General features: G+C 56.9%; 58 protein-coding genes (2 of these 58 only partly in view). 33 read left to right on the forward strand and 25 right to left on the reverse strand.

All coding sequences use genetic code 11. The annotated features are described in order from the left end of the window. The 6 genes in view from lepB to acpS are tightly spaced (at most 56 nt apart) and all read left to right on the forward strand, a layout consistent with a single transcriptional unit that may run on beyond the window. Positions 1-841 carry the 3' portion of a signal peptidase I gene (lepB, locus tag ACXAE6_RS10715; protein WP_475147420.1) on the forward strand. 269 nt of this gene lie to the left of the window's left edge, so 841 of the gene's 1110 nt are visible here — the last part of the coding sequence; its start codon lies beyond the left edge, outside the window; the stop codon is at positions 839-841. 56 nt (positions 842-897) lie between these two features. Continuing rightward, on the forward strand, positions 898-1266 hold the full coding sequence (locus tag ACXAE6_RS10720; RefSeq protein ID WP_475147422.1) for a DUF4845 domain-containing protein: 369 nt from the start codon (positions 898-900) through the stop codon (positions 1264-1266). A 3-nt stretch (positions 1267-1269) separates the two neighbouring features. Further along, positions 1270-1953: a ribonuclease III gene (rnc, locus tag ACXAE6_RS10725; RefSeq protein ID WP_475147425.1), complete on the forward strand. Its 684-nt coding sequence runs from the start codon at positions 1270-1272 to the stop codon at positions 1951-1953. Next, positions 1950-2858: a GTPase Era gene (era, locus tag ACXAE6_RS10730; RefSeq protein ID WP_475147429.1), complete on the forward strand. Its 909-nt coding sequence runs from the start codon at positions 1950-1952 to the stop codon at positions 2856-2858. The genes rnc and era overlap by 4 nt, the downstream gene beginning before the upstream one ends. Beyond that, positions 2855-3559 carry a DNA repair protein RecO gene (recO, locus tag ACXAE6_RS10735; RefSeq protein WP_475147432.1) on the forward strand — a complete coding sequence of 235 codons (705 nt, stop codon included), beginning with the start codon at positions 2855-2857 and terminating at the stop codon, positions 3557-3559. Before era ends, recO begins: the two co-directional genes overlap by 4 nt. Next, complete coding sequence (gene acpS / locus ACXAE6_RS10740) at positions 3556-3933, forward strand: holo-ACP synthase (RefSeq protein WP_475147437.1); 378 nt, start codon at positions 3556-3558, stop codon at positions 3931-3933. The genes recO and acpS overlap by 4 nt, the downstream gene beginning before the upstream one ends. Here the strand turns inward: acpS and ACXAE6_RS10745 are convergent. Then, complete coding sequence (locus ACXAE6_RS10745) at positions 3930-6764, reverse strand: response regulator (protein ID WP_475147441.1); 2835 nt, start codon at positions 6762-6764, stop codon at positions 3930-3932. The genes acpS and ACXAE6_RS10745 overlap by 4 nt on opposite strands. Before the next feature lie 181 nt (positions 6765-6945). Between ACXAE6_RS10745 and cysM the strand changes: the two genes are divergently transcribed. From cysM to mazG, 3 genes are all read left to right on the forward strand, one after another. Beyond that, the gene (gene cysM, locus ACXAE6_RS10750) at positions 6946-7839 is read left to right on the forward strand and encodes a cysteine synthase CysM (protein WP_475147444.1); all 894 of its coding nucleotides are present in this window, start codon (positions 6946-6948) and stop codon (positions 7837-7839) included. Between the two features lie 76 nt (positions 7840-7915). After that, positions 7916-10159, forward strand: coding sequence for a GTP diphosphokinase (gene relA, locus ACXAE6_RS10755; protein ID WP_475147446.1), 2244 nt, complete (start codon positions 7916-7918; stop codon positions 10157-10159). 9 nt (positions 10160-10168) lie between these two features. After that, positions 10169-11002: a nucleoside triphosphate pyrophosphohydrolase gene (gene mazG / locus ACXAE6_RS10760; RefSeq protein ID WP_475147448.1), complete on the forward strand. Its 834-nt coding sequence runs from the start codon at positions 10169-10171 to the stop codon at positions 11000-11002. Positions 11003-11069: 67 nt separating this feature from the next. Here mazG and uvrA read toward each other — a convergent pair whose 3' ends face one another. Continuing rightward, positions 11070-13910, reverse strand: a complete 2841-nt coding sequence (uvrA, locus tag ACXAE6_RS10765) for an excinuclease ABC subunit UvrA (protein WP_475147451.1) — start codon at positions 13908-13910, stop codon at positions 11070-11072. Between the two features lie 148 nt (positions 13911-14058). Here uvrA and ACXAE6_RS10770 point away from each other — a divergent pair, with 148 nt between their 5' ends. The 5 genes from ACXAE6_RS10770 to ACXAE6_RS10790 all read left to right on the forward strand — a co-directional run bounded on the left by ACXAE6_RS10770 (position 14059) and on the right by ACXAE6_RS10790 (position 18871). Next, positions 14059-15267 (forward strand): MFS transporter, encoded by a 1209-nt coding sequence (locus ACXAE6_RS10770; protein ID WP_475147453.1) that lies wholly within the window; start codon positions 14059-14061, stop codon positions 15265-15267. 95 nt (positions 15268-15362) lie between these two features. Further along, positions 15363-15977, forward strand: a complete 615-nt coding sequence (locus tag ACXAE6_RS10775) for a single-stranded DNA-binding protein (protein ID WP_475147455.1) — start codon at positions 15363-15365, stop codon at positions 15975-15977. A 9-nt stretch (positions 15978-15986) separates the two neighbouring features. Continuing rightward, positions 15987-16892, forward strand: coding sequence for an SDR family oxidoreductase (locus tag ACXAE6_RS10780; protein ID WP_475147458.1), 906 nt, complete (start codon positions 15987-15989; stop codon positions 16890-16892). Beyond that, on the forward strand, positions 16889-18106 hold the full coding sequence (locus ACXAE6_RS10785; RefSeq protein WP_475147461.1) for a hypothetical protein: 1218 nt from the start codon (positions 16889-16891) through the stop codon (positions 18104-18106). The genes ACXAE6_RS10780 and ACXAE6_RS10785 overlap by 4 nt, the downstream gene beginning before the upstream one ends. Positions 18107-18202: 96 nt before the next feature. Continuing rightward, positions 18203-18871, forward strand: coding sequence for a flagellar brake protein (locus tag ACXAE6_RS10790; RefSeq protein ID WP_392804297.1), 669 nt, complete (start codon positions 18203-18205; stop codon positions 18869-18871). A 14-nt stretch (positions 18872-18885) separates the two neighbouring features. Here ACXAE6_RS10790 and ACXAE6_RS10795 read toward each other — a convergent pair whose 3' ends face one another. After that, positions 18886-19854 carry a polyprenyl synthetase family protein gene (locus tag ACXAE6_RS10795; RefSeq protein ID WP_475147464.1) on the reverse strand — a complete coding sequence of 323 codons (969 nt, stop codon included), beginning with the start codon at positions 19852-19854 and terminating at the stop codon, positions 18886-18888. 271 nt (positions 19855-20125) lie between these two features. Between ACXAE6_RS10795 and rplU the strand changes: the two genes are divergently transcribed. From rplU to ACXAE6_RS10830, 7 genes are all read left to right on the forward strand, one after another. Continuing rightward, on the forward strand, positions 20126-20437 hold the full coding sequence (rplU, locus tag ACXAE6_RS10800; RefSeq protein ID WP_108162724.1) for a 50S ribosomal protein L21: 312 nt from the start codon (positions 20126-20128) through the stop codon (positions 20435-20437). A gap of 12 nt (positions 20438-20449) precedes the next feature. Next, on the forward strand, positions 20450-20704 hold the full coding sequence (gene rpmA, locus ACXAE6_RS10805) for a 50S ribosomal protein L27 (RefSeq protein ID WP_392804293.1): 255 nt from the start codon (positions 20450-20452) through the stop codon (positions 20702-20704). A 147-nt stretch (positions 20705-20851) separates the two neighbouring features. After that, complete coding sequence (cgtA, locus tag ACXAE6_RS10810; protein ID WP_475147468.1) at positions 20852-22036, forward strand: Obg family GTPase CgtA; 1185 nt, start codon at positions 20852-20854, stop codon at positions 22034-22036. A 46-nt stretch (positions 22037-22082) separates the two neighbouring features. Next, the gene (proB, locus tag ACXAE6_RS10815; protein ID WP_475147470.1) at positions 22083-23216 is read left to right on the forward strand and encodes a glutamate 5-kinase; all 1134 of its coding nucleotides are present in this window, start codon (positions 22083-22085) and stop codon (positions 23214-23216) included. Further along, the gene (locus tag ACXAE6_RS10820; protein WP_475147474.1) at positions 23213-23833 is read left to right on the forward strand and encodes a DNA-3-methyladenine glycosylase I; all 621 of its coding nucleotides are present in this window, start codon (positions 23213-23215) and stop codon (positions 23831-23833) included. The genes proB and ACXAE6_RS10820 overlap by 4 nt, the downstream gene beginning before the upstream one ends. A 72-nt stretch (positions 23834-23905) precedes the next feature. Continuing rightward, positions 23906-24391, forward strand: coding sequence for a methyltransferase family protein (locus tag ACXAE6_RS10825; protein WP_392804284.1), 486 nt, complete (start codon positions 23906-23908; stop codon positions 24389-24391). Between the two features lie 48 nt (positions 24392-24439). Continuing rightward, the gene (locus tag ACXAE6_RS10830) at positions 24440-27064 is read left to right on the forward strand and encodes an efflux RND transporter permease subunit (RefSeq protein WP_475147477.1); all 2625 of its coding nucleotides are present in this window, start codon (positions 24440-24442) and stop codon (positions 27062-27064) included. Between the two features lie 18 nt (positions 27065-27082). Here the strand turns inward: ACXAE6_RS10830 and ACXAE6_RS10835 are convergent, their stop codons facing one another. The 6 genes from ACXAE6_RS10835 to ACXAE6_RS10860 all read right to left on the reverse strand — a co-directional run bounded on the left by ACXAE6_RS10835 (position 27083) and on the right by ACXAE6_RS10860 (position 32626). Continuing rightward, positions 27083-28450, reverse strand: coding sequence for a class II fumarate hydratase (locus ACXAE6_RS10835; RefSeq protein WP_475147480.1), 1368 nt, complete (start codon positions 28448-28450; stop codon positions 27083-27085). A gap of 95 nt (positions 28451-28545) precedes the next feature. Beyond that, positions 28546-29418: an HlyC/CorC family transporter gene (locus tag ACXAE6_RS10840; protein WP_392804278.1), complete on the reverse strand. Its 873-nt coding sequence runs from the start codon at positions 29416-29418 to the stop codon at positions 28546-28548. Between the two features lie 42 nt (positions 29419-29460). Continuing rightward, positions 29461-29952: an rRNA maturation RNase YbeY gene (gene ybeY / locus ACXAE6_RS10845; protein ID WP_475147483.1), complete on the reverse strand. Its 492-nt coding sequence runs from the start codon at positions 29950-29952 to the stop codon at positions 29461-29463. Continuing rightward, positions 29949-30953 carry a PhoH family protein gene (locus tag ACXAE6_RS10850; RefSeq protein WP_475147488.1) on the reverse strand — a complete coding sequence of 335 codons (1005 nt, stop codon included), beginning with the start codon at positions 30951-30953 and terminating at the stop codon, positions 29949-29951. Before ACXAE6_RS10850 ends, ybeY begins: the two co-directional genes overlap by 4 nt. Before the next feature lie 121 nt (positions 30954-31074). Continuing rightward, positions 31075-32439: a tRNA (N6-isopentenyl adenosine(37)-C2)-methylthiotransferase MiaB gene (gene miaB, locus ACXAE6_RS10855; RefSeq protein ID WP_475147492.1), complete on the reverse strand. Its 1365-nt coding sequence runs from the start codon at positions 32437-32439 to the stop codon at positions 31075-31077. A gap of 55 nt (positions 32440-32494) precedes the next feature. Beyond that, the gene (locus ACXAE6_RS10860) at positions 32495-32626 is read right to left on the reverse strand and encodes a hypothetical protein (RefSeq protein ID WP_475147495.1); all 132 of its coding nucleotides are present in this window, start codon (positions 32624-32626) and stop codon (positions 32495-32497) included. On the opposite strand from ACXAE6_RS10860, the gene ACXAE6_RS10865 reads away from it, so the two are divergent. After that, the gene (locus ACXAE6_RS10865; protein ID WP_475147498.1) at positions 32625-32951 is read left to right on the forward strand and encodes a DUF1820 family protein; all 327 of its coding nucleotides are present in this window, start codon (positions 32625-32627) and stop codon (positions 32949-32951) included. The genes ACXAE6_RS10860 and ACXAE6_RS10865 overlap by 2 nt on opposite strands. A 136-nt stretch (positions 32952-33087) precedes the next feature. On the opposite strand, the gene ACXAE6_RS10870 is transcribed toward ACXAE6_RS10865, so the two are convergent. Next, positions 33088-34374, reverse strand: coding sequence for an MFS transporter (locus ACXAE6_RS10870; RefSeq protein ID WP_475147500.1), 1287 nt, complete (start codon positions 34372-34374; stop codon positions 33088-33090). 162 nt (positions 34375-34536) lie between these two features. Between ACXAE6_RS10870 and ACXAE6_RS10875 the strand changes: the two genes are divergently transcribed. From ACXAE6_RS10875 to ACXAE6_RS10890, 4 genes are all read left to right on the forward strand, one after another. Beyond that, entirely contained in the window at positions 34537-35316 is a 780-nt protein-coding gene (locus ACXAE6_RS10875; protein WP_475147506.1) for a glucosaminidase domain-containing protein, read from the forward strand. 67 nt (positions 35317-35383) lie between these two features. Further along, positions 35384-35998, forward strand: coding sequence for a riboflavin synthase subunit alpha (locus tag ACXAE6_RS10880; protein ID WP_475147510.1), 615 nt, complete (start codon positions 35384-35386; stop codon positions 35996-35998). Between the two features lie 14 nt (positions 35999-36012). Beyond that, a complete protein-coding gene (locus ACXAE6_RS10885; protein ID WP_475147515.1) occupies positions 36013-36477 on the forward strand; it encodes a GNAT family N-acetyltransferase in 465 nt (154 codons plus the stop codon). Positions 36478-36515: 38 nt separating this feature from the next. Then, positions 36516-39344 carry an FAD-binding and (Fe-S)-binding domain-containing protein gene (locus ACXAE6_RS10890; protein WP_475147520.1) on the forward strand — a complete coding sequence of 943 codons (2829 nt, stop codon included), beginning with the start codon at positions 36516-36518 and terminating at the stop codon, positions 39342-39344. Between the two features lie 14 nt (positions 39345-39358). Here ACXAE6_RS10890 and ACXAE6_RS10895 read toward each other — a convergent pair whose 3' ends face one another. The 13 genes from ACXAE6_RS10895 to ACXAE6_RS10955 all read right to left on the reverse strand — a co-directional run bounded on the left by ACXAE6_RS10895 (position 39359) and on the right by ACXAE6_RS10955 (position 49215). Beyond that, positions 39359-40000 carry a ChrR family anti-sigma-E factor gene (locus ACXAE6_RS10895; protein WP_475147523.1) on the reverse strand — a complete coding sequence of 214 codons (642 nt, stop codon included), beginning with the start codon at positions 39998-40000 and terminating at the stop codon, positions 39359-39361. Then, positions 39997-40575: a sigma-70 family RNA polymerase sigma factor gene (locus ACXAE6_RS10900; protein ID WP_475147527.1), complete on the reverse strand. Its 579-nt coding sequence runs from the start codon at positions 40573-40575 to the stop codon at positions 39997-39999. The genes ACXAE6_RS10895 and ACXAE6_RS10900 overlap by 4 nt, the downstream gene beginning before the upstream one ends. 130 nt (positions 40576-40705) lie before the next feature. Continuing rightward, positions 40706-41239 carry a ribosome biogenesis factor YjgA gene (gene yjgA, locus ACXAE6_RS10905; RefSeq protein ID WP_475147530.1) on the reverse strand — a complete coding sequence of 178 codons (534 nt, stop codon included), beginning with the start codon at positions 41237-41239 and terminating at the stop codon, positions 40706-40708. Positions 41240-41294: 55 nt separating this feature from the next. Next, positions 41295-42653, reverse strand: coding sequence for a magnesium transporter (mgtE, locus tag ACXAE6_RS10910; protein WP_475147533.1), 1359 nt, complete (start codon positions 42651-42653; stop codon positions 41295-41297). A 111-nt stretch (positions 42654-42764) separates the two neighbouring features. Beyond that, the gene (locus ACXAE6_RS10915) at positions 42765-43034 is read right to left on the reverse strand and encodes an HPr family phosphocarrier protein (protein ID WP_392804247.1); all 270 of its coding nucleotides are present in this window, start codon (positions 43032-43034) and stop codon (positions 42765-42767) included. Beyond that, on the reverse strand, positions 43031-43903 hold the full coding sequence (gene rapZ / locus ACXAE6_RS10920; RefSeq protein ID WP_475147537.1) for an RNase adapter RapZ: 873 nt from the start codon (positions 43901-43903) through the stop codon (positions 43031-43033). Before rapZ ends, ACXAE6_RS10915 begins: the two co-directional genes overlap by 4 nt. 5 nt (positions 43904-43908) lie before the next feature. After that, positions 43909-44364: a PTS sugar transporter subunit IIA gene (locus ACXAE6_RS10925; protein WP_475147539.1), complete on the reverse strand. Its 456-nt coding sequence runs from the start codon at positions 44362-44364 to the stop codon at positions 43909-43911. A gap of 2 nt (positions 44365-44366) precedes the next feature. Beyond that, complete coding sequence (gene hpf / locus ACXAE6_RS10930) at positions 44367-44672, reverse strand: ribosome hibernation-promoting factor, HPF/YfiA family (protein ID WP_108162703.1); 306 nt, start codon at positions 44670-44672, stop codon at positions 44367-44369. 147 nt (positions 44673-44819) lie between these two features. After that, a complete protein-coding gene (locus ACXAE6_RS10935; protein WP_475147542.1) occupies positions 44820-46364 on the reverse strand; it encodes an RNA polymerase factor sigma-54 in 1545 nt (514 codons plus the stop codon). A 61-nt stretch (positions 46365-46425) separates the two neighbouring features. Next, a complete protein-coding gene (lptB, locus tag ACXAE6_RS10940; RefSeq protein WP_475147545.1) occupies positions 46426-47151 on the reverse strand; it encodes an LPS export ABC transporter ATP-binding protein in 726 nt (241 codons plus the stop codon). Then, positions 47152-47691: a lipopolysaccharide transport periplasmic protein LptA gene (gene lptA / locus ACXAE6_RS10945; protein ID WP_475147548.1), complete on the reverse strand. Its 540-nt coding sequence runs from the start codon at positions 47689-47691 to the stop codon at positions 47152-47154. Next, positions 47678-48244: an LPS export ABC transporter periplasmic protein LptC gene (gene lptC, locus ACXAE6_RS10950; RefSeq protein WP_392804234.1), complete on the reverse strand. Its 567-nt coding sequence runs from the start codon at positions 48242-48244 to the stop codon at positions 47678-47680. Before lptC ends, lptA begins: the two co-directional genes overlap by 14 nt. After that, a complete protein-coding gene (locus ACXAE6_RS10955) occupies positions 48244-49215 on the reverse strand; it encodes a KpsF/GutQ family sugar-phosphate isomerase (protein WP_475147551.1) in 972 nt (323 codons plus the stop codon). The genes lptC and ACXAE6_RS10955 overlap by 1 nt, the downstream gene beginning before the upstream one ends. A gap of 159 nt (positions 49216-49374) precedes the next feature. Here ACXAE6_RS10955 and ACXAE6_RS10960 point away from each other — a divergent pair, with 159 nt between their 5' ends. The 6 genes from ACXAE6_RS10960 (at position 49375) to hisC (ending at position 54840) form a co-directional block, all read left to right on the forward strand. After that, the gene (locus ACXAE6_RS10960; RefSeq protein ID WP_475147554.1) at positions 49375-50037 is read left to right on the forward strand and encodes an MlaC/ttg2D family ABC transporter substrate-binding protein; all 663 of its coding nucleotides are present in this window, start codon (positions 49375-49377) and stop codon (positions 50035-50037) included. 111 nt (positions 50038-50148) lie between these two features. After that, positions 50149-50391 carry a BolA family protein gene (locus ACXAE6_RS10965; protein WP_392804227.1) on the forward strand — a complete coding sequence of 81 codons (243 nt, stop codon included), beginning with the start codon at positions 50149-50151 and terminating at the stop codon, positions 50389-50391. 3 nt (positions 50392-50394) lie between these two features. Beyond that, positions 50395-51657 carry a UDP-N-acetylglucosamine 1-carboxyvinyltransferase gene (gene murA / locus ACXAE6_RS10970; RefSeq protein ID WP_475147561.1) on the forward strand — a complete coding sequence of 421 codons (1263 nt, stop codon included), beginning with the start codon at positions 50395-50397 and terminating at the stop codon, positions 51655-51657. 108 nt (positions 51658-51765) lie between these two features. Then, positions 51766-52422, forward strand: a complete 657-nt coding sequence (hisG, locus tag ACXAE6_RS10975) for an ATP phosphoribosyltransferase (RefSeq protein ID WP_475147563.1) — start codon at positions 51766-51768, stop codon at positions 52420-52422. After that, positions 52422-53729: a histidinol dehydrogenase gene (gene hisD / locus ACXAE6_RS10980; protein WP_475147566.1), complete on the forward strand. Its 1308-nt coding sequence runs from the start codon at positions 52422-52424 to the stop codon at positions 53727-53729. The genes hisG and hisD overlap by 1 nt, the downstream gene beginning before the upstream one ends. Positions 53730-53733: 4 nt before the next feature. Further along, positions 53734-54840: a histidinol-phosphate transaminase gene (hisC, locus tag ACXAE6_RS10985; RefSeq protein WP_475147569.1), complete on the forward strand. Its 1107-nt coding sequence runs from the start codon at positions 53734-53736 to the stop codon at positions 54838-54840. A 3-nt stretch (positions 54841-54843) separates the two neighbouring features. Here the strand turns inward: hisC and ACXAE6_RS10990 are convergent, their stop codons facing one another. After that, the gene (locus ACXAE6_RS10990) at positions 54844-55938 is read right to left on the reverse strand and encodes a S1C family serine protease (protein ID WP_475147574.1); all 1095 of its coding nucleotides are present in this window, start codon (positions 55936-55938) and stop codon (positions 54844-54846) included. A gap of 67 nt (positions 55939-56005) precedes the next feature. Between ACXAE6_RS10990 and ACXAE6_RS10995 the strand changes: the two genes are divergently transcribed. Next, positions 56006-56755, forward strand: a complete 750-nt coding sequence (locus ACXAE6_RS10995; protein WP_392804212.1) for a Nif3-like dinuclear metal center hexameric protein — start codon at positions 56006-56008, stop codon at positions 56753-56755. Here the strand turns inward: ACXAE6_RS10995 and cysN are convergent, their stop codons facing one another. Further along, positions 56756-57069: the final stretch of a sulfate adenylyltransferase subunit CysN gene (gene cysN, locus ACXAE6_RS11000; RefSeq protein WP_475147577.1), read on the reverse strand. Its footprint extends 1306 nt past the window's final position; the window shows 314 of its 1620 coding nt (coding positions 1307-1620); the start codon falls outside the window, past its right edge — the gene reads right to left on this strand; the stop codon is at positions 56756-56758. It abuts the gene before it with no gap.

Consider the following 57069-nt stretch of genomic DNA (forward strand, 5'->3'; position numbering starts at 1 on the left):
CCTGGTCTGGGCGGCCGATGTGTACTGGTTAAAGCCTTACCGTCGTCGTGTTCTGGCTAATGCCGCCGCCAATATCGACGGTTTTGATGCCAAGCATCCGCCCATCACCACTGAGCCGGGTTTGATCGACAACAGTCGCGCATTTTTTCCGGTGTTGCTGGTTGTTTTTATACTGCGCAGTTTTATGTTCGAGCCGTTCAAGATTCCATCCGGTTCGATGAAACCGACGCTGGAAATCGGTGATTTTATTCTCGTTAACCGTTTTACCTACGGTTTGCGTATGCCGATCAGTAACGACATCGTTATTCCGATTAACGATCCGCAGCGCGGCGATGTAGTGGTCTTCCGTCCGCCGCACCTGCCCAATACCAACTATATTAAACGCGTTATCGGCGTGCCGGGCGATCGCATTCAATACGATTATGGCCGTCGTATTTTGACCTTGAATGGTGAGCCGGTGGAGCTGACCTTTGAGCGTCGGGTAACCGATGACGAAGGCCGTTACATTCGCTATACCGAACATCTGGATGAGAAGAATCACGCCGTTTATCTGAATCAGGCCGGCCCCAGTCGACAACCTTATGAATGGTTGCCCAGTGAAGGCGTGGTGGTTCCAGAAGGTCACTATTTTGTGATGGGCGATAACCGCGATTCCAGTCTGGATGCGCGTTATTGGGAAGGTCTGCGTCGCGGCATGCAGGGCGACTTCAGTAACAGCGCCGACAACGCCTGGGGCTTTGTTGATGAGGATGAAATTCTCGGCCAGGCCGTTGGTATCTGGATGCACTGGCGGAACCTGCTGGATGGCCCCAGTTTCTCGCGTTTTGGTGGCATTGATTAATTGCCGTTGACGCTGCTTGGGTCTGGGTACAAAGGTCGCACCAGGAGTGGATTGCCATGTTAATGCGAAGTCGCAAACAATCCGGAATGACCTTGTTCAGTCTGGTGTTAATCGCCCTGCTGATGGCGCTGGCAGCGCTATGGTTCGTTAAACTGGCCGGACCTTATTGGCAACAGTTCAAACTGGATTCCAACCTAAGCCAGATGGCCGAAGAACTGCGTGGCCGGAATCCGACCGAGGCGGTTATTGAACGGCGCTTGCAGCGGTTTCTGCGCGCGGAAGATATCGATCTCGATCCGGCCACTATCATCCAGTTAAACCAGGACGATGCTTCATTGCGCCTGGTACTCGATTACGAAAAACGCATCGACATCCTTGGCAACATTGATGTCATCCTCAGCTTTCACGAAGAATACGGACTCTGAACGGTGTCACTTGCACTCGACCGTCTGAGCCAACGGCTCGGTTATCGTTTTAACGATGAGGCTCTGCTGACGCAGGCGCTGACGCATCGCAGTTTTTCCCGCCAGAATAATGAGCGGTTGGAATTTCTCGGCGATGCCATTTTGAATTGCACCATCGCGCAACAATTGTTCGAGCAATTTCCGCGTGCCAAAGAAGGTCAGTTATCGCGTTTGCGGGCGCATCTGGTGAAAGGCGAAACCCTGGCCGAGCTGGGTCGTGAATTCGATCTGGGTGATTGTCTGCGTTTGGGCAGCGGCGAGTTAAAAAGCGGTGGTTTTCGACGTGATTCCATTTTGGCCGATGCCGTCGAGGCCATCATTGGTGCTATCAGTCTGGACAGTTCGCTGGCCGAGGCTCAGGCGACGATTCAGCGCTGGTATGAAAACCGCTTGTCGGATCTGAACCTGACCGACAACATCAAAGATTCCAAAACCCGGCTGCAGGAATTTTTGCAGTCGCGCAAAGCGCCATTACCGGTCTATCGTGTGACGGATGTCAGTGGTGAGGCGCATGACCAAACTTTTACTGTCGACTGTGAAGTCGAAGGGCTGGAACAACCCACTGTGGGCGAGGGCAACAGCCGTCGTATCGCCGAACAGGAAGCAGCACGTGCTGCGCTTCAAGCCCTGGGAGAAACGATTAAGTGAATAACGATCCGGTTCAGACACGCTGCGGTTATGTCGCCATTGTTGGCCGACCGAACGTGGGTAAATCGACCTTGATGAACCATATCCTCGGCCAGAAGGTGTCGATCACCTCGCGCAAGCCGCAAACCACGCGGCACCAGGTGCTGGGCATTCATACCGAGGGTGATACCCAGTTGGTGTTTGTTGATACGCCCGGTATGCATCGTCAGGAAGAGCGGGCCATTAACCGCCATATGAACCGCGCCGCCGATTCGGCGCTGGCTGATGTGGACGCCGTGGTCTTGGTGGTCGATCGCACCGTCTGGACCGACGAAGATCAATGGGTTCTGGATAAACTGAAACGCGTCAAAGCACCGGTTGTTCTGGTCATCAACAAGGTCGATCAACTCGATAATAAAAACGCCTTGCTGCCGCATATTCAGACGCTGAGCCAGAGTTTCGAATTCGATGAAGTGGTGCCCTTGTCGGCGTTGCGCGGTCAAAATCTCGATGCCCTGACTCAGACGCTGGCGGAGCGTTTGCCATTCAGTGAGTTTTTCTACCCGGAAGATCAGATCACCGATCGCAGTGAACGCTTTATGGCGGCCGAATTGATTCGTGAAAAACTGATGCGTCAGCTCGGTGCCGAACTGCCTTATTCGATGGCGGTGGAAATTGAACAGTTCAAACACGACGGTTCGATTTTGCACATTCACGGCCTGATTCTGGTGGAGCGTCCGGGCCAGAAAAAAATCGTCATCGGCGACAAAGGCGCGCGCATCAAAAAGGTGGGTCACGATGCCCGCCTGGATATGGAACAACTGTTCGATGCCAAGGTGATGCTCAATCTCTGGGTCAAGGTCAAAGGTGGCTGGGCCGATGATGATCGAGCGTTGAAGAGCCTGGGCTATCTTGAAGATCGATGAAACCGCGTCGCGCGCCCGACCAGCCGGCCTTTGTGCTGCACGCGCGACCTTATCGCGAACATCACTGGCTGGTTGAACTGCTCACTCCGGATCAGGGGCGATTGCGGGCGGTGGCACGCGACCCGCGTCCGGAAACCTTCCGCCGTTTGCGCATCCGCCTTAGCGGTCAAACTGAACTGAAGCGTCTGGACGACTGGCAATACGTCGAGCCGTTTCGCCTCGGTCAGGGCTCTGCCTTGCTGCAGGCGTTCTATCTGAACGAACTCTGTGTGCGGTTGGTACCTCCCTTCCAGGCCGGCGATACTTTTTTTGGTGTCTACGCCAGTTCGTTATTGTCTCTGGCCGATCCGGCACGACAAAACCCGACCCTGCGTTTTTTCGAGCGTCGCTTGCTTGAGTGGGTCGGTGCCGGTATTGATTATCGGCAGACGCTCGATAGCGGAGACTGGATTGTCGCCGACCACGACTATCGATTTGACCCGGCACTGGGTTTTTGCGCGCGTGGTCATGGACGTCAGATTCCCGGTCAGGCGATCCTCGCCATGGCGGAGAACGATTGGATGACCTCCCTGGCGCAGCGTTGGGGTGAGGTCGTGCATGGCGCTCGTCTGGATCATCTTTTGGAAGGTCGCGCGCTGCTCAGTCGACAGTGGCTGAAGGCAGCGCAAGCAGATACGGGCGCGGATAAGAGGCAGGCATGATTCGAGGCATTGGCACAGACATCGTCGATATTGAACGCATTCAGGCGGTGCTGGAGCGTCAGGGTGAGCGCTTCGTGCAACGCATACTGACGCCGGCAGAGCAGGCTGAATATCAACGTCGCGGAGCGCCAGTGAAGTTTCTGGCCAATCGTTTTGCCGGTAAAGAAGCGGTGGCCAAAGCGCTCGGTACGGGCATAGCCGACGGGGTCACTTTTCAGCAGATTGAAATCCTGCCGGGCGCAAGAGGCGCGCCGGAAGTGCAGTTGAGTGGTCGTGCTGCGCAGATCGGCCGGTCGGATCAGCTGTTGCTCAGCCTGACCGATGAACGTCGTTCTGTGGTGGCCTTCGCGGTACTGCAGCAGGCCCCGCTTTAACCCGTTCGACGCTTGACCGGGGCCCTGGGTGCGATGGCATCGAACTGCCCGGACCAATCGGTGTGCGCCGCCCAGTGTTGTAATTCACTCAGGGCGTTCAGCAGTAACCTCATGGCTTCATCCAGACGGTCGTACTGACCTTGCTTAAGCAGTACCTCGGTGTGACGAGCGGTTTGTTGAACGCGCGGCACACCGCAATAGTGGGTCGCACCATGCAACCGATGCACTTCCTCCAGCAGGGCTTTGTAGTCGCGCTGTTCGTGCAGTTGCTGCAGGCGCTGGCGGTCCGTTTCCAGATTACCAATCAGCATGGCAAACATGTCTTTGGCCAGATCGAGTTTGCCGCTGGCGCGCTCCAGACCCAGCGGCAGATCGATGATGGTGGCGCCCTGCAGCGCAGCGTGATCAATTTCCTGAGGCACATCGTCATCCGGCAGGCGGACGGTGGCGCCGTCTTCAGTCGCCAATTCAGTTAAACCGGTCCACTTGAACAGGGTGCGTTGCAACTGGTCTTCGTCGATGGGTTTGGTCAGATAGTCGTCCATGCCGCTGTCGAGCATGGCCTGGCGTTCTTCGGCCAGGGCGTGCGCGGTTAAGGCGATGATTGGAATATGGCGCATCGGTGCTTCTTGCTGACGGATGCGTCGGGTGGCTTCCAGGCCGTCGATGCCGGGCATCTGGATGTCCATAAACACCAGGTCATATTCGGCCTCGCGCAGCGCATCCAGGGCAGCTTCGCCACTGCTGACACCCTCGACCTCAACACCCAGGCTGTTCAGCAGCGTAACGATCAGTTTGAGGTTGGCGGCGTTGTCATCCACCGCCAGCACACGGGCAAAGCTGTGGTGACGCGGCCTGGTAACACTGTCGTCACTGGCTGCAAACTGGTCGGGGCGTAATACCTGTAACAGCGCCTGGTAGAGCTGGATATCACGAATGGGTTTGGACAGGTAATGTTTGGCACCCTGTTCGATTAACTGATGGCGGATGTCGCGGTCCTGATTGTTGCCCAGTACCAGTGTCGGGCATTGCCAGTGACGTTCCAGATGCACTATCTGGCGGTACAGTTGATCGCCGGGCGTTTCGCCGCTGACGTCGATCAGCGCCAGGTCCGGACGTGGGGCGTCGACATTTTCCAGGCGCGACATCAGTTCATCCAGAGATGCCATATCGAGGCAGTTCATGCCCCATTTTTCGGCTTCGTGGCGCAGCGCCAGGCGCGACATTTCTCGCTCTTCGACAATCGCCAGGGTATAGCCGGCCAAGGCATCCTGACGCGGCGGTTGCTGGCTGTCCGGTGCCACCTGGGCCTTGATGCTGAACCAGAAGGTGGAGCCTTCACCTTTGCTGCTCTCCAGGCCGATATCGCCGCCCATCTGTTCAACCAGTCGTTTGGAGATGACCAGGCCCAGTCCGGTGCCGCCGAACTCGCGCGCGGTGGATGAATCGGCCTGGGCGAACGCCTGGAATAAGGCTTTCTGTTCCGATCGCGACAGGCCAATGCCAGTGTCGGTTACGCTGATGCGCACCGTCAGTTTGTCACCTTGCGCCTGCTCGACCATGGTGCGTACCACGATGCTGCCGCTGGGGGTGAATTTGATGGCGTTGCTGACCAGGTTGGTGAGCACCTGTTTCAGCCGCAGCGGGTCAGTGATTACCTGTTCTGGCACATCGGCATAAAACAGCGACACCACTTCCAGCTGTTTGGCCTGAGAGGCGGGCGCCAGCATCACCAGGACGTCTTCGATGGTTTCGTGCAGGTTGGTGGAACGGTTGTCGAGCATCAGTTTGCCCGCCTCGATCTTACAGAAGTCGAGGACGTCATTGATGATGGTCAGCAATCCCTGGGAAGACGACAGAATGGTGGACACATAGTCGTCCTGCTTTTGCGTCAGGTTGGACTTGGTCAGCAGTCGGGCGAAACCAATAATGCCGTTCAGCGGCGTGCGAATTTCGTGACTCATATTGGCCAGAAATTCGGTCTTTACCTGGTTGGCCTGTTGCGCTTCGCGCCGCGCCATATCCAGCTCAATGTTCTGGATTTCGATGGTTTCCAAGGTCTCGCGCAGATCCTGAGTGGCCTGATCCACGTTGGACTGCATTTCCTCGTAGGCCTCTTTGAGCGTACTGGCCATGGCGTTGATGCCGCTTTCCAGTTCACGCAGTTCACCGCTGGCATTTTCTTCAATGCGCGCGTCCAGGTTGCCTTCGCGAATGGCATCGACGGTATCGATCATATTATGCACTGGCCGGCTGATTTCCCGGCTCAACCAGAACGCCAGACCGGAAACGGCGAGCAGTCCACCCAGCAGAATGATGCTGTTGATCAGGATGGCGCGGTAATGGGCCACCCGGGTATTGGCGTAGTCGAACTCGACTTCCAGCCAGCCTAAGGGCGCTGAGGTCGCAACCCGCAATTGCAAGTCAGACACCTGCTGGACCGGTACCAGATAACGCTTGGTTTCGCTGGAATCGAACGTCGACAAGCGATCGGTTTCAAGAATGGGGTAGGGATAGGCCGGGCCGACCATGGACGGCCCCGAATGCAGGGTTTCACTGCCAAAACGGTCGAACAGCCGGACTGAGCGGGCGTCGCGTTCATCCAGGGCGCGGCGCAGCAGGGCCTGAATCAGCTCGCTGTTGTTGTTGGCCAGCGGCATGACCAGACCATCGGCAAGGCGCTGTACCGCCGTTTCAGTGCGTTGGTTAAAGGCCTGGCGCTGTTGTTTCAGGTCGCCCTGGGTAAACCAGGAAGTAAAGGCGATACCCAGTACCACCGCAGGTGCCAGAGCAATAAAGAGGATGCGATTCTGCAGACCGGAAGCGCGCATGACAAAGACCCGAATTAACGTAAAGAGACTGTAATCCCGGTCGCACGGGGGGTCAATCAGCCCGCTGACACCTCATCCATGGGGATGCGAAACCAGCCTAAGCTTGATTCGTGAGGACGACCTTAGGTTTGCTACTGAATAGGCAGTATTATAGGCGCACCAAAAACGTCAGGAGGCCAGTATGCCGTCTTACCCGACGATCGAAGATTTTGTCGGTAACACCCCTCTGGTCCGTCTGCAGCGCATGGGCGCAGGCGGAACCAACACCATCCTGCTGAAGCTTGAAGGTAACAACCCGGCGGGTTCGGTCAAAGATCGTCCGGCCATGAGCATGATTCAGCGCGCCGAGGCGCGGGGTGATATTCAGGCCGGCGATACTCTGATCGAAGCCACCAGTGGCAATACCGGTATTGCGCTGGCGATGGCGGCCGCTATTAAGGGTTATCGCATGGTGTTGATCATGCCGGAGAACCTCAGCGAGGAACGCCGCGCCAGCATGCGGGCCTACGGCGCGCAGATCATCAGCGTAACCCAGGAGCAGGGCATGGAATACGCCCGCGACCTGGCATTGCAAATGCAAAGCGAAGGCCGGGGACTGGTGCTGGATCAGTTCTCAAATGCCGATAATCCGCGCGCGCACTACGAAACAACAGGCCCGGAAATCTGGCGCGACACCCAGGGCGAGGTGACCCATTTTGTGTCATCTATGGGCACCACTGGCACCATCATGGGGGTATCGCGCTATCTGAAAGAGCAGAATCCGGAGATTCAGGTGGTTGGCCTGCAACCCAGTGAAGGCTCTCAGATTCCCGGTATCCGACGTTGGCCCGAGGCCTATCTGCCGAAAATTTTCGATGCCAGCCGGGTGGATCGGGTGCTCGACATCGACCAGCGCGAGGCTGAAGACACCATGCGTCGTCTGGCTGCGGAAGAAGGCATCTTTGCCGGGGTATCATCCGGTGGCTCGGTGGCCGGGGCCCTGCGCCTGGCTGAGGAGGTTGAAAATGCCGTTATCGTCGCTATTGTCTGCGACCGGGGAGATCGCTACCTCTCCACCGGTGTGTTTTCGGGATAAATTGCCGCGGCCAGGGTTAATGGCCCGGCCGCCGGTTCGAATCGGTTGGATTCGAACACAAAAAAAAGAGACCTAGATGGTAAAGGTACGGGAAGACCAGCCGGTATTCAGTGACGGCACCGTCGATCTGGAATCCTGGTTGGATCGCATAGAACGCAAAGCGCCGCTGATCGACAGTGACGAATTGGTGCGTGCCTGTCGCATTGCGCGACTGGCGGAACAGGAAGCTGACGAGCCGAAGAACCATTGGGGTGAAGGCGAGTCTGCCTATCGCACCGGTTTGGAAATGGCGGAGATTCTCGCCGATCTGAATCTGGATCAGGAGGCGTTGATCGCCGCCATCCTCTATCGCACCGTGCGTGAAGAAGAGCTGCCGCTGGACACAGTGCGCGATCAGTTCGGCCCGCAGGTCGCCAGTCTGATCGAAGGCGTGCTGCGCATGGCCGCCATCCATACCCAACACAAATCCACACGAGCCTCGGTACTGGGACAAAACGAAACCCAGGGCGATGCGGTGCGCAAGATGCTGGTGGCGATGATCGACGACGTGCGCGTCGCCCTGATCAAACTGGCCGAACGTACCTGCGCCATCCGCGCCGTTAAACACGCCCCGGCTGCACGCAAGTACAAGGTTGCGCGCGAAGTTTCCGATATCTATGCACCTCTGGCGCATCGTCTGGGCGTTGGTCAGTTGAAGTGGGAATTGGAAGACCTGTCGTTCCGTTATCTGGAACCCCAGGACTACAAAAAAATTGCCAAACTGCTTGATGAAAAGCGGCTCGATCGTCAGCACTACATCGAAAATGTTCAGACTATTTTGCAGGCCGAAGTAGAGGCCGCCGGCATTCAGTCAGAAATTCAGGGCCGCGCCAAACACATCTATTCGATTTGGCGCAAAATGAAGCGCAAGTCGATCAGTTTCAGTCAGGTGTACGACATTCGCGCCTTCCGGGTGCTGGTGCCTGATGTCCGCGACTGCTACACCGTGCTCGGCATCGTGCATTCCTTGTGGCGGCATATTCCGCGCGAATTCGACGACTATATCGCTTCGCCTAAATCGAATGGCTACCGTTCGCTGCACACCGCTGTGATTGGTCCGGAAGGCAAGGTTGTGGAAGTGCAGATCCGCACTCACGCCATGCACGAAGACGCCGAACTGGGTGTCTGTGCACACTGGGTCTACAAAGGCACCGATGCCAAGGGCAATACCCATTCGCGTGGCTATGAAGAGAAAGTGAACTGGCTGCGCCAGGTGCTCGAATGGCACGACGAGTTGGGCGGCATCGAAGAGATGGTCGAAGAGCTCGGCTCGGATGTCGAAACCGATCGTATCTATGTGCTCACGCCTGAAGGCCACGTGGTCGATCTGGCGCGCGGTGCCACACCCATCGACTTCGCCTACAAGATTCACACCGACGTCGGTAATCGTTGCCGCGGCGCCAAGGTCAACGGCCGTATTGTGCCGCTTAATCATCGCTTGAAGATTGGTGATCAGGTCTCGGTATTGACCGGTCGCGAGCCCAGCCCGAGCCGCGACTGGCTCAACCCGGATTTAGGTTATGTGCACACCAACCGGGCCCGGGCCAAGATTCGTCATTGGTTCAAATCGCTCGATCGCGATCAGAACCTGGCCGAAGGCCGCGCCATGTTGATGCGTGAATTGCAGCGCTTTAACCTGCCCAAGCTGGACATGGACGAAGTGGCGATGCTGGTGAACTACAACAATGCCGACGACATGTACGCGGCCATCGGCGCTGGTGATTTACGCCTGATGCAGGTGGTGCACGCCGCTGAAAGTCTGGTCAATCCGGCTCAGCCGGATGAAATTCAACTGGGTGAAGTCACTGAGCATAAATCCAGCGGCGATCTGGTGATTCATGGCGTCGGCAATATGCTGACCTCCATCGCCAACTGCTGTAAGCCGGTGCCGGGTGATCCGGTGGTTGGTTTTATTACGCTGGGTCGTGGCGTCTCCATTCACCGCCAGGATTGCGTCAATCTGCTGCAGCTGAAAAGCCGCGAGCCGGAACGCATTATCGAGGTTAATTGGGGCGGTCGTTCGCGTCGTACTTATCCGGTGGATATCACCATTGTGGCGTACGATCGCACCGGTTTGCTGCGCGATATCATGATGATCATGGCCAATGCCAACCTGAACGTTACCTCGGTCAATACTCTGTCGAACAAAGATGAGAGCCAGGCCAATATGAAACTGACACTGGAAATTGAAGACATCGATGCGCTCGGCAAAGTCATGGCTCAGCTATCGAAAATTCCCAACGTCGCAGACGTGCGCCGTGCCTTTCAGCAACCCCATTAAGAGCTTGTTATGAGCGAACGCCGCTACGGCTACGACGATCTCAAAACACTCATGCAACGGCTACGTGATCCAGTGGATGGTTGCCCTTGGGATCTGCAACAGGATTACCGCTCCATCGTGCCTCATACACTTGAAGAGGTGTATGAGGTTATCGACACCATTGAGCGTGGTGACTACCCGCACTTGCGAGAGGAACTGGGCGATCTGATTTTTCAGGTGGTGTTTTATGCGCAGATCGCGCGTGAAGAAGAGCGTTTTGATCTGGACGATGTAATCCACGATCTGGTCGCCAAACTGCTCTATCGCCATCCGCATGTGTTTCCTGATGGCACCCTGGAAAGCCGGGTTGATCCTGAACAGCGACCAGAGACGGAAACGGTCAATCGCAACTGGGACCAACTCAAAGATAAAGAGAAAGCCAACAAGCCAAATACCAAGGGTTTGCTTGATGATATTCCCCGCTCACTGCCGGGATTATTGCGCGCCCGCAAGTTGCAAAATCGCGCGGCTCGTGTCGGTTTTGACTGGCCATCGACCGATGAGGTCTACGCCAAGATCGATGAAGAATTGGCAGAATTGCGTGACGCCCAAGCCAGCGGTGATGCCGATGCGATTGAAGACGAACTGGGGGATCTGTTGTTTGTCATGGCCAATCTGGCGCGACATTTAAAGGTCGATCCGGAACAGGCTTTGCGCCGCACCATGGCCAAGTTTGAATATCGTTTTGGTCATGTGCAGCAACAGGTACAGGCCAGCGGCAATGACTGGTCCGATTTCAGTTTGGAACAGCTCGATGTGTTTTGGGACGAAGCCAAGCAGCGGGCGGTCGAGTCGTCAGACTAAGGCAAATAAAGACGTTCAGCGGCCAAAAAAAGCCCGGTTCATGGAACCGGGCTTTTTTGTTTTTTGCTCAGGCCGATTGGGCGCGTTTTTTCAGTAACGGTTTGAGGTAGTGGCCGGTGATGGATTGCGGATTTTCGCTGACATCGGCCGGCGTGCCTTCAGCGATAATCTGCCCACCTTTGCTGCCACCTTCCGGGCCCAGGTCGACAATCCAGTCGGCGGTTTTGATGACGTCCAGGTTGTGCTCGATCACCGCCACCGTATTGCCGTCGTCACGTAAACGATGCAGCACCGCCAGCAACTGTTTGATGTCGTGGAAGTGCAGACCGGTGGTTGGTTCATCGAGAATATAGAGCGTGCTGCCGGTATCGCGCTTCGACAGTTCCCGCGCCAGTTTAACGCGCTGGGCTTCACCGCCGGACAGGGTTGTCGCGCTTTGCCCCAGCTTAATGTAGGTCAGACCGACGTCGATCAGCGTTTGCAGTTTGCGCGCCAGCGCCGGTATCGCATCGAAGAATTCGCGACCTTCTTCAATAGTCATTTCCAGCACTTCGTGAATGTTTTTACCCTTGTAGCGAATCTCCAATGTCTCGCGGTTATAGCGACGGCCGTCGCACACATCACAGGACACATAGACATCGGCCAAAAAGTGCATTTCCACTTTAATTACGCCATCGCCCTGGCAGGCTTCGCAGCGACCGCCTTTGACGTTGAAACTGAAACGCCCGGGTTGGTAACCACGTGAACGCGCTTCCTGAGTGCCGGCAAACAATTCACGAATGGCGGTGAAGGTGCCGGTGTAGGTCGCCGGGTTGGAACGTGGCGTGCGGCCAATCGGGCTTTGGTCGATATCGACCACCTTATCGAAATGTTCCAGACCCTTAATATCTTTATAAGGTGCTGGTGACAGGGTGGTGTTTTTGTTCAGCCTGGCGGCAGCCAGCGGGTACAGAGTCTGATTTATCAGCGTTGACTTGCCAGATCCGGAGACGCCGGTAATGCAGGTGAGCAAGCCAACCGGCAGATTCAGCGTGACGTCTTGCAGGTTATTGCCGCGCGCACCAGTGATGGTGAGCTGGCGTTTGGCATCGGCCTGCGTCAGTTTGGCCGGAACAGCAATCGCTTCCTGACCGTTAAGGTATTTACCAGTCAGGGATTTCGGATTGGCCATGATTTCAGCGGGCGTTCCGGCGGCAACAATTTCACCGCCGTGTACGCCGGCGCCGGGACCGATATCGAGCACGTAATCAGCTGCGCGGATGGCGTCTTCATCGTGTTCGACCACCAAAACGGTGTTGCCCAGGTCACGCAGATTGGTCAGCGTTTGCAGCAGTCGATCGTTGTCGCGCTGATGCAGACCGATCGAGGGCTCATCGAGAATGTACATCACCCCGACCAGGCCGGCGCCAATCTGGCTGGCCAAACGAATGCGCTGGGTTTCACCGCCGGATAGCGTATCGGCGCTGCGATCGAGGGTTAAATAGTCGAGCCCGACGTTGACCAGAAAGCTCAACCGCTGGCCGATTTCGCGCAGAATTTTATCGGCGATCTGGGCTCTGGAACCGGTCAGGCTCAGCGTCTCGAAATAGCTCAGCGCATCGCCGATGGCCATGTGCGTCACTTCCGGCAGGTTGATGCCGTTAACGAAAACATGACGCGCGCTTTCTTTCAGGCGTGAACCGTGACAGCCGGGGCAGTCCTGTTCGGTGAGGAATTTTGACAGCTCTTCGCGAACCATCTGGCTGTCGGTTTCACGATAGCGCCGTTCCATATTGGGCATCACACCTTCGAAGGTGTGCTGGCGGCTGTAGACTGCGCCGCGGCTGTTTACATAGGAGAATTCGATCTCGGTATTGCCACTGCCTTCGAGCACGATCTTCTGGAATTTCTTCGGCAGTTTGTTAAAGGCTACATCGATATCGACGCCGTAATGTTCGCCCAACGCCTGTATCTGGCTGAAGTAATAAACGGCGCGTCGATCCCAACCGGAGATGGCACCTTCGGCCAGCTTCAGGCTCGGGTCGCGCACGACCTTGCCGCCGTCGAAGTAATGCTTCATGCCCAGGCCGTCACACTGCTCACAGGCGCCGGCCGGGTTGTTGAAGGAAAACATGCGCGGTTCGAGTTCGGCAATAGAGTAACCGCAGACCGGACAGGCAAAGCGGTCGGAGAACAGCAGGTCATCGCCGTCGCCATCCATCCATACCACCTTGGCGGTACCGCCGGATAAAGTCAGGCAGGTCTCGAAGGATTCGGCTAAACGCAGTTTCAGATCGTCACGCACTTTAAAGCGATCGACTACGGCTTCGATGCTGTGCTTGCGCTTTTTATCCAGCGCCGGTACTTCGTCCAGATCCATCACTGTGCCGTCGACGCGCACGCGCACAAAACCCTGGCTGCGCAGTTCGTTGAAAACGTGCAGGTGTTCGCCTTTGCGGTCGTCGATCAGCGGCGCCAACATCATCAGCTTGGAACCTTCCGGCTGCGCCAGCACCTGATCGACCATCTGGCTGATAGTCTGAGCAGCCAGCGGCTCGTCGTGATGCGGACAGCGTGGCTCGCCGACGCGCGCGTAAAGCAGACGCAAATAATCGTAGATTTCGGTGGTGGTGCCGACCGTCGAACGCGGGTTGTGACTGGTGGTTTTCTGCTCGATGGAGATGGCCGGAGACAAGCCTTCGATGTGATCGACATCGGGCTTTTCCATCATCGACAGAAACTGGCGGGCGTAGGTCGACAAGGATTCGACATAGCGCCGCTGGCCCTCGGCATAAAGCGTATCAAAGGCCAGTGAGGACTTGCCGGAACCGGAAAGACCGGTCAGCACGACCAGTTGATCACGCGGGATTTCCACGTCGATATTTTTCAGGTTATGGGTACGAGCCCCCTGGACGATAATTTTGTCCATCTGTTCCTCTTGGCGTTACAGCTGCGGTCAGACACAAAAGCGAAAGTGTACTGTATGTATGTACAGAACCCAAGCGGCGCCACTGGTTCGATCTTTTCTGATAAGATGCGCGCCTTCGCACTCGGTTGGATACGTAGACTGACCCGTCATGGCTTTCAATTCCCTGGAAAAACGCGCGCTCTTCGGGCTGGGAACACTCTATGCCGCTCGTATGTTAGGGCTGTTTATGGTGCTGCCTGTCCTGACGCTCTACGGTCAGCATTTGCTTGGCGCCAGCACTCAGACTCTGGGCCTGGCGCTGGGCATTTATGGTGTCACTCAGGCGCTGTTACAAATTCCTTTAGGCATGTTGTCGGATCGTTTCGGTCGCAAGCCGGTTATTCTGGCCGGACTGCTGGTGTTCTTCGCCGGTTCAGTGCTGGCGGCGCTGGCGGATGATGTACTCTGGCTGATTGTCGGGCGTGCTTTGCAGGGCAGTGGTGCCATTGCCAGCGTGGTGCTGGCCTTGCTGGCCGACTACACCCGCGACGGCGAACGCACCAAGGCGATGGCCATTGTCGGTGCGGTTATTGGCGGTTCCTTCGTCTTGGCGGTCATGGTTGGTCCCTGGCTGGCAGGCGGTTTTGGTCTGGCCGGGCCGTTCTGGGCGACCGCTGCATTAGCTTTGCTCAGCATGCTGATCCTGTTGTGGTTGCCGCAACCGCCAGCGCCTGTCGTACATCGCGAACGACAATGGCGAGGCAGTCAGTTGGGCGCGGTGTTGCGTGATCGTCAGCTGACGCCGTTGAGTCTGGGCATCTTTTGCTTGCATCTGACCATGACCGCCTTATTTGTCGGCCTGCCGGTGATGCTGACGCGTCAGGGTGTGGCCGAGAGTCATCTGGGTTGGATTTATGCGCCTGTGATGGTGCTGTCCTTTGTCGCCATGGCACCCTTGATTATGATCGCTGAACGCCGTCGCCTGCATGTGCCGGTACTGCTTTTTGCTGCGGCCCTGGTGTTGCTGGCAACCTTATTGCTGGGTCTGAACCACTGGCTGGTGTTGAGCATCGGTCTGACCTGGTTGTTCTTTGTCGGTTTTAATCTGATTGAAGCCAGCTTGCCGTCTCTGCTCAGTCGTCGTGCGCCGGCGGATGCGCGCGGCACGGCTATGGGTTTGTTCTCCACCGGTCAGTTTTTGGGCGCTGCCTGCGGTGGTGCGCTGGGTGGTTGGGCCTTCAGTCGCTTTGATCAGGTCGGCATAGCGGTGTTGGGTGTGACGCTGATGGCGCTGTGGATGCTGGTTCTGTGGCTGGCTGAGCGCGGTTACGGCCATGCCAGTGCGAGTGAATCCACATCGGCAACAAACCACAATTGACCACGGCAGAGTCCGCCGTGATGATACACACAACTCAGAAGTAAGAGGCGGCCCGGACGGCTGCTATCAAGCGCTTAACCAACAGGATATCGATCATGGCTAAAGGTACGGTAAACAAAGTCATTATTCTCGGACGGCTGGGTCAGGACCCGGACGTTCGTGCCACCGCATCGGGTACTCAGGTGGTTAACCTCAATGTGGCGACCAATGAACTGGGTCCGCAGGACGACCAGGGCAATCGCCAGGACCAAACCGAATGGCACCGCATCGTGATTTTTGGTCGCATGGCCGAAACCGCGGCTAACTATCTGCATAAAGGTTCTTTGGTTTATATCGAAGGTCGTCTGCAGACGCGCAAGTGGCAGGATCAAAACGGTCAGGACCGTTACTCCACTGAAATCGTGGCGCGTGATATGCAGTTTGTCGGTGGTCGCAATGAAGGCGGCGGCTCCGGCGGTGGCAACTTTGGCGGTGGCCAGTCGAATCAAGGCGGTGGCTTTGGTGGTGGGCAACCCCAGTCGCAGCCGCAGTCACAACCTCAGGGCGGTTTTGGCGGTCAGCAGAGTGGCGGCGGCTTTGGTGGCCAGCCTAATCAGGGCGGTGGTTTCGGCGGCGGTCAACAGCCGGCACCCAGCCAACCAGCACCGCAAACCGGTTCTCAACCAGGCAACAATAACTTCGACGACTTTGACGACGATATTCCTTTCTGAGGTCGCTCTGTGAACATCTTGGTGACCGGTGCTGACAGTCAGGTTGGTCGAGCTCTGAAGCGTTTGCTGAGCAGTCGGGAAGTCGCTTTTGTCGCCGTTACGCGCAACCAGTTGGATATTACCGATGCGGCCGCTATTGCGGCTTGTCTGGAACAGGCGGCACCGGATTATCTGATCAATACCGATGGTTTGTATGACGCCAACCTGGCCCAGCAGGATGCGGCGGCCAGCTTTGCGTTTAATCGCGATGGCCCGGCCTTGCTGGCCCAGGCCTGTGCGCAGCGTGGCGTCGGTATGGTGCAGCTGTCGTCAGAACGGGTCTTCGATGGCACCAAGGCTTCGGCCTATGTTGAGAACGATGCTGCGAATCCGCTGTCGGTCCTCGGGGACAGTCAATGGGCGGGTGAACAGGCCGTTCGCGCTGCCTGTGAACAGCATTTAATCGTACGGACTTCCTGGGTCTTTGGGCCGGATGGCGATAATCCACTGACTCGGTTACTCGACCAATTAATGGATCGTTCGGTGCTCAGTCTGTACAACGACCAGCAGGGTTGTCCGACGCCAGCGGCCGATCTGGCGCGGGTGATCTTTGCCATGTTGGAGCAGGTTGATTGCCATGTAGAGCCACCGCTGTGGGGCACCTATCACTATGTCGGCAGTGACCGGACCGACTGGCGTACCTTCGTTGAAACGGTGGTCAAGGCCGCCAAATCCTATATTGATGTCAGCGTCGAACAACTGTCGGAAATGGATTTGGCCGATGCGCCGGAAACACCGGTGCAGCGGCCGGTCAATGCCGAACTGAGCGCGCGTAAGGTGTTAGCCACCTTTGGTATCAAACAACAGCCTTGGCGGCGCGGTATTCAGGACGCCTTGAAAGTGCGTTATGAGAATCAGCTAGAGGACACCCAGTGAAGCTGATACGCAGGTTGATGCTGGTTCTGCTGCTGATCGTCGCTGTGCTGGCCGGATCCTTCTGGTGGTTGACTGATGGTGACGATGCCGTACCGCGCACCATCATCCCGCTCAGTGACTTGCGCAAATACCGCCAATGGTTAGAAGACTATCACCCGGCGCGACTGGTCAGTGGCGAAACCTACGGCATTGTTGTTGCTGAAGACGATATTCAAAAGCTGGCCATTTTACTGGCCTCGACCCAGCCGCGCCTGACGCATTCCCAATTTCGTGCTGATGTCACTCAGCAAGAGGTCATTCTGGATGTCTGGTGGCCTACCGGTGTGCTGGATCGTTTTCTGCCGTTGCAATTACGCTGGCGACCCGAGGCGCCGTTTTATCTCGATCAGCTGAGCATCTCTGGTATTCGTCTGCCGTCTTATTTGCTCGAACGAGTGAACCTGCGCCTTGCTGAAATCCCCTCTGTCGCTGACGCCGAACGCTTATGGCGCCAATTGAATCCTAGTGTGACGCTGTCTGAAGGACAGATCGCCGTGGAGGTGGTTTGGGATGACCCGATACTGGCCGGCTGGATGCAGCGCTTCGCGCCGTTCTGGTCGGATCCGCGCCAGGTTGAACAGCTGCGTGAGGAGGTATTGTGGCTGGGTGACTGGTTTGAACAGCAGCAAGCCTTCCGCATTCCGTTGCGTGAAGCCATGCGCGCCATGCTGTCCCGGCCGGAATTCGACTGGGATCAGGATGCGGCTGCTATGCTGGGCGCGCTCAGTTATGCAGCCCTGCGTTCTTCATCTGGCCTGATACCTGGTGAAGACCTGCCCGAGCTTCCGTTTAAGCGGCTGACCTTGCAAGGGCGTTACGATCTGGCGCGGCATTTTGTGCTGGCGATGTGGCTGGGCACCCAGATGTCACCGCAGTCGGTACTGGAGCTGGCGGTCTACAAAGAATGGTCGGATGCGCTGACCCGACCCACCGGATTCAGCGCCGAAGACATGGTGGCCAATGTCGCCGGTCTGGAAATGTTACTCTGGTTGCAGTCATTGTCGGCACAAGAACGTAAAGAAATCGGCCCGCTGACCGATGACAGTCTTATGCCGCCGGAAGCATTCTGGCAGCCCTGGATGCAAGAAGGCGAAGCTCTGACCGAAACCCAGCTGCGTGAGTTGGTGTCGTCAACGCGCGACTGGCTTGCGCAGAGCCCCTTATATCGGCCCTGATCCAGGCTGTAGCGACCGGCTTATCGAAGAATACTCCTGAGCGTCAGTCGTCAACTTAGGTTGGACGTGACAGGAGTGAGTGGAGGATGCCTGGCGATGGCCAGTATCGAATTCAGTAAGTTACGCCTGACCACCGGCCTGAGTATGAAGCTCGAGGTCGAAGGCGGTGACAGCAAGCGTCATAACATCAATCTGATTGGCTACATTCCGGGCCGGACGGTGTTGGTGACCACTCCCTTGCTGGGTGAGCACCGGCCTTTGCTGTTGCGCAAGGATCAGGGCGTTATCGTGCGGTTTTTCTCTAACAAGAGCGCCTGTGCCTTCCGTACTCAGGTTGCGCACATCTGCACCACTCCAGCTTATTACCTGCATCTGGCCTGGCCGGATCGGGTTGAAGCGGGGGAAATTCGGAAAGCCGAGCGGGTGCTGGCCAATATGCAGGTCACCATCGTCAACCAGACCAGCACGACTGGCGAGCGTGGTACCGGCGCGATCGTCGATTTGTCGACCACTGGCGCACGTCTGGAAACCTTGCAGGCCTTGGGTAAGCCGGGTGACATTCTGCTGCTGACATCAAAAGTTACGGTCGGCCATGTGACCCGGGTGATTTCCATCGAATCACAGATTCGCGCCGTCCTGGATCGGCGCGAGCTGGCCAACAGTGCTGCCGCTTATGGCATTGAATTCAAGTATGTGTCCGATATCGATTTTCTGGCGCTGCAGGCCTTCGTTAACGCCCAGATGGCGCGTGGCGCCGAGCGTTAACGACCGCTGCAATCTTAGTTATCACGGGCGACGGCCAATTCAGCCAGACTGGCCAGGGCTGTCTTGTAGGGGCTTTCGGCGAAACCATCGAGCTGTTGCAAGGCTTCTTCAACCTGACGATGTGCCTGGGCCTTGACGTAATCAATGGCGCCGCAGCGGTGCACAATGTCGAGGATGGCATCCAGATCATCCAATCCGCCTTTGCGAATGGCCCGGCGAATCAGTTTGGCGTCGCTGTCAGACGCCTTTTGCATGGCGTGAATCAGCGGCAGCGTCGGCTTGCCTTCGGCCAGATCATCGCCGACGTTTTTACCCAGCTTGGCGGCATCGCCGTCGTAATCGAGCACGTCATCAATCAACTGAAAGGCCAGGCCGAGCTTCAGGCCGTAAGTCGCCAGTCGTTGGCAATCCGCCTCATTTTGACCACTGAGCAGCGCGCCGGTTTCGCTGGCCGCCTGGAACAGGATGGCGGTCTTGCCTTTGATGACGTCCATATACTGCGCTTCGGTGACATCCGGATTGCGCACATTCATTAACTGCATGACCTCGCCTTCGGCCAGGGTACGGGTGGCCACGGCCAGGCGGTTCATCACCGACATCTCGCCAATCTCGACCAGCAGCTCGAATGCACGGGCATAGAGAAAATCACCGACCAGTACCGAGGGCGCATTACCCCAGTTGGCGTTGGCCGTGGGTTTGCCGCGGCGCATATCAGACGTGTCGACCACGTCATCGTGCAATAAGGTGGCGGTGTGCAGAAATTCGATAACCGTCGCCAGCTTGTGATGGCGATTATCAATACCGCCGCACAGGCCGGCGCTGAGCAGCGTCAATAAAGGGCGCATGCGTTTGCCGCCACTGGAAATGATGTGGTCGGCGATTTTCTCCACCAAAGGGACTCGGGATTCCAGTTGCGCCAGAATGGTTCGGTTAACAGCGGCGAAGTCATCGGCAACGACGGTGAAGATGGCGTTCTGGTCCATGTGGAAATCGGGTCCTGGTCAGGCTGGATGAAGCGGCTAGCTTAACAGGGCCGGACGACGGCGTCAGGCTGGACTGACTGGACCGAACAGTTCCGCTGTTAACAGGACGATTCGGGCTTGCACAGCCAGGTGCATATCCGTACAATTGCGCGCCCTGATCGATCCGCTTCATTCCCTGTCATAGGGTGCTCCCAGCGTAGGCGTTGCCTTTAGCAGCAGGTTCTAAGTAATGAGGTCGGTGCGGGTCGGAAACATTCAGATGGAGAATCCCATGTACGCTGTAATCGTAAGTGGCGGTAAACAGTACCGCGTCAGTGAAGGCGACACGCTGAAGCTGGAAAAAATTGAAGCCGAAACCGGCGCTAACATCGATTTCGATAAAGTGCTGCTGGTGGCGGATGGCGATAAAATCACCGTGGGCGAGCCCGCTGTGAAGAGCGCCAAGGTTTCTGCCGAAGTGGTGGCTCATGGCCGTCACAAGAAGGTGAAAATCCTCAAGTTCAAACGCCGTAAGCATCACATGAAGCAGATGGGCCACCGTCAGTGGTTCACCGAAGTTAAGATCACTGGTATTTCAGCATAACGGAGAGAAACCATGGCTCACAAAAAAGCAGGTGGTAGTACTCGTAACGGTCGCGATTCCCAGAGCAAGCGCTTGGGCGTGAAAGCCTTCGGTGGCGAAGCCGTTTCTGCTGGCTCTATCATCGTCCGTCAGCGTGGCACTCGTTTCCACGCCGGCGACAACGTTGGCATCGGCAAGGATCACACCTTGTTCGCCAAAGCCGACGGTAAGGTGGAATTCACCACCAAGGGCAAAGAAAAGCGCAAGTTCGTCAACATCGTCGCTTAATCGTCGATCCTAACGCTCTTGCAAAAAGCCCTGCCATGCAGGGCTTTTTTTATGTCCAGCGATGGACGTTAGACGGATGTCATCAGCGCATAACATATAATGTCGCGCCAGTGGCGCACCGCATTCAACCAGAGGTTGCAGCGAACGATGAAATTTGTGGACGAAGCCAATATCAGCGTCGAAGCCGGCAAAGGTGGCAGTGGCTGTGTCAGCTTTCGGCGCGAAAAATTTATCGAGAAGGGCGGCCCGGATGGCGGTGACGGTGGTCACGGCGGCAGTATCTGGGTTAAAGCCGACGACGGCGTCAATACTCTGATCGACTATCGCTTTACTCGAAGCTACAAGGCGGAAAACGGCGAGCCGGGTAAAGGCCGTGATATGACCGGTCGCGCGGGCAAAGATACCACCTTGATCTTGCCGGTCGGTACGACCGTGATCGACGCTGATACCGAAGAGGTATTGGCCGATCTGCGCAGCGCCGGCGATGTCGTCAAGATTGTACAGGGTGGCTTTCGTGGCCTTGGCAATACCCGTTTTAAATCCAGCACCAACCGAGCGCCACGTCAGTTCACCAAGGGTACGCCCGGTGAATCGCGCAACCTGCGCCTGGAACTGAAAGTGATCGCCGATGTCGGCTTGCTGGGTTTGCCCAACGCCGGTAAATCGACGCTGATCCGTGCAGTCAGTGCGGCCAAACCCAAGGTCGCTGATTATCCCTTTACCACCATGGTGCCGAACCTGGGTGTGGTGCGCATCGACGATTCGCGCTCCTTTGTTATGGCCGACATTCCCGGTCTGATCGAAGGCGCGTCCGAAGGCGCTGGCTTAGGCATTCGCTTTTTGAAGCACCTGGTGCGTACACGGGTGCTGTTGCATCTGGTCGATCTGTACCCGGTTGATGAATCCGATCCAGCCGCCAATGCACGTGCCATTGCCGATGAATTGGAAGCCTTTAGCCCGGCGCTGGCGCAGCGTGAACGTTGGCTGGTGCTGACCAAAACCGATCTGTTGCCGGAAGACGAACGTCAGGCGCGCATCGATGCGGTGATTGAAGCGCTGGATTGGGAAGGTCCGGTATTCGCCATTTCTGCGTTGTCTGGTGAAGGCACCCAGGCGCTGAGCAACGAACTGATGAATTGGCTGGAGGCGGATAATCAAGCCCTGGCTGATGATCCGGAACGGCTGGAAGCCGATGTTGCCCATCGCGATGAAGTCGAACGCGAAGCACGTGAACGCATTCAAATGCTCGCTCAACAACGTCGCGCCCAGCGAAACAAAGATAATGACGATGATGATGACGATCACGACGTCGAAATCATTTATGCGCCTTAAGCGCAGCGTTATTATTCGGCAATCTTTCGTCTAAAGGAGTGCGCCGGTGAGCAGTTCCCGGCAACGACATTCGGCGCTGACTCAAGGTCAGCGTTGGGTGATAAAAATCGGTTCGGCATTGTTGACCAACGATGGTCGTGGCCTGGATGAAATCCGTATTCGTCAGTGGGTCGCGCAGATGGCGCAGTTGCGTGACCAGGGTGTGGACGTCGTGCTGGTGTCGTCCGGCGCGGTCGCTGCCGGTATGCATCGGCTGGGTTGGGCAACACGTCCGGAATCGATGGAATTGTTGCAGGCGGCCGCTGCCGTAGGCCAGACCAAACTGGTGCAAACCTACGAAGATGATTTCCAGCAGCACGGTTTGCACAGTGCCCAGATCCTACTGACGCACGAAGACCTCTCTGATCGACGCCGTTATCTGAACGCCCGTTCCACCTTGCGTGCCTTATTGGCGCTGCCAGTGATTCCCATCGTTAACGAAAACGACACTGTCGTGACCGATGAAATCCGCTTTGGTGACAACGACACTCTGGGCGCGCTGGTCGCCAATCTGGTGGAAGCGGATGCGTTGATTTTGTTGACCGACCAGGATGGTCTCTTCGACGCCGACCCGCGCAGCAATCCCGATGCCCGTCTGATCGAACACGCTTTGGCCAGCGATCCTCGCCTTGCCGGTATGGCCGGTGGCGGCGGGCTTTTGGGTCGCGGCGGTATGGCGACCAAGGTGCGTGCCGCCAGTCTGGCGTCTCGCAGTGGCGCGGTTACCGTTATTGCCGGTGGCCGGCTGGACGATGTGCTGTTGCGCATTCGCGCTGGCGAGCTGGTGGGTACCGAGTTGATTCCTGATATGGAGCCTCTGGTGGCGCGCAAGCAATGGCTCGCCGGGCAATTGCAAACCAAAGGCGAAATTTCCCTGGATGCTGGCGCCTGTCGCGCTTTGATGGAGCAGGGAAAGAGCTTGTTAGCGGTTGGCGTGACAGCGGTTAAAGGACGTTTTCAGCGCGGCGAGTGTGTTTCCCTGCTGGATGAATCCGGCCGGGTGATTGGCCGCGGCCTGTGCAATTATGACAGCGATGACGCCACCCGTTTGATCAAACAACCGTCGCGTGAATTCGAACGCATTCTGGGCTTTATGGCCGAGCCGGAACTGGTGCATCGCGACAACCTGGTATTGCTATGACAAATGCAGATGATGACCGTAAACGTTGCGGTTGGTGTGGCGGCGACGCCCTTTATCGGGCCTATCACGATCAGGTTTGGGGCCGGCCGGTACGCGATGGTCGTGAACTTTTTGCCAAGCTGTGTCTGGATGGACAGCAGGCCGGTTTAAGCTGGCTGACCATTTTAAAAAAACAAGATAACTACTATCGCGCCTTTGCTGATTTTGATCCCGTTGCCATCGCGGCCTTCAGCGATGATGATCTGGCGGAACGTCTGACCGATCCGGGCATTGTGCGTAATCGCCTCAAGGTTGAATCCATCCGCCGCAACGCCCGGGCTTATCTGGCGATGCTTGACGCTGGTGAGGATTTTGCCGTTTTTCTGTGGTCCTTTGTCGGCGGTCAGCCGATCATCAACCGCTGGCAACGACTGGATCAGATTCCAGTCTCCACGCCCGAAGCGGAAGCCATGTCAAAAGCGCTGAAAAAACGCGGCTTCAACTTTGTCGGTCCAACCATCTGTTACGCCTTTATGCAGGCGACCGGTCTGGTGATGGATCATCTGACTGACTGTCATTGTTTTGAGGATTGCCAGGCGCAGGCGCGGGTTTTTGATCCTGTTGTGGCAAAGTCATGACTTTCGACGGCTGTGGTTGCTAATGCAAAATCGTACAATCGCGGCGTCGAAATTGGCTATTGAGTTTTATTAATGCGGCACAAGCCCCCATTTTTGCCCCCGGCGTTGGGATTGTTGGTGATGCTTGGCATCTTTGCGCTGCATTTTATCCTGCCGTTGGGAACCCTGTTTCCCTACCCATGGAATTTCATCGGGCTGATCCCGGTGGTCATCGGCGCCCTCTTGAACATAGCCGCCGATCGCGAGTTGCAACGTGCTGGCACCACCATCCAACCCTTTGAGCGCCCGACCTCTTTGGTCGACCGCGGCGTTTACCGGATCAGTCGCAACCCCATGTATCTGGGTTCCATTTGTATTGCGATCGGTCTGGCGATCTGGGTTGGCTCGCTGTCTTCCTGGGTGGTGCTGCCGATTTTTGTTCTGGTGCTGTACTGGGTGTTTATTCGCTATGAGGAACGGGTGCTCGAACAGGAATACGGTGCCAGTTATCAGGCATATCGCCAGCGGGTCTGTCGTTGGTGTGGCCGTCGCGGAGGTCGCCAAGAGACCGACCGTTAAGTAGCATGGGTACTTTGCTGCCCAGGCTTCGCCAAGGAAAAACTCAGCATGTGGTTTCGCTTACTTCATCTCTATGAACGCCTGATCACCAAGCGTGCGCTTTGGTTGATGCTGGCGTTGGCTCTGGTCATCGGCTTTTTCGGTTATCAATCACGGCATTTCTCGCTTGATGCGTCTGCCGAGAGTCTGTTGCTGGAAGACGACCCTGACCTGGAATTATTCCGGACCATCTCCGAGCGCTACGGCTCCCAGGAATTCCTGGTGCTCACCTTTACTCCTGAACAGCCGCTTTTCACTGAGCAATCGCTGAGTACGCTCAGTGAATTGCGCGATGAGTTGCGCCAGTTGCCGACGGTCGATTCGGTGGTATCGGTGATGGACGTTCCGCTGTTGTCCAACCCGCCAGTGCCGATGACCGAACTGGTCAGCAATATCAAAACGCTCGAAGATCCGGACGCCAATCTGGATATGGCGCGTTCGGAGCTGGCCAACAGTCCGTTGTATGTCAATCTGCTGTTGAATCTGGATGCCAATACCACGGCGCTGCAAATCAATTTCCCGCGTGATGACGTTCAGGATCGACTGCTTGAAGAGCGCGAATCTCTACAGGCCTTGCGCGAGACAGATTCGCCGCAATTCGACGCTGATAAGTTGCAGGCAGTGGAAACGGCTTTGCAGCAACGCCGCGATGAACGCTCTGAAGATATCGGTATCGCTATCGATTCGGTACGCTCCATCATGACCGAGTACGAAGATGCTGGTGAGCTGCATCTGGGCGGCGTACCCATGATCGCCGATGACATCATCCGTTTTGTGCGCAGCGATCTGATCACCTTCGGGTTGGGCGTTTTGTTTTTATTGATCGCGACCTTAACCGCTATTTTCCGTCACCCGCGCTGGGTGGTGTTGCCGATGATCTGCTGCAGCGTGGTGGTGGTGACCATGCTCGGTATTCTCGGTTGGGGGCGGTGGCCGGTGACGGTGATCTCCAGCAACTTTATTTCTTTGTTGTTGATTCTGACGCTGTCGATGTCGATTCACCTGATCGTGCGTTATCGCGAATTGCTGCGCCGCCATCCGGACTGGGAACAGCGTCAGTTGGTGACTACGGCGGTGCGTCGCATTGCCGTGCCTTGTCTGTATATGGCGCTGACTACCGGCGTTGCATTTGCGTCTTTATTGTTCAGCGGCATTCGCCCGGTGATTAATTTTGGCTGGATGATGACGCTGGGTATTGGCGTTGCCTTCGTGGTTACCTTTTTGTTATTTCCATCCATGCTGGTGTTGCTGGGTAAAAAAGAGAGCACCGGTGAAAGCCGCAGCGGCGGTGCAGCGAGTCGCTTTTTCACCCGTCTGACGCTGCGTTCTGGTGGTTGGATCTGGATTGTCAGTATCGCTTTGGCGGGATTGACGCTGGTCGGTGTGTCGCGACTGGTGGTGGAAAACAGCTTTATCGATTATTTCGGCGAGAACACTGAAATTTATCAGGGCATGACGGTGATTGATCAGCGTCTGGGTGGCACCACACCGTTGGAAGTGCTGATTAATTTCCCCGGCGGTGCGTCCTTAGAGCCGGCCGATGGCATCAGGGAATCTGATCTGGATGAAGCCGCTGAAGACATGGCGGAAATGAATCCTTCGAGCGCCGGTGACGGTTTTATCGATGATTCCGGAGGCGCCTTTGTCGAGGAAGATTTCCTCAGTATGGACAGTGGTGAAATGGGTTCCTTCCAGGATGATTTCGACGGTGAAGATGACCCGCAAAAATATTGGTTTACCAGCGACAAAGTCGAGCGTATCCGGGCGTTGCATAATTACCTGGATGCCCAGCCGGAAACCGGCAAGGTCATTTCGTTATCGACCATGGTGACCATCGCCGAATCTTTTAACGACGGCGAACCGCTGAGCAATATACAACTGGCACTGCTGTACTCGGTCATACCGGCGGAATTTCGTGCGCTGGTGATCGATCCTTATGTATCGGTGGAGCATAACCAGGCCCGCATTAATGTGCGCATTCTCGATTCGATGGATGGCATCAATCGCGATGAGCTGCTGGCGCGGATTAAAACCGATGCCGTTGAAGAACTCGGTTTTGAGCCGGACGAGGTTCAGCTCAGCGGCATGATGGTGTTGTACAACAACATGCTGCAGAGTCTGTTTGATTCGCAGATCAAAACCCTGGGTGCTGTTTTTGCCGGCATCATGCTGATGTTTTTATTGTTGTTCCGCAGCCTGAAGCTCAGTTTGATTGCTATGGCGCCGAACATCCTGGCGGCCGGCTGTGTGCTGGGTATTATGGGCTGGTTTGGCATTCCGCTGGACATGATGACCATCACCATTGCCAGTATTACCATTGGTATCGCGGTGGACAACACCATTCACTACATCGTGCGTTTTCGTCGTGAGTTTGCCAAAGATGGTCAGTACGTGCGTGCGCTTAAACGCAGTCACGACTCCATCGGCAAGGCGATGTATTACACCTCTTTGACTATCATTCTGGGCTTTTCCATTCTGATGCTGTCGAACTTCCGGCCGACACTTTATTTCGGCTTATTGACGGCACTGGCAATGGTAGTGGCGCTGGTGGGTGCACTGACCTTGTTGCCGCGTCTGATCGTGTTGTTCCGTCCTTTTCCACAACCAGAAAAACTGACGCCGTCCGACGATTGAGGCGGACGGCGTAGCACTTTATGAGTGTGGATGGGCTAACAAAGTCGGGTCGAGCAACGACTCCAGTTCTGAACGCGACAAGTCCGTCATTTCAGCGGCCACCTCAATAATAGGGCGGCCGTTTTTATAAGCCGCCTTGGCAATCTCGGCGGCTTTTTGATAACCCACCACCGGGTTCAGTGCCGTGACCAGAATTGGATTGCGGTGCAGCGGACCCTCCACCGATGCCTTATTAACGTTGATGCCCGCTATGGCTTTATCGGCTAAATGCTGGCAAGCGGTGGTCATCAGCGCAGTGCCCTGCAATAGGTTACGAGCGATCAACGGCAGGCTGACATTCAGTTGGAAGTTACCGGATTGCGCGCCCAGAGTGATGGCCGCATCGAAGCCGATCACCTGATAAGCCGCCATCAATACTGCTTCTGGAATGACCGGGTTGACCTTGCCCGGCATGATCGACGAGCCCGGTTGCAGTGCCGGTAATTCCAGTTCCGACAAACCGGCCAAAGGCCCGGAATTCATCCAGCGCAAATCGTTACTGATTTTGATCAGTGTTGCCGCCAGACCTTTCAAATGAGATGACAATTCCAGTGATGCATCCTGGCTGCTGATGCCATAGAAGGCGTTATTGTGTGGGCAAAAATCGCTGTGCAATTGATGGTTCAGGTGCGCACAAAAGCGTTCGGCAAAACCGCTCGGTGCATTGATGCCGGTACCGATGGCGGTGCCACCCTGGGGCAGGGCTTTCAGCCGGGTCAGACATTGTTGCAACCGGCGCTGACTGGCGCTGAGCGCTTCGCTCCAGGCGGAAAATTCCTGCTCCAGGGTGATCGGCATGGCGTCCATTAAATGGGTGCGACCGGTTTTGACCACATCGCGAAACGCCTGGCCGCGTTCGTCGATGACATCGCGCAGCTGGGTGATCGCCGGCAATAATTCGCCTTCAACCGCCAGCGCACTGCTGATCTGGATGGCGGTGGGAATGCTGTCGTTACTGCTTTGGCTGGCGTTGACGTCGTCATTGGGGTGGATGTTCAACTGACTGGCCTGATTGGCCAAATAGGCGACCACTTCGTTGACGTTCATATTGGTGCTGGTGCCGGAACCGGTCTGGAAAACATCGATGGGAAACTGGGCGTCGAAATCCAGCTGACGCGCTGCTTCGGTGGCGGCGACAATGGCATCGGCGCGCTCTTGTTCCAGCGAGCCCAGTTCGGCATTGGCTTGGGCTGCGGCGGCTTTGAGGCTGAGCAGGGCGTCGATAAAGGCGCTCGGCAGGCGTTCGCCGGAGAGTTGGAAGTTGTCCAAAGCGCGGGCGGTCTGGGCTCCATAGAGAGCGTCGTCGGGAACCTGCAGTTCCCCAAAACTATCGGTTTCGGTACGCATGGCAGAAATCTCCGCTGTATAGATACAGCCAAGATTTTGGGGGAGAAAGTGGCAAGTCAAGGGCGACCTGAGTCGCCCTGATGGGAAGGGCTGTTTTAGAGTTCGGCCTGACGCTCGAGACGATTGACCTCGAAGGCGCGCACACGGCGGTTGTCGGCGTTAATCACGCGGATCATCAGGTCGCCCAGGGTGATGGATTCATCGCGCTTGGGCACCTTGCCGAACTTGTGCATCACGATGCCGCCGATGGTGTCGAATTCCTCATCGCTGAATTCGGTCTGGAAGTGTTCGTTGAAGTCTTCGATCGGCGTCAATGCCTGAACCAGAAATCCGCCATTGCCGTTGGGCCGGATGTTGGCGTCGACGGCGTCGTCGTGTTCGTCTTCGATTTCCCCGACGATTTCTTCCAGCACGTCTTCGATGGTAACCAGGCCGGCGGTCTGGCCATATTCATCGACCACCACCGCCATATGGTTGCGGTTGGAGCGGAAATCCTTCAGCAGGACGTTCAGGCGCTTACTTTCGGGCACGAAGTTGACTGAGCGAATCAGGCTGGTCAGCCGTGCCTGCATCTGGTCGAGTTTAAAACCGGTTTGCAGACCGAGGCCGAGTAAATCTTTGGCCAGCAGGACGCCGACGACTTCGTCAGAGTTTTCGCCCAGTACCGGAAAGCGGGAGTGGCCGGATTCGACAATTTTACCCAGCCAGTCTTCGATGGTTTCGTCGGTTTCGACACTGACCATCTGTGAGCGCGGGATCATGATGTCGCGCACATGCATGTCAGAAACGTTCAACGCGCCTTCGATGATTTTAAAGGCTTCGTTGTCCAGGATGTCTTTATCCTGAGCGTCTTTGAGGACGCTGAGCAGATCTTCGCGATCCTTGGGTTCCCCGGTAAAAGCGTCTGCCAGTCGTTCCAGCCAGGATCGCTTCCCGGGGTTGCTACTCGTGGGTCGTTCGTCGCTCATGGCGCCATCATTCCTCTGTTTGTGCCGGTTCAGGCCGGCGGTTTAACCCCGGATGCTGTCGGTGGCGTCCGGCAGCAGGTAGGGGTCGGGCAGGCCCAGATCGGCCAGCACACGACGTTCAATATTTTCCATCACTTCGGCGTCCTCCGGCTCAATATGGTCAAAGCCGAGTAGATGCAAGGCGCCATGAATCACCAGATGTGCCCAGTGCTGCAGTTCGGTTTTGCCTTGCTCGGCAGCTTCACGCTGTACTACCGGTACACAAATGACCAGATCGCCTAGCAAAGCCTGTGCCTCGGCATCGTCAACGCCCGGTGGCAGCTCAAATGGGAAGGACAACACGTTGGTGGGTTTGTCCTTGCCACGGTAGTCCCGGTTCAGACTTTGGCTTTCGTCTTCATCGACCAGGCGGATGCAGACACCGGCGTGGTCGCGATAACCGGCCAGCGCCTGTATCAGCCAGCGCTCAAATTGGGCGGGCTGCGGTAAGTTGTTGCCGCTGCTGGCCAGTTGCAGGTCGAGGTCGAGTTTCATGCGTTTTCGTGGCGGTCGTAGGCATCGACGATGCGTTGCACCAGCGGGTGACGCACCACGTCTTTGGAGCCGAACTGGGTGACACTGATGCCATCAACACCGCCCAATACGTCCAGCGCGTGTGCCAAGCCAGAGCTTTGACCACGTGGCAGGTCGATCTGCGTCGGGTCGCCGTTAATCACCGCCGTGGAGCCGAAGCCGATGCGCGTTAAGAACATCTTCATCTGTTCACGCGTGGTGTTCTGGCTTTCATCGAGAATGATGAACGAATTACTCAGCGTGCGGCCGCGCATATAAGCCAGCGGAGCGACCTCGATAACGTTGCGCTCAATCAGCCGATCAACCTTTTCGAAACCGAGCATTTCGTAGAGGGCGTCATACAGCGGGCGCAGATAGGGATCGACTTTCTGGCTCAGATCGCCTGGCAAAAAGCCGAGTTTCTCGCCGGCTTCGACCGCAGGGCGCACCAGCATAATGCGTTTGACCTGATCTTTGCTCAGGGCATGAACGGCGCAGGCAACGGCCAGGAAGGTCTTGCCGGTACCGGCCGGACCCACACCAAAGTTGATGTCATGCGTCAGGACGTTATGCACATAGCCGCGCTGATTGGGGCCGCGCGGCTTGATCACCGACTTGGGTGTATGCAGCACATAGAGCTTTTGATCGTGCGTCTGTTCTTCGGGATGCTTCAGCGTTTCCACTTCCGATGTTTGCAAGAACAGATTGATGGTATCCGGTAGCAGATCACGACCCCCTTTGGTTTCACGGTACAGCCGCCTGATGATGTCTTCGGCGGCTTGCGCAGAACCGTTTTCACCCTGAACTTCAAAGTGGTTGCCACGATTGAGCACTCGCACGTCCAGGCGTTCTTCGATCTGCTTGAGGTTATCGTTAGCCAGGCCACAGAGGCTGGCCAGTCGCTGGGGATTGTCGGGTTGCAGCTCGAATTGACGCTGACCCGATGCCGGGGCGTCGAGCCCGGCCAGGGACGGGTTAGTCAAAGTAGGTGAGGTCCTCTAATGGGAGTTTGGTCTGGGTCAAGGATACGCCGCAGTGCGAGGCTGTCAAAATGCCATTCGTCTAAAAAACGTCCGTTTTATAGCGCTTGGTTTGAACCATCGATCAATAGGCCAGGTCGGCGTTGATGACCTCGCCACGCAGCGAGTTGGAATAGGCCTCAGTAATGCGCACCTGAACGAATTTGCCGACCAGATCGTCTTCGTCATCACAACGGAAGAAGGTGGGTCGGTTATTCTCGGTGCGGCCCTGCAGCTCGTTCGGATCGCGCTCAGACGGCCCGGTTACCAGGACGATCTGGGTGGAACCCACCATGCGGCGGCTGATTTGCTGAGCCTGCTGGGTGATGCGTTCCTGCAAAATGGCCAGGCGCTGCCTTTTTACCGCTGCCGGGGTGTCGTCTTCCAGACTGGCTGCGGGCGTGCCCGGGCGCGGGCTGTAGACGAAACTGAAACTGTGGTCGAAGCCGATGGTCTGGATCAGGTTCATCGTTGCTTCGAAGTCCGCATCGGTTTCGCCCGGAAAGCCGATGATAAAATCGGAAGAAAAACTGATGTCCGGGCGGTTAGCGCGAATACGCTCCATCTTCTCGATGTATTCCGCCGCCGTATGGCCGCGCTTCATCGCCGCCAGAATGCTGTCCGAGCCGCTTTGCACCGGTAAATGCAGGTGGCTGACCAGTTCCGGGACGTCTTTGAATGCATCGACCAGGGAGTCGGTGAATTCCACCGGGTGACTGGTGGTGAAGCGAATGCGGTCAATGCCATCGATCTGAGCGGCGAGGGTGATCAGTTCGGCCAGATCGGCTTCGCCACCATCGTGACGTGGGCCCCGATAGGCATTGACGTTCTGACCGAGGAAATTGATTTCACGCACGCCCTGGCCGGCCAGATGAGCCACTTCGGCGATCACATCATCGAACGGCCGGCTGACTTCTTCACCCCGGGTATAGGGCACCACGCAGAAGGTGCAGTATTTGGAGCAACCTTCCATGACCGAAACGAACGCCGATACGCCATCGCTTTTTGGCGCTGGCAGATGATCGAACTTCTCGATTTCCGGGAAGGTGACGTCGACCATGGCAATGCGGTTACTGCTGGTCGGTGACTGCTTGTTGGCGCCGTCGAGCATGGTCGGCAGGCGGTGCAGCGTTTGCGGACCAAAGATCATATCGACGTAAGGCGCCCGCTCGGAGATGGCTTCACCTTCCTGGGAGGCGACGCAGCCACCTACACCGATCTTCAGATTGGGATTTTTGGCTTTCAGCTGCTTCCAGCGACCGAGCTGGTGGAACACCTTGTCCTGCGCTTTTTCGCGAATGGAGCAGGTGTTGAGCAGCAAAACGTCCGCGTCTTCGGCCGAATCGGTCAGCTCATAACCGTGGCTATCGCCGAGCAAATCGGCCATGCGGGCCGAGTCATACTCGTTCATCTGGCAGCCATGGGTTTTGATAAACAGCTTTTTGCTCATGAGATCAGTGGTGGTCTTCGTGTCAGTGCATCTTGGGGGCGGCGATTATACGCCTTCATCGGTTCAGACCCAACCATCGATTGTGATGCTTTTTGGCGGGTTCAGCCTGGCTTTGCTTGGCATTGAATACCGGCATCAGAGCATCCATATTGAGCGCAATTCCAAACCTATCGAAACGAGATTGCATGACCACGCCCCAAGCCATTTACCGTGTCTCCTTTATCAACCAGGACAAGGTTTACGAGATTTATTGCGCGCGCATCTTTCAAAGCGAACTCTATGGTTTTATCGAAGTCGAGGAACTGCTGTTCGGTGAGCGCAGTCAGGTATTGGTCGATCCGGGCGAAGAGCGGTTGCAAAAGGAATTCCATGGCGTGAAACGCAGTTTTATTCCGATGCACGCCATCGTGCGTATCGATGAAGTGGAGAAAGAAGGTGCCGCCCGCATTCGCGACAGCAAAGGCGGGCCGGTGATTCAGTTTCCGGCCAGTGGTCCGCGGCGTTCTGAATAACCGCGGTCTTTACCGGAAGTTGCCAGTATCCGGCTGGAACTCGATCCCGGCCGGACTATACTGATGCCAAAGAGCGCTTGTTCGAGCGCTCCGAGGCCAGGTGAGGTAAGAGCCATGTCCGCATTATTGCTTGTTATCAGTTTGATTGCGTTGGCTGCACTGATGATGGCGCCGACGTCGTCCCGGACGCTGGAACCGATTCGGTTGCCAGTTGAGGACCAGCGCCAGCACCGCCGCCCGCGCCGCTAGTCGGACGATTCCGGCCGCTGCTGACCCACAGTGCCAGCAGCGCCAGGCCGCCAACCAGCGGCACCGTTATCCAGATCAGCGTATTCCAGCCGAACTGGAACAAAAACCAGCCGGCACCGAGTGAGGCAATTGCCTGGGTGCCAAACACCAGAAAGTCATTCACCGCCTGAACCCGAAAACGTTCCTTGCCCACGTAGGTACGCGGCAGCAAGGCGGTTCCCGCCACAAACAGAAAATTCCAGCCAATCCCCAATAGAATCAGTGAGCCGCCATAGTGGCCCAAGCTACGACCGCTCAACCCGACCAGAACCATGCCCGCGTAAATCACCAGACCGGCAGCCATCAACGCCTGCGGTCCGAAGCGGCGGATCAGCGTCGCGGTAGCCAGCGACGGTAGGAACATCGCCAGAATATGCGCCTGGATCGCGCCTTTGGTCAGCGACAGGCTGTGATGATCGAACTCGTGCATGCTGATCGGCGCTGCCGTCATCACCAGGCTCATCACGCTGTAGGCCACGGCGCCGGACAATAACGCCAGCCACAACAAGGGCTGGGCCAACAGGCGTGACCAAGGGCGGCCGTCGGCGTCGGCGGACTCGGCCACCATGACCGGGTCGCGGAAGCCAAACGCCAGCAAGAAGGTGCTGACCAGTTGCAAGGCCGCCAGCAGCAGAAAAGAGCCGGCATAGGGAGCTGCTGTCAGCGCTTCACCCCGGGCGCCGGCCTCGGGTCCGACGATGGCGGCAAAAATACCGCCCAGGAGCAACCATGATACGGCCTGACCATGACGCTCAGAACTGACGCTTTCCATGGCCGCAAAGCGGTATTGGTTAACGAAAGCGATGTTAAAACCCAGGCAGGCAGTGGCCAGCAGCAGTAGCCCAAAACTGGCCTGATTGAGCGCCAGGTAACCCAGCAGGCAGCCGCAAATCGATACCGCATTGCCCGTGAGAAACCCCAGGCGGCGGCCCACCTTCTGCATCAGCAGGGAGGCGGGCAGAGTGCTCAGGGCGGTGGCGAGGATCAGTACCGCAACCGGCAAGGTGGCCAGTTCCGGGCTGGGTGCCAGGCGCGCGCCGACCAGACCACCGATCAGAATCACCAGGGGTGCGGAGGTCATGGAGAACGCCTGGGTGGCGATAAGTATCCAGAGGTTACGGGGAATGGCAGACATCAGCAGCATCCATCAAGTTAAAGCGCCAGACTAAAGCTTGCAGCGACGTTAAGGTCAAGCAAAGCGTCGGTTCCCAAGATCAAGCAAAGCGTTGGCGACTTTTTAACCGCTGCGTATAATCGCCGCGCCATTGAGCACAGACAATAACAGCCGGGAGCCTGAATGCGGGTGTTTAAACATCAAAATCTCATTGCCTTGATCGGCTCGTTGACGCTGCTGTGTCTGCCGGTGCGGGCCAATGAAGTCGCTTTGCTGGAAACCGATTTGCCGGATCTGACGCAAATCGCCGATGTCACTACCAAAAAATCGCAGTTTATCGAGTTCCTGGCGCCGCGTGTGCTGGCCGAAAATCAGCGTATTGAAGCCGAGCGCGCCTGGCTGCTGCAGATGCGTGATCAGGCTAATGCCGGCCAACCTTACCAGCCCTGGCAGCAAACCTTGCTGGTGCGGTTGGGGCGTTATTATGAAGTAGACGCCGAACCCGGTACGCGGGCTTATTTCCAGCAGATGTTGCATCGTGCCGACATCCTGCCGGTGTCCTTGGTATTGGCACAGGCCGCCAAGGAAAGTGGCTGGGGCACCAGCCGCTTTGCCACCGAGGGCAATAACCTCTTCGGTCAGTGGTGCTTCCAGACTGGCTGCGGCCTGGTGCCGTCCGGTCGACCGGAAGGGGAGCGCTATGAAGTTAAGGCATTCGACAGTGTGGCTCAGGCGGTGTCGGCTTACTTCCGCAACGTCAATACACACGAACCCTATGTGGCGCTGCGCAACATCCGTTCCGAATTGCGTTATTTATCGGTGCCGCTGGAAAGCGACACTCTGGCCTGGGGTTTGGAAAGTTATTCGGTTCGCGGCGAAGCCTACATTCGTGAATTGTCCGAACTGATTGATTACAACGATCTTAAACAACACGACCTGCCAGCCTATTACGCCCTCAATTGAGTATCCGCCTTGTGCCCATGAGGGAAAAACCGTAAAAAGGTGCCTTTGCCAGCCAAGGTGAGGTTTTATGTTCAGTGGCATTGTCCAGAATTCCGCGCCGGTGCGCATTGAGGCGCGCCATCAAGACTTATGGACGTTGTCGGTACCGCTGACCACCAAGCAGCGCGATGGTCTGACGCCGGGCGCCAGCATCGCACTCAATGGTACCTGCCTGACCGTGACTCAGATCGACAGCTCAGGCCGCGCTCACTTCGATGTCATGATGGAAAGCCTCAGAGTCACCAACCTGGGCGATCTAAACGATGGCGATCCGGTGAACGTCGAGCGTGCCGCCCGCTTTGGTGACGACATCGGCGGACATGTCATGTCCGGCCATATTCAGAGCATGGTGCCCATATTAGCGATTGAGCGGCCCACCAATAACTGTGTGGTCTGGTTTGGTATCACCCCCGAGCAGCGCCGCTATCTGTTTGCCAAAGGCTTTGTTGGCCTGAACGGTTGCAGCCTGACCATTGGTGAGGTGCTCGACGATCGGTTTAACGTCTTCCTGATTCCGGAAACCCTGAACGTCACCACCTTCGGTGAAGTGGCGGTCGGTGATCGTATCAACCTGGAAGTCGATGCTCAGACTCAGGCCATTGTCGATACCTTAGGGCGCATGCGTGCGGCGGGTGAATTGTGATTGTTGAGCAAGCCATGTCTTCGGACGTGATCTGGCAATGTGCGGCTTTTGATGAGCTGGATAGCCGGACGATGTACGCGCTGCTGGCGTTAAGAATGTCGGTGTTCGTGGTCGAGCAGAACTGTCCCTATCAGGAACTGGATGGTAAGGACCAGGGCGCCTGGCATATGCTGGGTTATCGCCAGGGACAGTTAGTGGCGACCGCTCGCATTTTGGCACCAGGCGCCAGCTACGCCGAAGCGGCCAGCATTGGTCGGGTGGTCAGCGCACCAAGCGAGCGTGGTACTGGCATCGGCCAGGCGTTGATGACGGAATCCGTGCAAGCCTGTGTGAAACTGTTCCCGGACCATCCCATCCGTATTGGCGCCCAAGCTCATCTGGATGCTTTTTACCGTCGCTTTGGTTTTGTCTCAAGCGGTGCAACCTATCTGGAAGACGGCATTCCTCACATCGAAATGACCCGCCCTGCGGGTGCATAATGAGCGACACTTTTCTTTCGGTCTAACAAGAGGTGGCCGTGGATATCCCAGCCTTCCACCAAGCGTTAACTGACCATCTTCCGGCATCGCGGTTGATCACCGACGCCGCCCGGCGTTTTGCACTGGGCACCGATGCCAGCTTCTATCGCATGACGCCTGCGCTGATTGTGCAGATCGACAACGAAGCAGAACTGCTAATCGTGCTGGAGCAGGCGCGGCGTTTTCTGGTGCCGCTGACCTTTCGTGCTGCCGGTACGTCTTTATCCGGCCAGGCGGTGACCGATTCGGTATTGGTGATGCTGACGCCCAACTGGCGCGGTTGCCGGATTGAACCTTTTGGCGAACGGGTGCACCTTCAGCCGGGTTTGATCGGTGCGCAGGCAAATCGGAAGTTGGCCTATTTTGGCCGCAAGATCGGACCGGATCCGGCCTCAATCAACGCGTGTCAGATTGGTGGTATCGTCGCCAACAACGCCAGTGGCATGTGTTGTGGCACGCGGCACAACAGCTATCACACCCTGGCCGGTATGCGTTTGATATTGGCCGATGGTGGCATTCTCGACAGTCTCAACCCGGACAGCGTGCGTGCCTTTCGGCGCAGCCACGCACGCCTGCTCAAAGGCATTACCGATTTATCGCAGCGCCTGAAGCGCAGTGAAAAACTGTCCGAGCGGGTGCGCCACAAATACCGGCTGAAGAACACCACGGGTTATGGCCTCAATGCCTTACTCGATTTCGAGGATCCGATCGACATCCTGACGCACCTGATGGTCGGTTCCGAAGGCACCCTCGGTTTTGTCAGCGAAGTCAGCCTGAATACGGTGCCCGACTGGCCGCACCGGGCGTCCGTGATGGTCGGCTTTGACAACCTGAGCCACTGCGCCGAGACAGTCAGCCAGCTAAAGGCTACACCGGTGGATGCGGTGGAGTTGCTCGACAGCCGGGCAGTGCGTGCGGTGGCGCATATGGATGGCTTGCCGGCCTTTGCCCGACGCCTGCCGGATCAGGGCGGTCTGTTATTGGTGGATGTGCGCGGTGAAACCCTCGAGCAGTTGGACTTGCATTGCCAGGCTGTTCAGGCCGTTTTGGATGGTGCAGGCGTTAATCACAGTACCGGCTTTACCCGTGATAAAGGCCGTATCGAGGCGTTCTGGACGCTGCGTAAAGGCACTTTCCCGGCGGTAGGTGCTCATCGTGCCGTCGGCACCACTGCGGTTATCGAAGACGTTGCCTTTCCTATCGAACGGTTGGCTGAAGGCGTGGCCATGTTGCAGTCGCTGTTTGATCGCCACGGCTATGAAGAGGCCATCATTTTCGGCCATGCGCTGGAAGGCAACCTGCACTTTGTATTCACCCAGGGGTTTGACGACCCTTCCGAAGTGCGCCGCTACGAAGCCTTTATGGCCGATGTGGCTAATGCGATTGCCGGTACACTGGGCGGTTCGCTCAAAGCCGAGCACGGCACCGGCCGCAATATGGCGCCTTTTGTGGAGCAGGAATGGGGCAAAGACGCCTACAAGCTGATGAAGGCGCTGAAGAAGTTGATCGATCCGCAAGGCTTGCTCAATCCCGGTGTGATCATCAATGACGATCCTCAGGCGCATCTGCAACATCTGAAATTGATGCCCCAGGCCGATCGGCTGGTCGATGCCTGTATTGAATGCGGTTTTTGCGAGCCGGTGTGCCCGTCGCGTGAGCTGACGCTAACCCCGCGCCAGCGCATCAGCTTGCACCGTGAAATGCAGCGTCAGCGGCGTGAAGAGGGCCTTGCTGACGGTTGGCAGGATCGCTTTGATCATCAGGCGATCGACAGCTGCGCCGCGACCGGTCTGTGCCAGAACCAGTGTCCGGTCGGCATCAATACCGGTGAATTGGTGCTCAAGCTGCGCGCCGAGCGCAACCATCGTTATATCCGCCTGGCGCGGGCCATGGGACGCCATTATGCGGCGCTGGCCAGTGTTACCCGGGCCGGTTTGTGGACCGCACGTTCGGTGCAGCGCCTGACCGGCCCGCAACGCCTGGAGCGTTGGTCGGCGGCTGTGCGCAAGCTCAGCGGGGGCCATACGCCGTTGTGGTTGTCGACCTTGCCGGGCCCGGCGCGGCCAGTGTACGCACCGAATCGAACCACCCGGCCGAGTGACCGTGAAGTGCTGGTGTATTGGGCGTCCTGTGTGTCCCAGACCTTTGGCGCAGCCTTGATTGATGAAAACCGTTCCAGTCTGCCCGCTGCCGTGCTCAGCGTGTTGCGCAAGGCCGGTCTGAATGTGGTGATGCCGCAGCCGACGCGTGGTCTGTGTTGTGGTCAGCCGTTTCAGTCCAAAGGCCACTTTAGCGTCGCCGAACAGCAGCGTCAGGAACTGGTGGATGAGCTCTGGGAAATTTCCAGTGGCGGACGGTTCCCGGTATTGGCCGACACCAGTCCGTGCAGTTTACGGGTACGTGAAGCGGCCAGTGAGCGCGGCATTCAGTTCTATGACAGCGTCGATTTTATCGACCGCTTCCTGCTTGATCGCTTGCATATCGAGCCCGATCCGCAGCGCGTCGCGGTACACACCACCTGCAGTGTGCAACGCCAGGGAATTGCGCCCAGTCTGACGCGGGTACTGGATAAACTGACGCCGGATTGGGTGCAACCCGACGGCATGGCCTGTTGTGGTTTTGCCGGTGACAAGGGTTTTACCCAGCCGGAATTGAATGCCTCGGCGCTGCGCGGCCTGGACGAGGCCGTCAGTGGCTGCGCCTACGGTATTTCCACCAGCCGGACCTGCGAGATCGGTTTGAGTCGGCACAGCGGCCTGACGTATTTGTCGTTGTTTGAGGTTTTGGACCGCCTGTCACAGGCGCGAGAGGAAACCGCCGCTGTTTAAAGCGGCGGCGTTGGTCAGGCTTTCAGAAAGGGATTAATAATCCAGCCCAGTGGCCCAGTCAGTTTCACTGGCGCTTCGACCACCGAGAGTATCAGGCAGTCTTCATGGGCATCGGCCTGAGGTGCATGGGTGTCTTTGCCGCTGCGACGAATAAAGTCGCCTTCGGCATAGGAGCCCAACTGATCGGAAAAACCGCCTTCGAGCACCACACTGATTTCCTCACCACGATGCTGGTGGTTGGGTACCCGGCCGCCGGCTTTCATATGATGCAGACCGATGATCAGGTCGCCGTCGTCCAGCAGACGGGTGACGCGCAGGTTTTTCATCGGTTGATTCCAGTCCAGTTGCTCCAGTGAGTCAGGCAGCAAAGCCCTGAGCGCGCGTGGAAAACGAGCGGATGCAGGGTGTTTTGCAACCGCAGCAGCTTCCGGTTCGCGCTGGATGCGATCCATCAGGCTGGCAAAAGCCGTGTCAGCAACCGGTGCCGGTGCTTGCTGTTCAAACAAGACGGCGCTGGTGCTTTCCAGTTCGCTGAGTGCCTGGCGACATTGGCTGCAGTAGTGCAGATGCACGGATATCGCGATGCTGACGCCGGCACGGCAGCTTCCGGCGGCAAACTCCACGAGTTGGTCGGGATGTGGATGCCACTGGGTCATAGGTCGAACGCCTCCAAAGAGAGTTTCAGTTTTTTCATCGCCAGGCGAACCCGGCTTTTGACGGTTCCCAGAGGTAAATCCATTTCATCGGCTACTTCCTGATGGCTTTTGTCTTCCATAAAAACTTTGGCCATGACCTGGCGCTGATCGACCGGCAGATCGGACAGGTGATTGCGCACCTGATCCTGAACGCGCGCCTGACGCACTTCGCCGAACAGGTCGGCATCGGCTTCCAGTTCCCAGATATCATCGGCGGGCAAATCGTTCTGGTGCTTGCGCAGACGGCGCAGCATATCGATGCGCTGGTTCCGAGCGATGGTGAATATCCAGGTGGAGGCGGCGGCTTTGCGACGATCGAAAGTGGCGGCTTTGCGCCAGACTGCCAGCATGACTTCCTGCACCAGTTCGTCGGGCAGATGATCGCCGCTGCGGTTCAAGCCGGAGGACAGCGCAAAGGCTTTGATCAGCGGCGCGAAATGGTTGAACAGCTGTTCGAAAGCTGCAATGTCCTGGCGTCGGGCGACTGCATCGAGACAGTCAGACCATTGCTGAGTCGCCTGGTTGGCTTCTGTCATTTTGCCTGCTTTCTTGGCTGAAAGTATCGAGATTACAGGGGCGCCTGCCATATGAGAACCTGTTGTCCGTTTGTCTGGCAGCGATTTACGTTGCTGTCGCAGTAACGGATCACCTCAGCAGGCCAGCGCTTTAGTTTTGCTCGGCCAGCGCCTCACGAATCCACTTCAGCAGTCGCTTGGTTTGCTTACCGGCATGGAGCGGGGCATCGGCTTCCTCTGACTGTTCCTTGCGCGCGGCACGCACCATGGCGCGAAAGGCCTGGCGTTCGGTGTCTGGGTGTTGCTCGAACCAGGCGGCTTCGGCGCCGCTGTCATTGAGCAGACGGCTGCGCCATTGTTCGGCCTGGTTCTGCTCGCGCAGAAAGACTTCCGACGAGGGGTCGAGTCGATCCAGCGCCAGTTGAATGCCGTCGATATCTTCGTTGCGCATCAGCTTGCCGATGTATTGCAGATGGCGACGACGGGCTTCGTTCTGGGTGACTCGACGATTCTCATCGATGGCTGCTTTGAGCGCTTCGCTGGTTGGGACGGTCGCCAACTGATCGGCGCGCAGCGTGAGCAAGCGCTCGCCAATCGCCTGCAAGCGATGCATCTCCTGTTTCATCTGGGTTTTGCTGACCCATTCGATGTCTTGGTCGTCGTGATCGTGATTGTGGTCGGACATGAGTAGCAGGGAATCTCCGCCGGGCCAGGTTCATCGCTGCTATCTAGAGCAGCTTTTAGAGCAGGAACAGGGTGGCCAGGCTCAGGAAAGTCAGGAAGCCGACGACATCGGTGATGGTCGTCAGCACGACGGTGCCGGCCAGGGCCGGGTCAATGTGCAGCGATTTTAGAAGAAAGGGCAGGGTGGCACCAGCACAGACGGCCACCAGCAGGTTAATAACGATGGCCGCAGCGATAACCAGCGCCAAGTCGGAATCCTGATACCAGCCGATGGTAATGGCGCCGATGATGCTGGCCCAGAGTACACCATTCACGGCGCCCGAACCGAGTTCCCGGCTGATCAGCCAGCCCAGGTTGTCGCGCTTAACATGGCCGGTGGCCATACCGCGGATCATCACCGTCAGCGTCTGGCTGCCGGCAATGCCGCCCATGCTGGCAACGACCGGGCTGAGCACGGCCAGGGCGACAATCTGCGCAATGGTGGCTTCGAACTGGCTCATCACTGCCGCAGCGATAAAGGCGGTCAGCATATTAATGCCCAACCAGACAGCGCGACTGCGGGTGGTGCGAATCACCGGCGCAAAAATGTCGTCTTCTTCGTCAAGGCCGGCCATGCTCATGACGGTATGGTCGGCACTGTCGCGGATCACATCGACGACGTCGTCGACGGTAATGCGGCCGAGCAGCGTGCCGGTGTCGTTGACCACTGGCGCCGACACCAGGTCGAGGCGTTCGAAGCGACGTGCTACCTGGTCTTCGTGCAAGCTGGCTGGAATGCCTTCGATGTCGTCTTTCATGATCTCACGCACCTTGGTTTGCGGTCCGTGAGTCAGCAGTTTGGTGATCGGCAAAAGCCCGACGTAGCGAAACTGGCGGTTGACCACCCAGAGTGAATCCAGGTGATCGGGCAGTTCCAGACGTCGCAGATAACGCAATACCGTTTCCACGCTGACATCGGCGCGCACCGTGATCAGGTCGGTATTCATCAGGCCGCCGGCGGTGTCTTCCGGATAGGCCAGCAAGCCTTCAACGGTTGCCCGAGCGGACGGTGGCATCAGTGACAGCACTTGATGCGTGACCGGTTCGGGAATTTGTTGCAGCAGATCGGCGAGGTCGTCGTGGTCGAGATCCTGGGTGGTTTCCAGAATCTCGTGGGCGTTCATCCGCGCCAGAAAGGCTTGTTGCAGGTCTTCATTCAGATGCGGCAGCACCGCGCCCTGGCGTTCATCGCTGAGGAAATCCCACAGCAATTCACGGATTCGGCCGGGAGACGACTCGAGAATATGGGCCAGGTCGGCCGAGGCGAGGTCTTCGTCGCAATAGCGCTGTACCCGGTCCAGATCACCCGCTTCCAACGCCTGCAACAGACCGGCGCGGTCGTAGTCGTGCTGTTCCAGGTGCGGCGTGGTTGGCATGGGGCGTCCCGGTTGCCGAGGTGAGCGATCGAGGAGGAGTGTAGCCTTTAGTTCAAAGCGTAATAAAGAGGTCGATCGGTAATCCTGAAATGAAAAACAGGCACAAGCCCGTTATTCGTCTTCGCCAAAACGATCCTGCACCAGCGCCAGAATGGCGGTCCAGGCTTCGGCTGCATCCGGGCCGTCGATTTCCACATCAAGGTCGGTGCCCTGGCTGGCGGCCAGCATCATTACTGACATGATGCTTTTGGCATCGGCTTCGCGGTCATCCTTGCTCAGCGTAATACGGCTTTCATAGTTACCCGCTACGCCGACCAGTTTGGCAGCAGCGCGAGCGTGCAACCCCAGTTTGTTGATGATGGTGAGTTGTTCTTGAATCACGCCTGATCGTTTCCCATGTCGCGGTGGCGCAGCTGAACGTTGGCGTTGCCACTGGCAAAGGTGTGATGCAGCTGCTCGGCGAGAAAAACACTGCGGTGCTGACCACCGGTGCAGCCGATTGCCACAGTGAGGTAGGAGCGCTGGTTGGCTTCGTACTGATGCAACCAGCGGTCGAGAAAGCGACGGATGTCTTCAAACATTTCGGTCACCGCCGGTGAAGCGCGCAGAAAGTTCTGAATCGGTTCGTCCTTACCGGTGAACATGCGCAGCGATTTGTCCCAATAGGGATTGGGCAGGCAACGTACATCGAACACCAGATCGGCATCACGAGGCACGCCGTGTTTGAAGCCGAACGATAAAAACTGCAAGGCGATGCCGCCGGGCTTGTCGATCAGCCGTTGCCGTACCTGGTCGCGCAACTCCTGCAACGACAAACCGCTGGTATCGATTTTCAGACTGGCCAGATTAGCCACCGGCGCCAGCAGTTCGCCTTCCACCGCTATGGCTTCGGCCAGGGATCGATCGGCATTGGTCAGCGGGTGTTTGCGCCGCGTGGCGGAGAAGCGTTGCAGCAGTATGGTTTCTTCGGCATCGAGATAAAGAATGTCCGGCTGCAGCGTTTGCGGCAGGGATTTAAGGATTGCAGGCAAGCCATTGATGGCATCGGAGGCGACCCGGGCATCGATACAGACCGCTACGTCCGGCTGGGCAGTACTGGCGGTCATCCAGTGAACCAGTTCCGGCAACAAGGCTGGTGGCAGGTTATCGATGCAATTAAAGCCAGCGTCTTCAAGCGCGTTCAGAACGGTACTCTTGCCCGACCCTGAGCGTCCGCTGATGATGACCAGCCGGAAATCGGGATGCGCCATGGCGATCAGAGGCCCTGAATAAATTGCTGATAAAGGGTCTGGCTGTCGGCGGCCTGGCGCAGTGATTTCACCAAGGCGCTGTCGTTGAATCGTTCCACCACAGCGGCCAGTAAATTGAGATGATCGTCGGTGGCCGCTTCAGGCACCACCAGCACGAACAAGAGGTCGACCGGTTTGCGGTCGGGAGATTCAAAATCGATGGCTTCGTCGAGTTTGGCGAGCGCGGCGATGGGGCGTTCAATCTGCGCCAGACGACAATGCGGTACAGCAATGCCTTGGCCTAAACCGGTGGAACCCAGGCGCTCACGGGCAATCAGCTGATCGAAAAGATCGACTTCACCAACACCATCGAGTGAAGCCGCCAAGCGTTCGGCCAGACTCTGCAGAACGCGTTTCTTGCTGACACCGAACGCGCCGGTATAGACGCGTTCGGATGAGAGGACCTGGTCCAGTTGAATCATGGTTAACGAGAGTTCCCGTGCATGCGGTCGACCGTTTTTTCTTTGTGCTTGAGCAACTGGCGGTCGAGTTTGTCAGTGATCATGTCAATGGCGGCGTATAAATCATCGTGTGCAGCATCGGCGTGCAACTGAGCCCCTTTGATGTTCAGCGAAGCTTCCGCTTTTTGCCGATTTTTTTCAATACTGAGCGTCACCTGGACGTTGCCAATCTGATCGTAGTGTCGCTCCAGTTTTTCCAGCTTGGAGGCAACATAGTCGTGCAGAGCTTCAGTAACTTCGACGTGTTGACCGCTGATGTTGACTTGCATAGTCCGCTCCTCATGCAGTGACAATGATTCAGGCCATGATGTCGGCCGGCTTCCTTGAGTGCTATCCCTGATTTCAGTCTAGCTCCTGATTCAATCTTTGCGGTGAGAGGCTGCTACTTCAAGCCTGCAGTCGTTCGAAAATCTGATCTAAATCAAACTCTTACGTTCATTTGACGGAGGTATGTGCATGGCCTCCCGGTACTTGGCAATGGTGCGTCGGGCGACCTTGATGCCCTGGTCGCCAAGCAGGGTGGCAATCTTGGAGTCACTCAGCGGTTTGCGCGGGTTTTCCGCCGCGACCAGTTTGCGAATGATGGCGCGAATGGCGGTGCTCGAACATTCGCCACCGCCTTCGGTGCTGACATGGCTGGAGAAGAAATACTTCAGCTCAAAAATACCGCGCGGTGTGTGCATGTATTTTTGCGTGGTGACGCGTGAGATAGTCGATTCGTGCATGTCGACCGCCTGCGCCACATCATGCAGCACCAACGGCTTCATCGCCTCTTCACCGTGTTCGAGAAAACCGCGCTGATGTTCAACGATATTAGTCGCCACTTTTAGCAGCGTTTCGTTACGGCTTTGCAGACTTTTTATGAACCAGCGTGCTTCCTGAAGATGATCTTTAAGGTAGGTGTTGTCGCTGGAATTATCGGCGCGTTTTACCATCGAAGCGTAGGATGCATTGACGCGCAGTTTGGGCGCGATGTCCGGATTTAACTCAACCAGCCAGCGATTGTTTTTGATGTCTTTGCGCACCATGACATCGGGCACCACATATTCGTCTTTGCCGCTTTCAATCTGGTTGCCCGGTCGCGGGTTCAGGCTTTGAATCAGCAGAATAACGTCGCGCAGGTCGTTTTCTTTTAGTCGCGTTTTGCGCATCAGTTGGGCGTAGTCGCGTGCGCCAAGCAGGTCCAAATGATCTTTGACGATCTTAAGCGCTTCCTGTCGGCTGGGGGTTTCTTCGGGCAATTGGTTTAATTGAATGCTGAGACAGTCGGACAGATCGCGGGCGCAAACGCCGGCGGGGTCGAAATGCTGAACGCGGCGCAGTACCGCTTCCACTTCGTCCATTTCCAAGGGGTCGTCTTCACTGGACAATTCTTTGTCCAGGCCTTCAAAAATTTCATCGAGGCTGGACTGCAAATAACCTTCGGCATCGACGCTTTCAATAATGGCTTCGGCGATCAGTCGATCGCGATCGGTCATGGTGGTCAGATTGAGCTGCCAGTTCAGATGATCCCAAAGCGAGTCGGTGGTGCCGTAGACGTTTTCGAAATTGAAATCGTCATCGCCGGAGGGCAAACCATGGCTGGTTGGCGTGTGGGTGTAGATGTCGTCCCAGGACGAATCAACCGCCAGATCATCCGGAATGTGTTCCTGAATTTCCATTTCCTGGCGATTGTCGGAATTGTCGATCAGAGTTTCGGCTTTGGCCCTGTCGCCATTGAGAGCATCACCATTCAGTGAATCGCCATTATGTGATTCGCTGGTGTTGGCATGGCCATGTTCGCCATCGCTGCTGTTGCCGCCGTCGTCTTCGCGAACTTCCAGCATGGGATTGGTTTCCAACGCCTCCTGAATCTCCTGTTGTAAGTCCAGGGTCGACAGTTGCAGGAGACGAATGGCTTGCTGCAGTTGCGGCGTCATCGTCAACTGCTGACTCATTTTAAGTTGTAAGGAGGTCTTCATAGAGGTGTTAATACGCCTTTGGGCCTGTTAATTACAACGAGTCCTGACGGGGATATTGCCGTCATAGCCGGAACTGGTCGCCTAAATATACCTCACGCACGGTGGCGTTGTTGAGTACATCCTCAGCTGTTCCTTCAGCGATGATATGTCCGTTGCCAACGATATAGGCTTTTTCACAGATATCGAGCGTTTCACGGACGTTGTGATCGGTGATCAATACGGCAATGCCGCGATCGCGCAAATGATGAATGATGCCTTTGATGTCGCCTACGGAAATCGGGTCGACACCGGCAAAGGGTTCGTCCAGCAACACCACCGCCGGCTCCATGGCCAGGGCACGGGCGATCTCTACGCGGCGTCGCTCACCACCGGACAGCGCCATACCCAGGCTGTCGCGGATGTGGTTGATGTTGAACTCATCGAGCAGCGATTCCAACCGATCATGGCGTTCGCTGCGCGACAATTCTTTGCGCGTCTGGAGCACGCCGAGAATATTGTCGGCGACACTCAGCTTGCGAAAGATCGACGCTTCCTGAGGCAAATAACCGATACCGTGACGAGCCCGGGCGTGCATGGGCAGTTTGGTGACAGCGGTATCGCCGACGTAGACCTCGCCATTGTCGGCAGGAATCAGCCCAACAATCATATAGAAGCAGGTGGTTTTCCCTGCGCCATTGGGGCCAAGCAGACCGACGATCTGGCCAGGCTCCACGCTGAGGCTGACATCGCGTACCACCGGGCGTTTGCGGTAACTTTTGGCCAGGTGTTTAGCGTGCAATAAACTCATTCAGTCCACCGCTCCTGGCTGGATGATCCAGGTTGCCTGAGGCGCTTCAGGATTTTCTGTCTGGCTGCGTACCGAGCGCACACTGAGCGTTTCTTCAACCAGATTGTATTGGATGTATTCAGCGGTGATTTGGCTGTCATTCTGCTCCAGGCGCCCGCCGCCTTCGGTGATGATGATGTCCTGCTGCGGCCGGTATTCGATACGCTGACCTTCGACATGGATCAACGGCTCGCCAACATCCGGCTGTTCCTGGTAGCGCGCCGGTTCGCCACGCGCTTCGAGAAATTCAATCACACCGGTGGCCGGGTCGCGGGTGACATCAAGGGTATCGGCCCAGACTTCCAGGCTGCCCTGCTTGAGGTGAACGTTGCCCTGAAAATGCGCTTCGCCACTGCCGCTGCGAAAAGCGCCCTGGTCGGCCTGAATGGTCATCGGCTGATCGCGATCTCCGGGCAGTGCCAAAGCGGCGCTGCTGCACAGGCACAGTGCGGCGGCGGTCAAGGCCTTGTGCCAGCGCCGCTTGGAATCAGTCGACCTCATAATGAATGGCTACCTCGGATTGCAAAGTAAGGACGGGATCATCCGTCGTTAGATCGGCGTTGAATCCCACGCCTGTGGCCACCTGCGGGCCCTGGGTGAGTCTAACAGGCTCAGGTGTGCTGACGAAGTCGCCATTTTCGGTCACCTGCAGCCAGTCGGTTGCCAGTTCCCAGCGAGCCAGGTCGCTCAGCTCATGCACTCTGACGGCATTTTCGAAGATAACGTCGCCATTACTGAACAGCGTGGCGGCCTGGGAGCGGATGGTCCAGTCGGGACCGTTGTCGCGAATCAGCCGCACGGTGGGGACCGTCACCTGACTGTTGCCGCTGTCCTGGTAATAGGCAAAGGAGCTGGCCACGGTGTAAAGGCTCGGCTGGCCACTGGTGTCATAGCGGGTCTGCTGGAAGGTGCGGATAAACAGATCCGGTGGGTCTTCCGGCAGTTGTAATTCAGTATTGAAGCTCGGCGGTGCTTCGGCCGGGTGCCACCAGATAATAGCGGCCAGCACCAGGAGCGCGGTTGCGATGGGCAGAACCGTACGCAATCGAGGCATCAGGCCACACCTGCACGCAAAATATCGTGCATATGAACGATGCCGACCGGTCGGTCTGCATCAACGACAACCAGAGCGGTAATCTTGCGCGATTCCATTTCAAACAGCGCTTCGGCTGCCAGGTGTTCGGACGAGATGGTTTTGGCGCCAGCATGCATCACGTCGGCGATCGGCGTTTTATGCAAGTCGATGCCAGCATCCAGGGTGCGGCGCAAATCGCCATCGGTATAGACGCCGAGCAGTTGGCCGTTGTCGTCGACAATCGTGGTCAGACCGAGACCTTTACGGGTCATTTCCAGCAGCGCATCGCGCAGTGGCGTGGTGGGTGCGACGGCCGGAAAGGCGTCGCCGCGGTGCATGATGTCGCCGACTTTCAACAAGAGTTTGCGTCCCAGGCTGCCCCCGGGATGAGAGAAGGCGAAGTCGTCGGCGGTAAAGCCGCGCGCCTCGAGCAGCGCAATGGCCAGGGCATCACCCATGACCATGGTTGCTGTGGTCGACGACGTCGGCGCCAGATTGAGCGGACAAGCTTCCTGCTCGACGCCACAATAAATGTGGGCGTCGGCAGAGCGACCCAACGTGCTGTTGGGGTTGCCGGTCATGCCGATCAGCCGGGCGCCGAGGCGTTTGATCAGTGGAATCAGAGTGATGACTTCGTTCGACTCGCCAGAGTTGGACAGGGCAATGACCACATCGTCACCGGTGATCATGCCCATGTCGCCATGGCTGGCTTCACCGGGATGGACAAAAAAGGCCGGTGTGCCGGTGCTTGCCAGGGTCGCGGCCAGCTTGTTGCCAACGTGGCCTGACTTGCCCATGCCGGTGACCACAACCCGACCTTTACAAGCCAGTGCCAGATCACAGGCGCGTTCGAAACCGGCATCAAGATGAGCGCCCAGCGATTGCAGAGATTCGATCTCCAGGCGCAGCGTGCGTTGAGCCGATTCCAGGTAATTGATCGTTGCGTGCATAGACCGTTTCTTGTCCAAGGGTTCTGAACTGGCGGGCTAGATTACCACAAAGCTGATCTGTCTAAACTGTGCACGGCATCATCTTTGCTGACCTTTGGCATCTCGCACCCAAAGCGCTTCGCCCTTAGAATAGGTGGCGCATACCGAAAGGAGAAATGAATGAGTGTCATGCGAAGGGTGTCGGCCCTGTTGATCGGTGTTGGGTTGTCATTGAGCACAACAGTGATGGCTGAGACCTTTACTCCCAGTCAGTCGGCCGAGCAGAGCGTGATCGACGGTGTTGAGCAGGTGTTGACCGTTGTCGAGAAATACAACAGCGGCGACGCCGGTGATCGCCAGGCCTATCTGAATGAAGTATCCGAGGTGCTGGAACCTTTGATCGGCTACACCGTCATCGTCAGTCGTATTATGGGCGATACGCTGCAAACCGCGACCAATGAACAGAAACTGCGTTTTCTGGAAGTGTTCAAGCGTTCGATGATCAATACCTACGCGGGTGGCCTCTATAACTTTGGCGCCTTCGAAGTGCGTCTGGTGGACGATCAGGACAATGACGACGATAGCGTGCGCAACACCCGGGTCCGGCTGGAAGCGGTATCACCGCAGGGCCAGCGTTACCCGATGGTACAGAGCGTCTACTACAGTCAGGCTTCTGACGGCTGGAAAATGCAGAACGTGATTTTTAACGGCATCAATCTGGGGGTGACCTTCAAAACCCAGTTTGACCAGATCTACCGCGAGCAGGGTGGTGATCTGGACGCAACCATCGACGAATGGGAGCGCATCACCGCCGAATCGTTCGAAGCCAGTCAATTTCAATAAACACCGCACGATAAAACGGAGGTCGGTCGACCTCCGTTTCTCCATTTCGATTTACGCTCGCTTTCCGTATAATCGCCACCCCTTTTTATCGGATTCAACGCAGAGAGACCTATGTCAGCCGACGATGTGAAAGCTATGCTGGTCGCGGCCCTGCCGGATGTCGACTTCGACGTCGACGGTGCAGGTGCCAAATTTTCTGTTCGTGCCGTTGGTGATCTCTTTGCCGGCAAGCGTCCGGTTCAGCGTCAGCAGCTGATCTACGGCGTGTTGAACGAAAAAATTGCCAGTGGCGAAATACATGCCGTCACCATGGCCCTCTACACACCGGATGAATGGTCCGCCGCGGAGAAATAAACCTTGGATAAATTATTGATTACCGGTGGCGCACGCCTGGACGGTGAAATTCGTGTTTCAGGTGCCAAAAACGCTGCACTACCTATTATTGCTGCCACCTTGCTGACCAAAGAACCGGTAACGGTACGCAACCTGCCGCACCTGAACGACATTACCACCATGATCGAACTGCTCGCCTGCATGGGCGTGGAAGTGGTCATCGGTGAAGACATGAGTGTCGAAGTTACCGCCGGTACCATTCGTAATATGACCGCGCCCTACGAGCTGGTGAAAACCATGCGTGCTTCCATTTTGGTGCTCGGTCCGTTGCTGGCGCACTTTGGTGAAGCCAATGTGTCGCTGCCCGGTGGTTGCGCCATCGGCAGTCGTCCGGTTGATCTGCACATTCGTGGCCTGGAAGCCATGGGCGCGCAAATCGACGTTGAAGATGGCTACATCCGTGCTCGCAACGATGGTCGTTTGAAAGGTGCGCGCATCTTCTTCGATAAGGTCACCGTAACGGGCACCGAAAACATTCTAATGGCCGCAGCGCTGGCCGAAGGTACCTCGGTACTGGAAAACGCTGCCAAGGAGCCGGAAGTGGTCGACCTGGCCAACTGCCTGATCGCCATGGGTGCCAAAATTACTGGCGCAGGCACTGACACCATTACCGTGGAAGGCGTTCCCAGCCTGCACGCAGCCGACTATTCAGTGCTGCCTGACCGTATCGAAACCGGTACCTATCTGGTTGCTGCGGCCATTACCCGTGGTCGGATTCGTCTGCGTGAAGCCGATGCATCCACCATGGATGCGGTGCTGGTCAAGTTGCGTGAAGCGGGCGCCAATATTGAAGTGGGTGAGAACTGGATCGAACTGGATATGCAAGGGCGCCGTCCCAAAGCCGTGGATGTTACCACCGCGCCATATCCGGCCTTTCCGACCGATATGCAGGCTCAGTTCACCACCTTGAACGCCATTGCCGAAGGCACCGGCACGGTCGAGGAAACGGTGTTTGAGAACCGCTTTATGCACATTAATGAGCTTGAGCGCATGGGCGCTGATGCGCGCATCAAAGGCAACACCGTCGTCATTACCGGTCATGAAAGCCTGACCGGTGCACCGGTTATGGCGACCGATTTGCGCGCCTCTGCGTCTTTGGTGCTGGCCGGTCTGGTGGCTTCCGGTTCGACGCTGGTGGATCGCATCTACCACATCGACCGCGGCTACGAATGCATTGAAGAAAAACTGGCTCAACTGGGCGCAACCATTAAACGGGTTGCTGGCTAAAGAGCCTTGCGCCTGCCACGGACGGCGGGCCGTATTGATAACATTGCCTGCCAACCTCGCCCTGTAACGAGGTCAATTCACTGAAGATCAAGAGCATATTGTCCGAGCATGGCTAACCCCGCAGATCAGATCACCATCGCCCTGTCGAAAGGTCGCATCCTTAAGGAAACGCTGCCGTTGTTTGCTGCAGCCGGAATTGAGCCGTTGGAAGACATCCATACCTCGCGCAAGCTGATCTTCGAAACCACCCGCCCGGACGTGCGCTTTATCGTCATTCGCGCCACCGATGTGCCGACCTATGTGGAATACGGTGTCGCCGATCTGGGTGTGGCGGGCAAGGACGTGCTGATGGAACACGGCGCCGAAGAAATGTACGAGTTGCTCGACCTCGAGATTGCCCGCTGCCGGTTGATGACCGCGCGATTGGTCGATGCCAAGCCGGTACTCGGTCGGATGAAGGTGGCGACCAAGTTTGTCGATGTCGCCAAGCGTTATTTTGCCGAGCAGGGCCGGCAGGTCGATGTCATCAAGTTGTACGGCGGTATGGAGCTGGCGCCGATCATGGATCTGGCCGACTGCATCGTCGATATCGTCGATACCGGTAACACCTTAAAAGCCAATGGCCTGGAAGCCCAGGAACATATTGCTGATATCAGCAGTCGCCTGGTGGCCAGCCGGCTGGCGCTGAAATTGAAAGACGAACGCCTCAACCCCATTGTCGAAGCTCTAGGTCGCGCTGTTGTTGATCGCAGGAAGGCTTCTTAATGAGTACCTTGTCATTGCGTCGCTTGGACGCCCAATCCCCGGAATTTTCTGCCCAGCTGGATCAACTGTTGGCGTGGGAGTCGGTCTCCGACGCCGACGTTCAGCAACGCGTCGCTGACATTATTGCTGATATCCGCGCTCGTGGTGACGCGGCGCTGCTGGAATTCACCGCTCGCTTTGATCGTTTTCAGGTCGACAGCATCGACCAACTGATGCTGGGCGCTGCGGCCATCCAGGCCGGTTTTGATCGCCTGCCGAAAGCACAGCAGGATGCTTTGAAAACCGCGGCCGAACGGGTTGAAAGCTATCACCAGCATCAACTGGGTGAGAGCTGGCAGTATCGTGAAGCCAACGGCACCTTGCTCGGCCAGCAGGTCACCTCTATGGACAAGGTGGGTATTTATGTTCCCGGCGGTACCGCTCCCTTGGCGTCGTCGGTGATTATGAACGCCATGCCGGCGCGGGTTGCCGGTGTCAGTGAAATTGTTATGACCACACCGGCACCCGATGGTCAGGTCAGTGATTTCGTCTTGGGCGCCGCCCATGTGGCAGGTATTGATCGTATCTTTTTAATCGGTGGTGCCCAGGCTGTGGCGGCTTTGGCTTACGGTACAGAAACAGTACCGGCGGTCGACAAGGTTGTAGGCCCGGGCAATATCTATGTTGCCACCGCCAAACAGCAGGTTTTCGGTAAAGTCGGTATCGATATGATCGCCGGCCCCAGCGAAATTCTGGTGGTCTGTGACGGCAAAACCGATCCGGACTGGATAGCGTTGGATCTGTTTTCCCAGGCTGAGCACGACGTCGATGCGCAGTCGATTCTGATCAGTCAGGACGGCGTCTTTCTCGATGCCGTTAGCGAAGCCATCGAACGCTTGTTGCCGACGTTGGAGCGTGCCGACATTGTGCGTCAGTCGCTGAGCGAACGTGGCGCCCTGATTCAGGTGGCCGATCTGGCCGATGCGCCGGAATTGATTAATCGCATTGCACCAGAACATCTGGAATTGTCGGTCGACGATCCGGAAAGCTGGCTGCCGTCAATTCGTCACGCGGGTGCCATCTTTTTGGGCCGCCACACGCCTGAAGCTCTGGGTGATTATTGCGCCGGACCCAATCATGTTTTACCGACCAGCGGCACCGCGCGGTTCTTCTCGCCACTGGGGGTTTATGATTTCCAGAAGCGCACATCCCTGATCGGCGTTTCTCCTGAAGGTGCTAAGACCTTGGGCGCAGTAGCCTCAGTATTGGCGCGTGGTGAACTGCTGACCGCCCACGCCCGCAGCGCCGAAAAACGTCTGGAAGACTGATTCAATGACCGATCGCAAAACCGACTGGCAAGACAAAATTGACGCCCGCGTGCAACGCTGGGTGCGCGACGATATTCGCAAACTGGCGGCTTATCCGGTGCCCGATTCCAGCGGTTTGTTAAAGCTGGATGCGATGGAAAATCCCTTTACCTGGCCGGCGGAGTTGCAGCAGCAATGGCAGGCAGCTCTGGCCGATGTGCAGGTGAATCGTTATCCGCACTCGGATGCTCCGGAAGTGAAGCAGGGTTTACGTCGGGTGATGGATATTGATGAACGCTGGGAACTGTTGCTGGGTAACGGTTCGGACGAGCTGATTCAATTAATTGCCATGGCGGTAGCCGGTAAAGGCAGAACCTTGATGGCGCCGGAACCGAGCTTCGTGATGTACCGAATGATCGCTCAGTATCTGGATATGGATTACGTTGGTGTGCCGCTGACTGAGCGTTTTGAAATTGATCTGGAAATCATGCTGGCACGCATCGACAGTGAACAGCCGGCACTGATCTTTTTAGCCCAGCCGAATAACCCCACCGGCAACCTTTGGGGTGATGAAAAACTGCGTCGCATCATCGAAGCCGCGCCCGGTTTGGTGGTGATGGATGAAGCTTACACCGCCTTTACCGAGGCAGATTATCTGTCCTGGCTGGACGACTATCCCAACCTGCTGATTCTGCGCACCCTGTCCAAGGTCGGCTTGGCCGGTTTGCGTTTGGGGGTATTGATTGGCGATCCGACCTGGACCGCTGAAATCAACAAACTGCGCCTGCCTTATAACATCGGCAATCTGGTGCAGGCAGCGGCAAGCTTTGCGCTCGATCATTTCGAAACCTTTGAGCAGCAAACCCAGGAACTGGTTAAACAGCGTGGTGAATTAACTCAGCAATTGAAAGCGCTGCCGCAACTGACGGTCTACGATAGCCAGGCCAACTTCGTGCTGGTGCGCACCGAAAACGGCCGGGCGGCGGCCATTCATCAAGGTTTGAAAGATGCCGGTGTGCTGATCAAAAAACTCGACGGCAGCCATGCGTTACTCGCCGATTGCCTGCGCATCACTGTCGGCAGTGGCAGCGAAAATGAACGTCTGTTGTCGGCACTGAAACCTTTGCTGTGACGCTTAGTTGGGTCGCTCGCTGAGCGTTACCCGAGTCTGATAAAAACGCTGGCCGCGCAACAAGGCCAGCGTCAATTGCTCGCCGGGTTTATGCTCAGCAATGCGACCCACCGCTTCGGCCCGACTGGCCAGCGACTCCCCTTCAATACTGACCAACCAATCACCGGCTCGTACGCCGGCCTGCGCTGCCGGACTGTTGATCATCACATCAACGATTTCCCAGGCTGGCGTCGCCAATCCGAATCGCGCTCGTTGTTGCGGTGCAACCGGTCGCACATCGATGCCCAGATAGCCGTGCATGACTGCGCCTTGTTCAATTAATTGTCGGGCAATATCCAGCGCATGCGCATAAGGAATGGCAAAACCGATGCCTTGAAAACCACCGCTATTGGAAAAAATCGCCGTATTAATGCCGACCAGTTCGCCGTAGGCATTGATCAGTGCGCCACCGCTGTTGCCTGGATTAATGGCTGCATCGGTCTGGATAAAATCGGCAAAACGCGTCAGGCCAGGCTGGTGTCGGCCGGTGGCGGAAATAATGCCCATCGATACCGTCTGGCCAACACCAAAGGGGTTGCCGATGGCGAATACCAGATCACCAACCCGGGCGCGATAATCTCTATTCACGGCGATGGCCTGAGTGTTGTTGGCATCGATTTTCAGAACCGCCAGATCGCTGTCCGGATCCAGTCCGACTAGGCGTGCTTCATAGCTATGATCGTCACTGGCTTCGACAATAATCTGTTCACCCTGAGCAATAACGTGGGCGTTGGTCAGAATATGCCCCTGATTGTCGAGCACGATGCCCGAGCCCAGGCTGGTTTGATGCTGAGGTTGTTGCGGCAAAAACTGCGAAAAAAACGGATCGTCTAACAGCGGGTGGCTGGGTCTTTCCAAGCGACTGTTGCTGTAAATGCTGACCACGCTGGATTGGGCGCGGGCGATAACATCCGCGTAACTGACCGGGGTGGGCGCTAACTCCGTCGTGGTCAATTCTGGCTTGGGCGAAAACGATGGCCACAGCACCACCAGGCCACCAACAACCAGGCCAGCAATGATAGGGACCAGCCAAGCTCGCACACTTTGAGGTACACTCATGAGGTTAAATTCACTTCCTTAAATTCGTGCTTTTTGAGCGCAAAGAAACCTTGAATCGGAGTGTATCATGACACTGCATCGCGACGACCTGGTGGCTTATTTGGACGACTATCTCGACGTCGGACGCTTCCAGGATTACTGCCCCAATGGTTTGCAGGTGGCAGGTCGATCGGAAATCCGCAAAATCGTCACTGGGGTGACCGCCAGTCAACGCTTGATCGATGAAGCCATTGACCGTCAGGCCGATGCCATCCTGGTGCATCATGGTTATTTCTGGAAAGGTGAACCGGCGCCGATCACCGGTATTAAACGCAATCGGCTGGCTGCCTTGCTGGCCAACGACATCAATTTGTTCGCCTATCATCTGCCGCTGGATGCGCATCCGGACGTTGGCAATAACGCTCAGTTGGGTCAACTGCTCGGTTGGACGGCAGAAGGCACTCTGGGTGACAGTCTGGTTTGGCACGGTCGGGTCGACGGAGCGGAAACCGGCGCCAGTTTGCGTCAATCCCTGAGTGAAGCACTGGATTATCAGGTGTTGCACATCGGTGAGGATGAAGACGAAATCGAAACCGTGGCCTGGTGTACCGGAGCAGCCCAGGGTTATTTGCAGATGGCCATTGATGCAGGTATCGATGCCTTTATTTCAGGCGAAATCAGCGAGCCGACGGTGCATCTGGCGCGCGAAAGCGGGGTGCATTATTACGCGGCGGGACATCACGCCACTGAGCGTGGCGGGCCCGAAGCGTTGGGTTGGCATCTGGCCCAGCGCTTCGGGTTGAATGTCGAATTTATCGACCTGCCGATTCCGGTCTGATCAGTCGTCGAGAATGTCGTGTTGACGTAGCAGCCTGATCACTGCCGCCGGTGAGGCGTCTTCAACTTTGAAGCCAAAGGGCGCATCGGTTTTACCGGCAATGATGGCAATCAGACCGGCGGCTTCGATATAAGGCGCGACGGCCAGCGCATCTTCCGGGCGGACGATGACGCTGGTGTGACCCAGATCGTACAGAGCTCGCTCCAGTTCGACCGCACGTTCAGCGGCATCTTCCACATCCAATACTACCGACACTGGTTTCTGGCGATAACGCGCAGCGCGTTCGGCTTCGGTGACCGGATGGTTGTCGCGCG

This window comes from Saccharospirillum sp. ABV4_185 (assembly GCF_056159245.1).

Bases quoted from the DNA above. Each gene is read 5' to 3' on its own strand.
- ACXAE6_RS10820 (WP_475147474.1), top strand. From the start codon at position 23,213: ATGACAAATGCAGATGATGACCGTAAACGTTGCGGTTGGTGTGGCGGC.
- recO (WP_475147432.1), top strand. From the start codon at position 2,855: ATGAAACCGCGTCGCGCGCCCGACCAGCCGGCCTTTGTGCTGCACGCG.
- ACXAE6_RS10955 (WP_475147551.1), bottom strand. From the start codon at position 49,215: ATGCACGCAACGATCAATTACCTGGAATCGGCTCAACGCACGCTGCGC.
- ACXAE6_RS10870 (WP_475147500.1), bottom strand. From the start codon at position 34,374: ATGTCTGCCATTCCCCGTAACCTCTGGATACTTATCGCCACCCAGGCG.
- lptC (WP_392804234.1), bottom strand. From the start codon at position 48,244: ATGCCTCGATTGCGTACGGTTCTGCCCATCGCAACCGCGCTCCTGGTG.
- ACXAE6_RS10795 (WP_475147464.1), bottom strand. From the start codon at position 19,854: ATGGACCAGAACGCCATCTTCACCGTCGTTGCCGATGACTTCGCCGCT.
- ACXAE6_RS10900 (WP_475147527.1), bottom strand. From the start codon at position 40,575: ATGACAGAAGCCAACCAGGCGACTCAGCAATGGTCTGACTGTCTCGAT.
- hisC (WP_475147569.1), top strand. From the start codon at position 53,734: ATGACCGATCGCAAAACCGACTGGCAAGACAAAATTGACGCCCGCGTG.
- ACXAE6_RS10990 (WP_475147574.1), bottom strand. From the start codon at position 55,938: ATGAGTGTACCTCAAAGTGTGCGAGCTTGGCTGGTCCCTATCATTGCT.
- uvrA (WP_475147451.1), bottom strand. From the start codon at position 13,910: ATGGACAAAATTATCGTCCAGGGGGCTCGTACCCATAACCTGAAAAAT.
- cysM (WP_475147444.1), top strand. From the start codon at position 6,946: ATGCCGTCTTACCCGACGATCGAAGATTTTGTCGGTAACACCCCTCTG.
- lptB (WP_475147545.1), bottom strand. From the start codon at position 47,151: ATGAGTTTATTGCACGCTAAACACCTGGCCAAAAGTTACCGCAAACGC.
- ACXAE6_RS10960 (WP_475147554.1), top strand. From the start codon at position 49,375: ATGAGTGTCATGCGAAGGGTGTCGGCCCTGTTGATCGGTGTTGGGTTG.
- ACXAE6_RS10935 (WP_475147542.1), bottom strand. From the start codon at position 46,364: ATGAAGACCTCCTTACAACTTAAAATGAGTCAGCAGTTGACGATGACG.
- ACXAE6_RS10885 (WP_475147515.1), top strand. From the start codon at position 36,013: ATGTCTTCGGACGTGATCTGGCAATGTGCGGCTTTTGATGAGCTGGAT.
- ACXAE6_RS10925 (WP_475147539.1), bottom strand. From the start codon at position 44,364: ATGATTCAACTGGACCAGGTCCTCTCATCCGAACGCGTCTATACCGGC.
- ACXAE6_RS10895 (WP_475147523.1), bottom strand. From the start codon at position 40,000: ATGACCCAGTGGCATCCACATCCCGACCAACTCGTGGAGTTTGCCGCC.
- mgtE (WP_475147533.1), bottom strand. From the start codon at position 42,653: ATGCCAACCACGCCGCACCTGGAACAGCACGACTACGACCGCGCCGGT.
- miaB (WP_475147492.1), bottom strand. From the start codon at position 32,439: ATGAGCAAAAAGCTGTTTATCAAAACCCATGGCTGCCAGATGAACGAG.
- rpmA (WP_392804293.1), top strand. From the start codon at position 20,450: ATGGCTCACAAAAAAGCAGGTGGTAGTACTCGTAACGGTCGCGATTCC.
- ACXAE6_RS10770 (WP_475147453.1), top strand. From the start codon at position 14,059: ATGGCTTTCAATTCCCTGGAAAAACGCGCGCTCTTCGGGCTGGGAACA.
- ACXAE6_RS10835 (WP_475147480.1), bottom strand. From the start codon at position 28,450: ATGCGTACCGAAACCGATAGTTTTGGGGAACTGCAGGTTCCCGACGAC.
- ACXAE6_RS10995 (WP_392804212.1), top strand. From the start codon at position 56,006: ATGACACTGCATCGCGACGACCTGGTGGCTTATTTGGACGACTATCTC.
- ACXAE6_RS10830 (WP_475147477.1), top strand. From the start codon at position 24,440: ATGTGGTTTCGCTTACTTCATCTCTATGAACGCCTGATCACCAAGCGT.
- yjgA (WP_475147530.1), bottom strand. From the start codon at position 41,239: ATGTCCGACCACAATCACGATCACGACGACCAAGACATCGAATGGGTC.
- ACXAE6_RS10860 (WP_475147495.1), bottom strand. From the start codon at position 32,626: ATGCAATCTCGTTTCGATAGGTTTGGAATTGCGCTCAATATGGATGCT.
- ACXAE6_RS10840 (WP_392804278.1), bottom strand. From the start codon at position 29,418: ATGAGCGACGAACGACCCACGAGTAGCAACCCCGGGAAGCGATCCTGG.
- mazG (WP_475147448.1), top strand. From the start codon at position 10,169: ATGAGCGAACGCCGCTACGGCTACGACGATCTCAAAACACTCATGCAA.
- acpS (WP_475147437.1), top strand. From the start codon at position 3,556: ATGATTCGAGGCATTGGCACAGACATCGTCGATATTGAACGCATTCAG.
- ACXAE6_RS10745 (WP_475147441.1), bottom strand. From the start codon at position 6,764: ATGCGCGCTTCCGGTCTGCAGAATCGCATCCTCTTTATTGCTCTGGCA.
- ACXAE6_RS10790 (WP_392804297.1), top strand. From the start codon at position 18,203: ATGGCCAGTATCGAATTCAGTAAGTTACGCCTGACCACCGGCCTGAGT.
- hpf (WP_108162703.1), bottom strand. From the start codon at position 44,672: ATGCAAGTCAACATCAGCGGTCAACACGTCGAAGTTACTGAAGCTCTG.
- ACXAE6_RS10720 (WP_475147422.1), top strand. From the start codon at position 898: ATGTTAATGCGAAGTCGCAAACAATCCGGAATGACCTTGTTCAGTCTG.
- ACXAE6_RS10965 (WP_392804227.1), top strand. From the start codon at position 50,149: ATGTCAGCCGACGATGTGAAAGCTATGCTGGTCGCGGCCCTGCCGGAT.
- rplU (WP_108162724.1), top strand. From the start codon at position 20,126: ATGTACGCTGTAATCGTAAGTGGCGGTAAACAGTACCGCGTCAGTGAA.
- cgtA (WP_475147468.1), top strand. From the start codon at position 20,852: ATGAAATTTGTGGACGAAGCCAATATCAGCGTCGAAGCCGGCAAAGGT.
- rapZ (WP_475147537.1), bottom strand. From the start codon at position 43,903: ATGGCGCATCCCGATTTCCGGCTGGTCATCATCAGCGGACGCTCAGGG.
- ACXAE6_RS10865 (WP_475147498.1), top strand. From the start codon at position 32,625: ATGACCACGCCCCAAGCCATTTACCGTGTCTCCTTTATCAACCAGGAC.
- ybeY (WP_475147483.1), bottom strand. From the start codon at position 29,952: ATGAAACTCGACCTCGACCTGCAACTGGCCAGCAGCGGCAACAACTTA.
- hisD (WP_475147566.1), top strand. From the start codon at position 52,422: ATGAGTACCTTGTCATTGCGTCGCTTGGACGCCCAATCCCCGGAATTT.
- ACXAE6_RS10880 (WP_475147510.1), top strand. From the start codon at position 35,384: ATGTTCAGTGGCATTGTCCAGAATTCCGCGCCGGTGCGCATTGAGGCG.
- ACXAE6_RS10825 (WP_392804284.1), top strand. From the start codon at position 23,906: ATGCGGCACAAGCCCCCATTTTTGCCCCCGGCGTTGGGATTGTTGGTG.
- ACXAE6_RS10775 (WP_475147455.1), top strand. From the start codon at position 15,363: ATGGCTAAAGGTACGGTAAACAAAGTCATTATTCTCGGACGGCTGGGT.
- lptA (WP_475147548.1), bottom strand. From the start codon at position 47,691: ATGAGGTCGACTGATTCCAAGCGGCGCTGGCACAAGGCCTTGACCGCC.
- relA (WP_475147446.1), top strand. From the start codon at position 7,916: ATGGTAAAGGTACGGGAAGACCAGCCGGTATTCAGTGACGGCACCGTC.
- hisG (WP_475147563.1), top strand. From the start codon at position 51,766: ATGGCTAACCCCGCAGATCAGATCACCATCGCCCTGTCGAAAGGTCGC.
- ACXAE6_RS10875 (WP_475147506.1), top strand. From the start codon at position 34,537: ATGCGGGTGTTTAAACATCAAAATCTCATTGCCTTGATCGGCTCGTTG.